General features: G+C 65.5%; 54 protein-coding genes and 2 tRNA genes (1 of these 56 cut by a window edge). 29 read left to right on the top strand and 27 right to left on the bottom strand.

The features are described 5' to 3' along the window. Positions 1-988 carry the 3' portion of an MFS transporter gene (locus ACFPQ5_RS23825; protein WP_379761518.1) on the top strand. It extends 326 nt beyond the left edge of the window, so only the last 988 of its 1,314 coding nucleotides appear in the window; its start codon lies beyond the left edge, outside the window; it ends in the stop codon at positions 986-988. Here ACFPQ5_RS23825 and ACFPQ5_RS23820 read toward each other — a convergent pair. Then, positions 975-1,877 (bottom strand): helix-turn-helix domain-containing protein, encoded by a 903-nt coding sequence (locus ACFPQ5_RS23820; RefSeq protein WP_379761516.1) that lies wholly within the window; start codon positions 1,875-1,877, stop codon positions 975-977. The two genes, ACFPQ5_RS23825 and ACFPQ5_RS23820, sit on opposite strands and share 14 nt — an antisense overlap. A 265-nt stretch (positions 1,878-2,142) precedes the next feature. Here ACFPQ5_RS23820 and ACFPQ5_RS23815 point away from each other — a divergent pair, with 265 nt between their 5' ends. Continuing rightward, entirely contained in the window at positions 2,143-4,221 is a 2,079-nt protein-coding gene (locus ACFPQ5_RS23815) for a M13 family metallopeptidase (RefSeq protein WP_379761514.1), read from the top strand. A 140-nt stretch (positions 4,222-4,361) separates the two neighbouring features. Next, positions 4,362-5,447, top strand: a complete 1,086-nt coding sequence (locus tag ACFPQ5_RS23810; protein WP_379761512.1) for an alpha/beta hydrolase family protein — start codon at positions 4,362-4,364, stop codon at positions 5,445-5,447. Here ACFPQ5_RS23810 and ACFPQ5_RS23805 read toward each other — a convergent pair. Together ACFPQ5_RS23805 and ACFPQ5_RS23800 are read right to left on the bottom strand one after the other, a co-directional pair. Then, positions 5,444-6,280: a CAP domain-containing protein gene (locus ACFPQ5_RS23805; RefSeq protein ID WP_379761510.1), complete on the bottom strand. Its 837-nt coding sequence runs from the start codon at positions 6,278-6,280 to the stop codon at positions 5,444-5,446. The genes ACFPQ5_RS23810 and ACFPQ5_RS23805 overlap by 4 nt on opposite strands. A gap of 38 nt (positions 6,281-6,318) precedes the next feature. Further along, complete coding sequence (locus ACFPQ5_RS23800) at positions 6,319-7,287, bottom strand: LysR family transcriptional regulator (RefSeq protein WP_379761508.1); 969 nt, start codon at positions 7,285-7,287, stop codon at positions 6,319-6,321. 167 nt (positions 7,288-7,454) lie between these two features. Here ACFPQ5_RS23800 and ACFPQ5_RS23795 point away from each other — a divergent pair, with 167 nt between their 5' ends. The 3 genes from ACFPQ5_RS23795 (at position 7,455) to ACFPQ5_RS23785 (ending at position 10,356) form a co-directional block, all read left to right on the top strand. Next, entirely contained in the window at positions 7,455-8,546 is a 1,092-nt protein-coding gene (locus tag ACFPQ5_RS23795; RefSeq protein WP_379761506.1) for an alkene reductase, read from the top strand. Positions 8,547-8,681: 135 nt separating this feature from the next. Next, positions 8,682-9,080 carry a VOC family protein gene (locus ACFPQ5_RS23790; protein WP_379761504.1) on the top strand — a complete coding sequence of 133 codons (399 nt, stop codon included), beginning with the start codon at positions 8,682-8,684 and terminating at the stop codon, positions 9,078-9,080. Positions 9,081-9,204: 124 nt separating this feature from the next. Then, positions 9,205-10,356 (top strand): branched-chain amino acid ABC transporter substrate-binding protein, encoded by a 1,152-nt coding sequence (locus ACFPQ5_RS23785; protein ID WP_379761502.1) that lies wholly within the window; start codon positions 9,205-9,207, stop codon positions 10,354-10,356. A gap of 2 nt (positions 10,357-10,358) precedes the next feature. Here the strand turns inward: ACFPQ5_RS23785 and ACFPQ5_RS23780 are convergent, their stop codons facing one another. Next, the gene (locus tag ACFPQ5_RS23780) at positions 10,359-10,817 is read right to left on the bottom strand and encodes a nuclear transport factor 2 family protein (RefSeq protein ID WP_379761500.1); all 459 of its coding nucleotides are present in this window, start codon (positions 10,815-10,817) and stop codon (positions 10,359-10,361) included. 53 nt (positions 10,818-10,870) lie between these two features. Continuing rightward, on the bottom strand, positions 10,871-13,174 hold the full coding sequence (locus ACFPQ5_RS23775) for a putative bifunctional diguanylate cyclase/phosphodiesterase (protein ID WP_379761498.1): 2,304 nt from the start codon (positions 13,172-13,174) through the stop codon (positions 10,871-10,873). 220 nt (positions 13,175-13,394) lie between these two features. Here ACFPQ5_RS23775 and ACFPQ5_RS23770 point away from each other — a divergent pair, with 220 nt between their 5' ends. Continuing rightward, the gene (locus ACFPQ5_RS23770; RefSeq protein WP_379761496.1) at positions 13,395-16,328 is read left to right on the top strand and encodes a bifunctional diguanylate cyclase/phosphodiesterase; all 2,934 of its coding nucleotides are present in this window, start codon (positions 13,395-13,397) and stop codon (positions 16,326-16,328) included. A gap of 7 nt (positions 16,329-16,335) precedes the next feature. Here the strand turns inward: ACFPQ5_RS23770 and ACFPQ5_RS23765 are convergent, their stop codons facing one another. Together ACFPQ5_RS23765 and ACFPQ5_RS23760 are read right to left on the bottom strand one after the other, a co-directional pair. Next, complete coding sequence (locus ACFPQ5_RS23765; protein WP_379761494.1) at positions 16,336-16,500, bottom strand: DUF2256 domain-containing protein; 165 nt, start codon at positions 16,498-16,500, stop codon at positions 16,336-16,338. 93 nt (positions 16,501-16,593) lie between these two features. Next, the gene (locus tag ACFPQ5_RS23760) at positions 16,594-17,334 is read right to left on the bottom strand and encodes a PEP-CTERM sorting domain-containing protein (RefSeq protein WP_379761492.1); all 741 of its coding nucleotides are present in this window, start codon (positions 17,332-17,334) and stop codon (positions 16,594-16,596) included. A 422-nt stretch (positions 17,335-17,756) separates the two neighbouring features. Between ACFPQ5_RS23760 and ACFPQ5_RS23755 the strand changes: the two genes are divergently transcribed. Then, positions 17,757-18,155: an FxsA family protein gene (locus ACFPQ5_RS23755; RefSeq protein WP_379761490.1), complete on the top strand. Its 399-nt coding sequence runs from the start codon at positions 17,757-17,759 to the stop codon at positions 18,153-18,155. Positions 18,156-18,158: 3 nt separating this feature from the next. On the opposite strand, the gene ACFPQ5_RS23750 is transcribed toward ACFPQ5_RS23755, so the two are convergent. Beyond that, positions 18,159-19,973, bottom strand: a complete 1,815-nt coding sequence (locus ACFPQ5_RS23750; RefSeq protein ID WP_379761488.1) for a tetratricopeptide repeat protein — start codon at positions 19,971-19,973, stop codon at positions 18,159-18,161. Between the two features lie 241 nt (positions 19,974-20,214). On the opposite strand from ACFPQ5_RS23750, the gene ACFPQ5_RS23745 reads away from it, so the two are divergent. Next, entirely contained in the window at positions 20,215-20,790 is a 576-nt protein-coding gene (locus tag ACFPQ5_RS23745) for a hypothetical protein (protein WP_379761486.1), read from the top strand. Here ACFPQ5_RS23745 and hpaR read toward each other — a convergent pair. After that, positions 20,761-21,282: a homoprotocatechuate degradation operon regulator HpaR gene (hpaR, locus tag ACFPQ5_RS23740; protein WP_379761484.1), complete on the bottom strand. Its 522-nt coding sequence runs from the start codon at positions 21,280-21,282 to the stop codon at positions 20,761-20,763. The genes ACFPQ5_RS23745 and hpaR overlap by 30 nt on opposite strands. Before the next feature lie 237 nt (positions 21,283-21,519). On the opposite strand from hpaR, the gene ACFPQ5_RS23735 reads away from it, so the two are divergent. Further along, positions 21,520-23,040: an acetyl-CoA hydrolase/transferase family protein gene (locus ACFPQ5_RS23735; protein ID WP_379761482.1), complete on the top strand. Its 1,521-nt coding sequence runs from the start codon at positions 21,520-21,522 to the stop codon at positions 23,038-23,040. Between the two features lie 55 nt (positions 23,041-23,095). On the opposite strand, the gene ACFPQ5_RS23730 is transcribed toward ACFPQ5_RS23735, so the two are convergent. Next, positions 23,096-23,171: transfer RNA gene (locus ACFPQ5_RS23730), tRNA-Phe, on the bottom strand. Between the two features lie 61 nt (positions 23,172-23,232). Continuing rightward, on the bottom strand, positions 23,233-24,228 hold the full coding sequence (locus tag ACFPQ5_RS23725; protein WP_379761480.1) for an AraC family transcriptional regulator: 996 nt from the start codon (positions 24,226-24,228) through the stop codon (positions 23,233-23,235). A 128-nt stretch (positions 24,229-24,356) separates the two neighbouring features. On the opposite strand from ACFPQ5_RS23725, the gene ACFPQ5_RS23720 reads away from it, so the two are divergent. Further along, positions 24,357-25,220, top strand: a complete 864-nt coding sequence (locus ACFPQ5_RS23720) for a class I SAM-dependent methyltransferase (protein WP_379761478.1) — start codon at positions 24,357-24,359, stop codon at positions 25,218-25,220. Between the two features lie 77 nt (positions 25,221-25,297). Here the strand turns inward: ACFPQ5_RS23720 and ACFPQ5_RS23715 are convergent, their stop codons facing one another. The 4 genes from ACFPQ5_RS23715 to uvsE all read right to left on the bottom strand — a co-directional run bounded on the left by ACFPQ5_RS23715 (position 25,298) and on the right by uvsE (position 29,103). After that, on the bottom strand, positions 25,298-26,788 hold the full coding sequence (locus ACFPQ5_RS23715) for a PA domain-containing protein (protein WP_379761476.1): 1,491 nt from the start codon (positions 26,786-26,788) through the stop codon (positions 25,298-25,300). Between the two features lie 2 nt (positions 26,789-26,790). Continuing rightward, positions 26,791-27,240 carry a post-PEP-CTERM-1 domain-containing protein gene (locus ACFPQ5_RS23710; RefSeq protein WP_379761474.1) on the bottom strand — a complete coding sequence of 150 codons (450 nt, stop codon included), beginning with the start codon at positions 27,238-27,240 and terminating at the stop codon, positions 26,791-26,793. Between the two features lie 67 nt (positions 27,241-27,307). Beyond that, positions 27,308-27,946, bottom strand: coding sequence for a choice-of-anchor J domain-containing protein (locus ACFPQ5_RS23705; RefSeq protein ID WP_379761472.1), 639 nt, complete (start codon positions 27,944-27,946; stop codon positions 27,308-27,310). Between the two features lie 272 nt (positions 27,947-28,218). Then, complete coding sequence (gene uvsE, locus ACFPQ5_RS23700; protein WP_379761470.1) at positions 28,219-29,103, bottom strand: UV DNA damage repair endonuclease UvsE; 885 nt, start codon at positions 29,101-29,103, stop codon at positions 28,219-28,221. Positions 29,104-29,300: 197 nt separating this feature from the next. On the opposite strand from uvsE, the gene ACFPQ5_RS23695 reads away from it, so the two are divergent. From ACFPQ5_RS23695 to ACFPQ5_RS23675, 5 genes are all read left to right on the top strand, one after another. Then, a complete protein-coding gene (locus ACFPQ5_RS23695) occupies positions 29,301-30,275 on the top strand; it encodes a MerR family transcriptional regulator (protein ID WP_379761468.1) in 975 nt (324 codons plus the stop codon). Between the two features lie 81 nt (positions 30,276-30,356). Next, on the top strand, positions 30,357-30,893 hold the full coding sequence (locus ACFPQ5_RS23690; protein WP_379761466.1) for a DUF2058 domain-containing protein: 537 nt from the start codon (positions 30,357-30,359) through the stop codon (positions 30,891-30,893). Positions 30,894-30,970: 77 nt separating this feature from the next. After that, positions 30,971-31,633, top strand: a complete 663-nt coding sequence (locus tag ACFPQ5_RS23685; protein ID WP_379761464.1) for a response regulator — start codon at positions 30,971-30,973, stop codon at positions 31,631-31,633. Next, a complete protein-coding gene (locus tag ACFPQ5_RS23680; RefSeq protein WP_379761462.1) occupies positions 31,626-32,972 on the top strand; it encodes an ATP-binding protein in 1,347 nt (448 codons plus the stop codon). Before ACFPQ5_RS23685 ends, ACFPQ5_RS23680 begins: the two co-directional genes overlap by 8 nt. 60 nt (positions 32,973-33,032) lie before the next feature. Beyond that, complete coding sequence (locus tag ACFPQ5_RS23675; RefSeq protein ID WP_379761460.1) at positions 33,033-33,440, top strand: YgiW/YdeI family stress tolerance OB fold protein; 408 nt, start codon at positions 33,033-33,035, stop codon at positions 33,438-33,440. 53 nt (positions 33,441-33,493) lie between these two features. Here the strand turns inward: ACFPQ5_RS23675 and ACFPQ5_RS23670 are convergent, their stop codons facing one another. Then, positions 33,494-33,937, bottom strand: coding sequence for a nuclear transport factor 2 family protein (locus tag ACFPQ5_RS23670; RefSeq protein ID WP_379761458.1), 444 nt, complete (start codon positions 33,935-33,937; stop codon positions 33,494-33,496). Between the two features lie 111 nt (positions 33,938-34,048). Between ACFPQ5_RS23670 and ACFPQ5_RS23665 the strand changes: the two genes are divergently transcribed. From ACFPQ5_RS23665 to ACFPQ5_RS23650, 4 genes are all read left to right on the top strand, one after another. Next, a complete protein-coding gene (locus tag ACFPQ5_RS23665) occupies positions 34,049-34,258 on the top strand; it encodes a hypervirulence associated TUDOR domain-containing protein (protein WP_379761456.1) in 210 nt (69 codons plus the stop codon). A 92-nt stretch (positions 34,259-34,350) separates the two neighbouring features. Next, the gene (locus ACFPQ5_RS23660) at positions 34,351-35,487 is read left to right on the top strand and encodes a toxic anion resistance protein (protein ID WP_379761454.1); all 1,137 of its coding nucleotides are present in this window, start codon (positions 34,351-34,353) and stop codon (positions 35,485-35,487) included. A gap of 33 nt (positions 35,488-35,520) precedes the next feature. Then, positions 35,521-36,108, top strand: a complete 588-nt coding sequence (locus tag ACFPQ5_RS23655; protein ID WP_379761452.1) for a TerD family protein — start codon at positions 35,521-35,523, stop codon at positions 36,106-36,108. A 37-nt stretch (positions 36,109-36,145) separates the two neighbouring features. Continuing rightward, positions 36,146-37,012 (top strand): hypothetical protein, encoded by an 867-nt coding sequence (locus ACFPQ5_RS23650; RefSeq protein ID WP_379761450.1) that lies wholly within the window; start codon positions 36,146-36,148, stop codon positions 37,010-37,012. A 49-nt stretch (positions 37,013-37,061) separates the two neighbouring features. Here ACFPQ5_RS23650 and ACFPQ5_RS23645 read toward each other — a convergent pair. Beyond that, positions 37,062-37,137 (bottom strand) — tRNA-Phe (locus ACFPQ5_RS23645). A 120-nt stretch (positions 37,138-37,257) separates the two neighbouring features. Between ACFPQ5_RS23645 and ACFPQ5_RS23640 the strand changes: the two genes are divergently transcribed. From ACFPQ5_RS23640 to ACFPQ5_RS23615, 6 genes are all read left to right on the top strand, one after another. After that, a complete protein-coding gene (locus ACFPQ5_RS23640; protein WP_379761448.1) occupies positions 37,258-38,487 on the top strand; it encodes an FAD-dependent monooxygenase in 1,230 nt (409 codons plus the stop codon). 22 nt (positions 38,488-38,509) lie between these two features. After that, on the top strand, positions 38,510-39,229 hold the full coding sequence (locus ACFPQ5_RS23635) for a DsbC family protein (RefSeq protein WP_379761446.1): 720 nt from the start codon (positions 38,510-38,512) through the stop codon (positions 39,227-39,229). Between the two features lie 2 nt (positions 39,230-39,231). Beyond that, complete coding sequence (locus tag ACFPQ5_RS23630; RefSeq protein WP_379761444.1) at positions 39,232-39,690, top strand: (2Fe-2S)-binding protein; 459 nt, start codon at positions 39,232-39,234, stop codon at positions 39,688-39,690. Between the two features lie 6 nt (positions 39,691-39,696). Continuing rightward, on the top strand, positions 39,697-40,266 hold the full coding sequence (locus ACFPQ5_RS23625) for a nucleotidyltransferase family protein (RefSeq protein WP_379761442.1): 570 nt from the start codon (positions 39,697-39,699) through the stop codon (positions 40,264-40,266). A 68-nt stretch (positions 40,267-40,334) separates the two neighbouring features. Then, the gene (locus tag ACFPQ5_RS23620) at positions 40,335-42,182 is read left to right on the top strand and encodes a M61 family metallopeptidase (protein ID WP_379761440.1); all 1,848 of its coding nucleotides are present in this window, start codon (positions 40,335-40,337) and stop codon (positions 42,180-42,182) included. Between the two features lie 110 nt (positions 42,183-42,292). Beyond that, entirely contained in the window at positions 42,293-43,561 is a 1,269-nt protein-coding gene (locus tag ACFPQ5_RS23615; protein WP_379761737.1) for an amidohydrolase, read from the top strand. 116 nt (positions 43,562-43,677) lie between these two features. Here the strand turns inward: ACFPQ5_RS23615 and ACFPQ5_RS23610 are convergent, their stop codons facing one another. From ACFPQ5_RS23610 to rpe, 8 genes are all read right to left on the bottom strand, one after another. Continuing rightward, positions 43,678-44,172 carry a hypothetical protein gene (locus tag ACFPQ5_RS23610; protein WP_379761438.1) on the bottom strand — a complete coding sequence of 165 codons (495 nt, stop codon included), beginning with the start codon at positions 44,170-44,172 and terminating at the stop codon, positions 43,678-43,680. Positions 44,173-44,174: 2 nt separating this feature from the next. Further along, a complete protein-coding gene (gene trpC / locus ACFPQ5_RS23605; protein ID WP_379761436.1) occupies positions 44,175-44,975 on the bottom strand; it encodes an indole-3-glycerol phosphate synthase TrpC in 801 nt (266 codons plus the stop codon). A 14-nt stretch (positions 44,976-44,989) separates the two neighbouring features. Beyond that, complete coding sequence (locus ACFPQ5_RS23600; protein WP_379761433.1) at positions 44,990-45,625, bottom strand: LysE family translocator; 636 nt, start codon at positions 45,623-45,625, stop codon at positions 44,990-44,992. Between the two features lie 9 nt (positions 45,626-45,634). Beyond that, the gene (gene trpD, locus ACFPQ5_RS23595) at positions 45,635-46,672 is read right to left on the bottom strand and encodes an anthranilate phosphoribosyltransferase (RefSeq protein WP_379761431.1); all 1,038 of its coding nucleotides are present in this window, start codon (positions 46,670-46,672) and stop codon (positions 45,635-45,637) included. Then, the gene (locus ACFPQ5_RS23590) at positions 46,672-47,235 is read right to left on the bottom strand and encodes an anthranilate synthase component II (protein WP_379761429.1); all 564 of its coding nucleotides are present in this window, start codon (positions 47,233-47,235) and stop codon (positions 46,672-46,674) included. The genes trpD and ACFPQ5_RS23590 overlap by 1 nt, the downstream gene beginning before the upstream one ends. Before the next feature lie 2 nt (positions 47,236-47,237). Further along, positions 47,238-48,734 (bottom strand): anthranilate synthase component I, encoded by a 1,497-nt coding sequence (trpE, locus tag ACFPQ5_RS23585; protein ID WP_379761427.1) that lies wholly within the window; start codon positions 48,732-48,734, stop codon positions 47,238-47,240. 196 nt (positions 48,735-48,930) lie between these two features. Beyond that, positions 48,931-49,629: a phosphoglycolate phosphatase gene (locus ACFPQ5_RS23580; RefSeq protein ID WP_379761425.1), complete on the bottom strand. Its 699-nt coding sequence runs from the start codon at positions 49,627-49,629 to the stop codon at positions 48,931-48,933. 2 nt (positions 49,630-49,631) lie between these two features. Beyond that, positions 49,632-50,303 (bottom strand): ribulose-phosphate 3-epimerase, encoded by a 672-nt coding sequence (gene rpe, locus ACFPQ5_RS23575; RefSeq protein WP_379761423.1) that lies wholly within the window; start codon positions 50,301-50,303, stop codon positions 49,632-49,634. Positions 50,304-50,453: 150 nt separating this feature from the next. Between rpe and apaG the strand changes: the two genes are divergently transcribed. Further along, on the top strand, positions 50,454-50,828 hold the full coding sequence (gene apaG / locus ACFPQ5_RS23570) for a Co2+/Mg2+ efflux protein ApaG (RefSeq protein WP_136220130.1): 375 nt from the start codon (positions 50,454-50,456) through the stop codon (positions 50,826-50,828). Here the strand turns inward: apaG and ACFPQ5_RS23565 are convergent, their stop codons facing one another. Next, positions 50,829-50,975 (bottom strand): hypothetical protein, encoded by a 147-nt coding sequence (locus tag ACFPQ5_RS23565; protein ID WP_379761421.1) that lies wholly within the window; start codon positions 50,973-50,975, stop codon positions 50,829-50,831. It abuts the gene before it with no gap. A gap of 11 nt (positions 50,976-50,986) precedes the next feature. Here ACFPQ5_RS23565 and mltA point away from each other — a divergent pair, with 11 nt between their 5' ends. Next, positions 50,987-52,213 carry a murein transglycosylase A gene (gene mltA, locus ACFPQ5_RS23560; RefSeq protein ID WP_379761419.1) on the top strand — a complete coding sequence of 409 codons (1,227 nt, stop codon included), beginning with the start codon at positions 50,987-50,989 and terminating at the stop codon, positions 52,211-52,213. 3 nt (positions 52,214-52,216) lie between these two features. On the opposite strand, the gene ACFPQ5_RS23555 is transcribed toward mltA, so the two are convergent. Further along, positions 52,217-53,461 (bottom strand): MFS transporter, encoded by a 1,245-nt coding sequence (locus tag ACFPQ5_RS23555; RefSeq protein ID WP_379761417.1) that lies wholly within the window; start codon positions 53,459-53,461, stop codon positions 52,217-52,219. A gap of 126 nt (positions 53,462-53,587) precedes the next feature. On the opposite strand from ACFPQ5_RS23555, the gene ACFPQ5_RS23550 reads away from it, so the two are divergent. Next, the gene (locus ACFPQ5_RS23550; RefSeq protein ID WP_379761415.1) at positions 53,588-54,364 is read left to right on the top strand and encodes an enoyl-CoA hydratase; all 777 of its coding nucleotides are present in this window, start codon (positions 53,588-53,590) and stop codon (positions 54,362-54,364) included. The last annotated feature ends 315 nt before the right edge of the window (positions 54,365-54,679 follow it).

The following is a 54,679-nucleotide window of genomic DNA, read 5'->3' as shown; positions in this document are numbered from 1 at the left end:
CATCACGATCGCGCTGCTGGCCGTGGTGTCGCTGGCTTCGGCCTCGCACGACATCGCGGCCGACGGCCTGTACATCGCCAGCCTGAGCGCGCGCCAGCAGGCGGCCTACGCCGGCTGGCAGGGCGCCTTCTTCAATGCCGCGAAATTCCTGTCCCTGGGTGGACTGGTGATCCTGGCCGGCTACCTGGAAGCGCGCATCAGCACCAGCGCGGCGTGGACGGTGGTGTTCTGCCTGCTCGGCGCGGGCCTGGCAAGCCTCGGCCTGTACCACGGCTGGGCGCTGCCGGGGACGCTCAATGCGCCCTCGAACGCCGGCTCGGCACGCGCCGTCGCGCGCACCCTGGTCGACGTCGTCAAGGCCTTCTTCGCCAAGGACGGCATCTGGATGGCGATCCTGTTCATCGTGCTGTTCCGCGCGGCCGAAGGCCAGATCCAGACCATCGGCCCGCTGTTCCTGCGCGATGCGCGCGCCGTCGGCGGTCTCGGCCTCAGCACGGCCGAAGTCGGCGCCGTCTACGGCACCGCCGGCACGGTGGCCTTCCTGGTCGGCTCGATCGCCGGCGGCTACTTCACGGCCTGGATCGGTTTGAGGCGCGCGATGCCTTTCCTGATCCTGGCGATGAACCTGCCGAACTTCGTCTTTTACTACCTGAGCACGGCGCAACCCGATGCGCTGCCGGTCATCGCGGTGGCGCTGGGCGCCGAGATGTTCGGCTACGGCTTCGGCTTCGTCGGGATCATCCTGTTCATCATGCAGGTGGTCGCCAGCGGCAAGTACCAGACCGCCCACTATGCGCTCGGCACCGGCTTCATGCAGCTCGGCTTCGTGCTGTTCAAGGTGATCAGCGGCGACATCCAGCAGGCGCTCGGCTACCGCTCCTTCTTCCTGTGGGTGCTGGCCTGCGCGCTGCCGGTGCTGGTGCTGAGCTGCGTGATCCGACTTGAAGCGCCGGCCCGAGAGTCGGAGAAGGGCGTCAGCGCTTCTTGACGGGCAGCGCCAGCCAGCCGCGCCAGGCGCCGTCCAGGCCGCGTTCGACCTTCTGGATGTGCGGACGCGTGCTGTCCAGGCGCCAGAATTCCTGGCGGTCCAGCCAGTCTTCGTACATCGAGCGAAAGCGCGGCCACTCGCCCGCAAAGTCGAGGCAGGCGTAGCTGCCGGCCGGCAGGGTGCGCGTGCCCAGGCTGGGGTCGGGGCGGCTGTCGCCGGCGAAGCCGAAGTCGTAGCAGTATTCGCGCTCGCCCGTGAAGCCGGGATCCTCGTCGAACACGCCGTACCAGGGCGTGCCGGGTGCGGTGTCGCCGCGCCGTTCGCGTTCGCAGATGAAATCGTTGCAGGCGATCGACAGGGCCGCGCCCGACTGGCCGAAGAAGCGCTGGTAGCGCAGGTGGATCGCCGGCAGCGCCTGCACGCGGATGCGCGCGGCCACGCTGCCCGGTTCGGGCGGGCAGTAGGGCGCCAGGATCACGGCCAGGTTGTTCGGCTCGGCGACAAAGAAGCTGACGTCGCTCTCGCGCCCGACCTGCTGGTCCATGTAGCTGCGCCAGCCGCCTTCGCGCCAGGCCTTGGCCGACATCGCGAACTGCTGTTTGAAGGCCTTTGCAAAGGCCGCGTTCGAGGGAAAGCCGCAATCCTGGGCGATGCGCAGGACCGACACGTCGGGCTCGTGGCGCAGCAGGTGGGCGGCGCGGCGCAGGCGGCGCTTTCTCTGGTATTCGACTGCCGAGAAGCCGGTCAGCTCGCGGAAGATGCGGTCGAAGTGGAAGGAGGAGTAGCTGGCCGAGGCGGCCAGGTTCTTCAGCGCCAGCGGATCGCCCACCGAGTCGAGCATCAGGTCCATCACTTCGTACAAACGCGAGACGCGCGAAGTCGGTTTCACCGTGCCTCCCCGGCGCGGGAACAATGGGGCGCAACGGCTGATCTTGAACGCGGCATCGACGGCATCTCGAACTAAGTTGACCTCATTATGGCTGAAGTCCCGTCCCTTGGCGAACCTCTTGTCAATACATGTGTGTTGTTTGCAATAGCGCCCGTACTGACAGGCGTTGTGCAAAGGCGGCATGCATATGCGATTGGTCTTCCCATCGCCTGGCACATCCATTAGGATCGCCCGATTACAACATTCATTCATTGACGGAGAAAACATGAAGCGTACCCTGTGCAGCAGCCTGATCGCGGGCCTGTTCGCCGCTGGTGCCCACATCGGCGTCCACGCCGGCGCCCACGACGCCACCGCCACGGCGGCACCCACGGCCGCGGCGGCCAGCGCCGGTTCCGGCGTCGACACCGGCGCCATCGATGCCGGCGTGCGGGCACAGGACGACTTCTTCCGCTACAGCCAAGGGAAGTGGCTCAAGGACGTCGAGATCCCGTCGGACCGCTCGAGCTGGGGCGCCTTCAACGTCGCCCAGGACAAGGTCGAGGGCCAGGTGCGCAGCATCATCGAACAGGCCGCACTCGACAAGGAAGCCCGCAAAGGGTCGGCTGCGCAGAAGATGGGCGACTACTACGCCAGCTTCATCGACGAAGCGCGCCGCAACGAACTCGGACTCACGCCCCTGAAGGGCGAGCTGGCGCGCGTGGCGGCCCTGAAGGACAAGCGCGGCATCGCGGCCCTGTCGGCGCGCTTCTCGCGCCTGGACGCCGGCGCGCCGCTCGACATGTACGTCCACCAGGACAACAAGGACTCGACGCGCATGATCGTCGACGTCGGCCAGTCGGGCCTGGGCATGCCGAACCGCGACTACTACCTGCAGGACGAAGCGCGCCTGAAGGATATCCGCAGCAAATACCAGGCCCACGTCGAGAAGATGCTGGCGCTGGCCGGCCACGCCGACGCGGCGCAGGAAGCGGCCCAGATCCTGGCACTGGAAACCGAGATCGCGCGCGTGCAGTGGAGCGCCGTCGAGAACCGCGATCCGGTCAAGGGCTACAACAAGATGACGTTCGCCCAGTTGAAGACACTGACGCCGCACTTCGACTGGAGCGCATGGGCCAAGGGTGTGGGCGTGAACGGCAAGGTCGATTCGCTGATCGTCAGCCAGCCGACCTACCTGGCTGGCCTGGACAAGATCATCGTCGCCACCCCGCTGGACACCTGGCGCGCGTATTTCACCTTCCGCCTGCTGAGCGCCTACGCGCCTTACCTGTCGCAGCCTTTCGTGGACGAGAGCTTCGCTTTCCGCGGCAGTGTGCTGTCGGGTGCGAAGGTGAACCGTCCGCTGGAAAAGCGCGCGATCGCCCAGGTCAACCGCGACCTGAGCGAAGTGGTGGGCAAGGCCTATGTCGAGGCGCACTTCCCGGCCGAGCGCAAGCAGCAGGTCGAAGCGATGGTCAAGAATTTCATCATCGCCTTCCGCGAAGGCATCCAGACGCTGGACTGGATGACCGACGAGACCAAGAAGCAGGCGCAGTTGAAGCTCTCGAAGATGAAGGCCAAGATCGGCTACCCGGACAAGTGGCGCGATTACTCGTCCTTGAACATCGCCCGCAATGACCTGGTCGGCAACGTGATGCGTTCGCGCGAATTCGCCCACCAGTACGGCATCGACAAGCTGGGCAAGCCGGTCGACCGCGCCGCCTGGCACATGTCGCCGCAGACGGTGAACGCCTACTACAGCCCCGAGCTGAACGAAGTCGTGTTCCCGGCCGCGCGCCTGCAGTATCCGCTGTATGACGCCGACGCGGAACCGGCGATCAACTACGGCGCGGTCGGCATCTCGATCGGCCACGAAATCAGCCATGCGTTCGACGACCAGGGTTCGCAGTTCGACGGCGACGGCAACCTGCGCAACTGGTGGACCAAGTCGGACGCCGAAAAATTCGCCGCGCGCGGCAAAGTGCTGGTGGCCCAGTACGGCGCCTACAGCCCGCTGCCGGGCTATAACCTGAACGGCGAGCTGACGCTGGGCGAGAACATCGCCGACAACGCGGGCGCCATCATGGCCAGCCGCGCTTATAAAATCTACCTGAACGGCAAACCGGCGCCGACCATCGACGGCTTCACGGCCGAGCAGCGCCTGTTCATGGGCCTGGCCCAGGCACGGCGCGGCAAGGCGCGCGATGCGGCCCTGATCTCGCAGGTGAAATCGGACCCGCACTCGCCGTCGGAATTCCGCGTCAACGGCAGCATGCGCAACCACCCGGGCTTTTATGAAGCCTTCGACGTGAAACCGGGCGACAAGATGTACCTGGCGCCGGAACAGCGCGTCATCTTCTGGTAAGACCCCGCAGTATCCGGCGCCGGCAAATGTCTGCGCCGGATACAAACCATTACACACTTTTACGCCAATTGTGACATTGCGCGTAAATTCAGGCGGCATGCGAATGCTAGAGTGGACGTTTCGATTGTCCGCCGACACGCATGAAGACGCGCTCCCTTCATTTGCTGCGCCTGGCCTGCTTCCTGGTCCTCGTTGCGGCCGCCTGGTTTGCCTACGCCCGCCTGCAGCTGCCTGCGCATCCGCAAACCCCAAGCGGGCCGCTGCCGTATGCGGTGCAGCAGGTCGAGTACGACAACGACAGCATCGGACTCGAAGGTACGCTGACCGTGCCGCGCACGCCCGGCCCCCATCCGGCGGTGGTGCTGATTCCCGGTTCGGGCGAAGTGGACCGCGACGGTTCCCTGTTCGGCCACCAGTTCTATGCGGTGTTGGCCGATGACCTGACGCGGCGCGGCTTCGCGGTGCTCAGGAGCGACAAGCGCGGCATCGGCCGCTCGCGCGGCGAGTTCGCGCGCGCCACCAGCCTGGACTTCGCTTCCGACATCCAGGCCGGCCTGGCCTTCCTGCGCGGCCGCCCGGACATCGATCCCGAGCGCATCGGGCTGATCGGCCATAGCGAAGGAGGCTTAGTTGGCAGCATCGTCGCGGCCAAGGCGCCGGGCATCGCCTTCCTGGTGCTGATGGCGGGGAACGGCGTGCCGGCCGACGAGATGCTGCTGGCGCGCACCCGGCGCCAGCTGGCGCAGGAACCCGCCGCGTACCTGGCGCGCGAACTGGCTTTGCAGAAGGCGGTGTTTGCCGCGGCGACGGCGCCGGGCAGCGAAGCCGGGCGCGCGGCCAAGGTGCGCGCGCTCTACCGCAGCGCGTCCAGCCAATACGGACGCCCTTACTCGGAAGACGAACTCGCGCCCTTTCTGACGCCCTGGATGCACACGCTGCTGAAGATCGATCCGCAAGCCCTGCTGCGCCAGGCCGCCTGCCCGGTGCTGGCTTTGGTAGGGGACAAGGACGAAGTCGTGACGGCGGCGGACAACATCCCGGCCTTGCGCCAGGCGCTGGCCGCCAATCCGCGCGCGCGGGTCGAGCGCCTGCCCGGCCTGAACCACTTCTTCCAGACCGCGCCCACCGGTGCGCTGTCGGAGGTGGCCGGCATCGAGGAAACCATGTCGCCGCGCGCACTGGCGCTGATCGGCAACTGGGCCGTACAGCAGACACAGGGGCGCTAGCGCACCCCGAACACCTGGGTCCAGTAGACGAAGCCGGGTAATTTTGCGCGACTGATCTCGTAGCCCGCGCCCATCTCGGTAAACAGGGGATTCATCAGGTTGGCGCAGTGACCCGGGCTCTCGATCCAGCCGGCCACCGCTTCGGCGGCCGAGGTTTGCCCGGCCGCGATGTTTTCTCCGACGAGGCGCCAGCGGTAGCCGGCGCGGGTGGCGCGCGCGGCGACCATGCTGCCGTCCGATCCCTGGTGTCCGAAGTGGCGGCGCGCTGCCATGTCGCGGCTGTGCGCCAGCGCGGCCGTGGCCAGCGCATCGTTCCATGCAAGCGGCGCGGCCGCGCCGAAGGCACGCTCGCCGCAATTGCGCGGCACGGCGCGCGCGGCGTTCACGGCGTCCAGGATTTCGCGACCCACCACCTCCTGCGCAGGCAGGTCGATCGGCAGCAGGGGGCGGGCCAGCACGATCGTCCATTCGCTGCCCTGGCGCGTCGCGCCGATGTCGCGGTAGGCGGGATCGAGCAGCACGCGGCAGTAGGGCGTGCGGATCAGGTCCATTACGCCCTTCGCATCCTGCGCGCCGCGCGCGAAAATCGCCTCGACCTGGGCCGCATGGTAGCCGACGCGTTCGAGTTCGTACTCGGGAAAGGAACCGGCGCCCATGCGCACGCGCGCCAGCTGCGGGTCGTTTTTCAAACCGGGTGCCGGCGCGGGGCGGGCGCCGCCGCATTCGCCGGGCGCGGCGCGGTAGGCGTTGATCAGCGAGATCAGGCGCGTATCGTTCTGGGCCTGGGCGCCGCCGGCCAGCAGCGCTGCGAATAGGATAAGCGTACGGATCATCGTTCCAGCATACCCGTGCGCCGCCGGACGTGGCGTTTTCATCGCGCCGTGAAGCCGCCCAGCCTGCCCAGTGCATCGTGCGGCGCGTCCTCGCTCGCCAGCATCGGCGAGATGTCCGGATCGCGCGCGAAGGCTTCCGCGAAAAACGAGACGAAGTGGCTGATCTTCAGCGAGGGCCGGCGCGCCGGCTGGAACACGACGTTCAGCGGCAGCGGCGGCAGCCGGTAGCGCGTCAGGATCGGTTTGACGCGCCCCGCACGGATGTCGTCGCCGTAGACCCATTGCGGCGTGTAGCAGATGCCGAGGCCCTCGACCACGGCCTGGCGGATCGCTTCCGAACTGTTCGACTGCAGGTGGCCGTTGACGCGCACCGAATGCTGCGCGCCTTCCTCGTCCTGGAAGCTCCATTCGTTCATCGTCGCCAGGCCCGTGTAGACGATGCATTGATGCTCGCGCAGCTCGCGCGGATGCTGCGGTTCGCCATGGCGCGCGAGATAGGCGGGGGAGGCCAGCGCGGCGCGGTGCGCGGTGCCGATGCGGCGCGCGATCAGGCGGCTGTCCTTCAATTCGCCGACGCGGAAGGCGACGTCGATCCCGCCCACGACCAGGTCGACGAAGCCGTCGTCGAGCTGCAGGTCGACTTTCAGCTGCGGGTAGCGTTCGAAAAAGGCGGGTAGGCGCGGCACGATGTGCAGGCGGCCGAAGGAAACCGGCGCCGCCACGCGCAGCACGCCGGCGATGTCGTTCTCGGTGCGCTGGACTTCGACCCGTGCTTCTTCCAGCGTGTCGAGCACCTGGCGGCAGCGCTCGTAATAACGTTTGCCCGCTTCGGTGAGCGCGTGGCTGCGCGTCGAGCGCACCAGCAGCTTGGCGCCGAGCAGGGTTTCCAGCGCCTGGATCTGCTTGCTGATGCTCGACTGTGTCGCGCGCTCCTCGCGCGCGACAGCCGAGAAGTTGCCGGTCTCGACCACCCGGACAAAGGTTTCCATCAAACGCAGCCGGTCCATTTTATGTCTCCATCTATTCCTGGTTGGAATAGATCTTATCATTCGTGCGGCCTACCCACGCGTGCGCGGAATACGCATACTGGCTAGTGTAGTGACCGCCGGCGCCCGCTCCCGACAGTGCAGCGACCGGCGGTCCGGTTATTTCCACTATCTGACGAGGACCACACATGAGCCAAAAGTTGTTTCAGCCTGCCCGTATCGGCGACATCGAGGTTGCCAACCGTGTCGTGATGGCGCCGCTGACCCGCAGCCGTGCCGACGAGGCCGCCGGCGACGTGCCGGGCAGCCCGATGAACATCGAGTACTACCGCCAGCGCAGCAATGCCGGCCTGATCATCAGCGAAGGCACGCAAGTCTCGCCGGTCGGCAAGGGCTACATGGCCACGCCCGGCATCTATTCGGATGCGCAAGTCGAAGGCTGGAAGCCCATCACCCAGGCCGTGCACGATGCCGGCTCGAAGATCGTGGCCCAGATCTGGCACGTCGGCCGCGTGACCCACCAGAGCCTCACCGGCGGCGTGCAGCCGATCGCGCCTTCGGCGGTGACGGCGAAGGTGGTCGCTTACACCCACGAAGGCAAGGTCGAGGCGCCGGAACCGCGCGCCCTGGCGATCGACGAGATCAAGGATATTGTTGAGGAATACCGCCGGGGCGCAGCCAACGCGATCCGCGCCGGTTTCGACGGCATCGAACTGCACGGCGCCAACGGCTACCTGATCGACCAGTTCCTGCGTGACGGCGCCAACAAGCGTACCGACGAATACGGCGGCTCGATCGAGAACCGGGCCCGCTTCGCGCTGGAAGTCGTGGACGCCGTGGTCGCCGAGATCGGCGCCGGCCGCGTCGGCATTCGCCTGTCTCCGGTGACGCCGGCCAACGACCTGGCCGACAGCAATCCGCAAGCCGTGTTCGGCTACCTGATCGAGGAACTGAACAAGCGCAACATCGCTTTCATTCACTTCATCGAAGGCGCCACCGGCGGTCCGCGCGACGTTCCCGGCTTCGATTTCGCCTGGGCCCGTAAAACCTTCAAGGGCACGTATATCGCGAACAACGGCTATACCCGCGAGATGGCGATCGACGCGGTGGAATCGGGCGCGGCGGATGCGGTGGCCTTTGGCCGTGCCTACATCGCCAACCCGGACCTGGTGCAGCGCCTGAAACTGAACGCGCCGCTGAATACCCCGAATCCGCAGACTTTCTATGTGCCGGGCGAAGCGGGCTACATCGATTATCCGACGCTGGAGCAGGCGGCCTGATTGCCTGAGCGGTAGCAAAGCAAAAGCCAACCTTCGGGTTGGCTTTTTTATTTTCAACAAGTTGTCGATTTCGGGCATCATCGTTCGTCGTCAAAATGCAGAGCAACTCCATTTCACCTTACAGACGAGGACCGCATGAACAAGCAAGTCATCTTCAATCTTCCAGTCAAAGACCTGGAAAAATCCAAAGCCTTCTTTTCCGCGCTCGGCTTCGGTTTCAATCCGGATTTCAGCAACGAGCAAGCAGCGTGCATCGTCGTCCTGGAAGACAGCATCTATGCCATGCTGACGACCGAGCCCTTCTTCAAGTCCCTGATCAACAAGCCCGTCGTCCAGGCCAAGGAAGCCAACGAGGTCGTCATCTGCCTGAGCTGCGAAAGCCGGGATGAAGTGGACAGCCTGATCGCCAAGGCCCTCGCCGCGGGCGGGCGCATTCCGCATCCGCCGGAGGATCACGGTTTCATGTACGACCAGGGCTTCGAAGACCTGGATGGGCACCTGTGGAACCTGGTCTGGATGGCGCCCAAGGGATGATGTGGCCTGTCGGGCTGGCGGGCCAGCCCGATCCTCATACGCGGGTGTTTGCTTCGGATTAACGAATCGGCCGTTGGCCGGCTCGGCAGTACAATCGAGCGCACCGTCCACGAAAACATCCGCCATGCATAGCCCTGCCATTCTTGCCGCCGCCCTCGTGCTCGCCGCGGCACCCTCCCACGCCCAAGCGCCAGCCAAGCCCCTGCAAGTGAAAATCGGCACGGCGTCCCCTTTGTCCGGTACCGGCGCCCACCAGGGCAAGGACATCGAGAATGGCGCCCGCATGGCGATCGACGAACTGAACGCCAAGGGCATCGTGCTCGGCGGCCGCAAGCTGCAGTGGGTCTTGCAGCCGGAAGACGACGCGGCCGATCCGAAGACCGGCGCCGCCGTCGCCCAGAAGCTGGTCGATGCGAAAGTCGCCGCCGTGGTCGGCCACCTGAATTCGGGTACGACGGTGCCGGCGTCAAAAATCTACGCCAACGCCGGTATCCCGCAGATTTCTCCGGCCGCCACCACGCCGCTCTACACCCACCAGGGTTTCAAGACGGCGTTCCGCGTGGTGGCCAACGACAACCTGGTCGGGCGCACGCTGGCGAGCTATTCGGTGAACACGCTGAAGGCGAAGAAGATTGCCGTGATCGACGACCGCACCGCCTTCGGCCAAGGGCTGGCCGATGAATTCGTGAAGGGGGTGAAGGCTAGTAAAGGCGGGGCGAGCGTCGTCAGCCGCCAGTTCACCAACGACAAGGCAACCGATTTCAACGCCATCCTGACCCAGATCCGCGCGCGCGATCCGGACGTGATTTTTTATGGCGGCATGGACGCGGTGGCCGGCCCGATGCTGAAACAGATGAAGGCGCTCGGCCTGCGCGCGAAGCTCGTGTCGGGCGACGGCGTCTGTTCCGAGAAAATGCCGCAGCTGGCGGGCGATGCCCTGGTCGACGACAAGGTGTTCTGCGTGGTGGCGGGCGGCGTCAGCGGGCCGCAGGAAGCGGGCATGCAGGCTTTTACCCAGCGCTACCAGCAGCGCTACAAGATCCCGCTGCAGACCTATGCGCCCTATGCGTATGACGCGGTGATGGTGTTCGCCAAAGCCATGCAGACGGCGAACTCGAGCGAGCCGGCGAAATTCCTGCCGGCGCTGGCTGGCATCGAGTACGACGGCGTCACCGGCCACATCGCCTTCGATCCGAAGGGCGATCTGAAAAATGCGGCGCTGACGCTCTACACCTATCGCAAGGGGCAGAAGACCAAGCTGCAGGTGCTGCGCTAGGTTCAGTGCGGTACCGGATCGGCCGTGGCTTTCGATCCTGCTCCCAGCGGATAGCACTGGAAGGCCTCCACGGCGACGTGCGCATCCAAGAATTCGCGGAAGGCGGCAATACGCCCGTCGCGGACCGTGAACACGTCCACCCAGTCGCTCTCGAAATCCTGGCCGGTCGCCAGGGCGGTCCAGGCGCCGTGGCCGAGCACTAGGACCTTGTCGCCCTGGGCGATAAACTCTTGCGGGACGAAGGAGCGTACCCCCATCAGTTCGGAAGCCAGCCGGAAGTACTCGGCAACCTGGCCGGTGCCGTGGCGCTTGCCGGTAAAGGGGAGGGCGGGTACGTCGGGGATTTCCCACTCGACGTCTGGCGACATGCAGGCCAGCACGGCGGCGACGTCGCCGCGCCCGTAGGCGGCGTAGGCTTGCCGGACCAGCTCGATATTCTGCTCATTCTGCTGCGCGTTCATGATCGGCTCCAGTGAGGGATAGAACGTTCAGTATGTGCCAGATGCGCCGATGTTCAAGCCTGGTGTGTTGCGGTGGCCTCTTGCAGGCTGGCCAGCACCTGCGCCAAAGGCTGCGGCCGCGCAAACAGGTAGCCCTGCATGGTCGGGCAGCCGTTGGCGCTGAGGAAGTCGGCTTGCGTGCGCGTCTCGACGCCCTCGGCCACCACGCGCAGGCGCAGGTGGGCGGCCATGGCGAGAATGGAGCGCACGATGGCGTCGCCGTCGGCGTCGTCCGGCGTGTCGCGGATAAAACTCTTGTCGATCTTCAGCTCGTAGAGCGGCATGCGCTTCAGGTAGCCGAGGTTCGAGTAGCCGGTGCCGAAGTCGTCGATCGAAAAACGGATGCCGATCGCGGCCAGCGCGTGCATGCGGGCAATGGTGGCGTCGCGGTCCTTGATCAAGAGGCCTTCGGTCAGTTCCAGGATCAGCTGATCGGCCGGTACACCGGTCTGCGCCAGCATGGTGCGCACCTGCTCCACGAAGTCCGATTGGCCGAACTGCATCGGACTGACGTTCACCGACAGCGGCAGCGGGTAGCCGGCTTCGTTCAGGCGCAGCCAGGACAGGCAGGCCTGGTGCAGGGCCCACTGGCCCAGCGGCACGATCAGGCCGCTCGCTTCGGCGATCGGAATGAACACGTCCGGCGGCACGAAGCGGCCGTCGGCGCGCTGCCAGCGCATCAGCATTTCGGCGCCGCTCGCCGTGCCGCCGGCATCGCACTGCAGCTGCAGGTGCATTTGTAATTCGCCGCGTTCGATGGCGCCGGCCAGGTCGCGCTCGAGGGTGAGCCGCTGTTCGGATTCGGTGCGCATTGCCGTTTCGAACAGGGCCACGCCGTTGCGGCCGCGCGCCTTGGCATGGTACATGGCGGTGTCGGCTTCGCGCAGCAGGTCGGCGGCGCTCTGGCCCGGATGCGGCAGCAGGCTCACGCCCAGGCTGGCCGAGGCGTTGTAGCGGTTGCCGTCCACCTCGACCGCGCTCGACAAGGCGTCGCGCAGGCGCTCGGCATGCAGCAGGGCGGCTTGCCGCGCGCTCTCGTGGTCGTGGCCGATGCGCGGCAGCAGGACGACGAATTCGTCGCCGCCGATGCGGGCGACCGTGTCTCCCTCGCGCATCATGGCCGACAGGCGCGCCGCCACGGTGCGCAACAGGGCGTCGCCGGTGGCGTGGCCGCGCGCGTCGTTGACGTATTTAAAATGGTCGAGGTCGATGAAGACGACGGCGCCCCAGCCCTGGCCGGCCTGCGCTTCCAGCAGCAGTGCATCGAGGCGCTCGAGCAGGAACCGCCGGTTCGGCAGCTCGGTCAGCACGTCGTAGTAGGCGAGGCGGTGGATGGCGCTGGCCGCCTTCTTGCGCTCGCCGATGTCGCGCGCGACGACGACCCAGTGCGTGTGCACGCCGTTCTCGTCCCGGAAAGGCACGATTTCGATTTCGGTCCAGGAAGGCGTGCCGCTGGCGGTATAGGTCACGACCTCGGCGTTGGCCGGTTCGCCGCGGTTCATGGCCTCGACCAGGCCGGCCACGACGCCCGGGTCGGAACCGGCGCCGCTGAACATCAGCATGCTGCGTCCCAGCACGGCCTCGCGCGCGTAGCCGGTGCGGCGCACGAAAGCGTCGTTGGCGAAGATGATCGGCCAGGGCACGTCAAGCGTGCCGTCCGTGCCCGCGATCAGCACCATGTCGTTGAGCTGGGCGACGGCGGCCGCGGTGAGGCGCAGTTCGGCATTCAGGCTGTGCAGCGCGTCCTTGCCTTCTTCCAGCGACTGCGCCACGCCGTGCAGGTGGCCGAGCGAAGATTCCAGCTTTTGCAGCAGCGTGCTGCACGACACCGTGATCAGGGCGCCGATGAACAGGAAATTCAGCGCGATGGTCCAGGCCGGGAGCAGGGCCGCGCGGGCGGCGGCATCGTCTCCCGTCTTGAGGTGGCCGGTGACGCTCAGGGCCAGGATCAGCAGGGTGCTGGCGCTCAGCGCAAGCAGCGCCGGCCGCCGGCCGAGCAGGACGGCGGCAAACACGGGCGGCGCGATCAGGTAGAGCTGGGCGACCGGGCCGACGTTGACGATCATGCCGGTCGACACGAGGAACACGATCACGATGAAATGCAGGACGCGGGTGTGGTACGTCCAGCCGCGCAGGCGCCAGATCGCCAGCAGCCAGCCGATGGCGACCAGGTCGACCGTGATCAGCGACCACAGGCGCTGCTCGAAGGCGAGCGCGATGCTGGGAATGGCCGTGCCGATGCCGAGGACCAGCACGATCGTCAGCAGGCGGGAGAAAATGTGGGTGCGCCAGTGCGCGATGTCGGTAAGGGGTGCCACGCAATGCTTCCGGATTGCCGCAGCAAGATATTGCCAATAAGAACGACAAATTGCTGCAATGTATCACTATAGCCTAATTGAACGGCATTGTCCTGAGCCTGCCGTTTTGGTGTTGCGTCGCTACATCGTCGAACGCGTTTTGGAACCAACACGCATGCAACTTGTCTGAATCTGGATTGGCGTCGGCATCCGCACGTCCACGACGGAGGAGTAGAACAGCATGAGCCCTGGTGGGCGTGACGACACCATTCCGGCAGAACTGGAAAAAACCTGTGCCCAGGAACCGATCCACCTGCTGGGCACCGTGCAAGCCTATGGCTTCCTGATGGTGGTGGAGATAAGCAGCGGCTGCATCGTGCAGATCTCGGCCGGCATCGTGCGCCATTGGCCCGGCCTCGATGATGCCGCGGCGCCGCTGTCCAGGCCGCTGTCGGAGTGGGCCGCCGCCGCGGACGACTCCGAAGCACTCGATCTCGCATCCCTGCCGGCACGCCCCGTGCCGCTGCCCTGGCGTCCGCGCTTCGAGCAGACCCGTCCGCCGCAGCCCGAGCCCGAGGGCCCGCCCTCCTCGCAATGGGAATGCCTGGGCCACCGCAGCGGCGACCTGGCGATCCTCGAATGGCTGCCGATGATCGCCACCCCGGACGAGCAGCAGCGCCAGAACCAGGTCTTTGCCGATTTCGCCGGCGTCATCGGCCGCCTGCGCCGCTCGGAAGACCTCGACGCCTTCTTTCGCGACAGCGTCAGGGTGATCCAGGACGTCAGCGCCTTCGACCGCGTGATGATCTACCGCTTCCTGCCCGACGGCAGCGGGGAAGTGGTGGCCGAGCACGCGGCAGCCGGCTACCAGCAGAAATACCTGGGCCTGCGTTTTCCCGCCTCCGACATTCCCAGCCAGGCGCGCCGGCTGTATCTGACCAATACCTTGCGCGTGCTGGCCGACGTCGAAGCCGCGATGGACGCCCTGGTGCCGCCGCTGCTGCCGAACGGAGAAGCGCTCGACCAGAGCCATTGCATGCTGCGCGGCCTGTCCGAGGTGCACCTGGCCTACCTGCGCAACATGGGCGTGCGCGCCACCCTGACCCTCTCGATCGTCTGCGAGGGCAAGCTGTGGGGCCTGATCGCCTGCCACCACCACGCGCCGCGCACGCCGCCGCACCAGATCCGCGACGGCATGCGCCAGATCGCCGAACTGCTGGCCGAAATCGCCAACATGCGCATCGAGTCGCTGTCGCACCTGGACGCGGTCGGCCACCGCCTGCGCCTGGACCGCCTGCTGAACGGCTTCCACCAGGCCCTGATCCAGGATGGCGACATCACGACCGTGCTCGAGCTCTGGATGCCGCGGCTGCTGCCTGCATTCAATGCCAACACCCTGGGCGTGAGCATCGGCACGCTCGCCTGTGTCGGCGGACCGGGGAAGCGCCAGGGGGCCACCCACCAGATCCTCGACGAGGTCGGCACCCGGCTCGGCGTGCAGGACCAGGGCCCGGCCGTGCGCATGTGGGACGACCTGCTGACTTCACCCAGGCGTTCGCTGCTCTGCCTGCCCGAGGCGGCCGGCCTGATGCTGGCGCAGCGCCACGACGAGGACATCATCTTCTGTTTTCTCACGCGCGAGGAAGTGGTGCAGCAGGTGCACTGGGGCGGCGAGCCGCGCAAGCACACGGTGTCGCTGCCGGACGGCCGGGTGCGCCTGGAACCGCGCCGCTCGTTTACCAAGTGGCAGCAATCGGTGCGCGGCCACTCGGCGCCCTGGCAGCAGACCGATGCCGACGCGCTGCAGAACCTGCTGCGCATCCTGAGCGAGGTAAACAAGCTGCAGGTGAACCGCAAGATGCAGGAAACCCTGCACTGGCGCGCCCACCACGACCACCTGACCGGCTTGTACAACCGGCGCGCCATGGAAGACGAGGTCGCGCGCCGCCTGGAAGACGGCCACTACAACACGGCGCTGATGCTGCTCGACCTCGACCATTTTAAAAAGATCAACGACACCTACGGCCACGAAACGGGCGACCTGGTGCTGCAGCAATTGAGCTCGCGCCTGAAAGCGGTGATGCGCGAGTTCGACTTGCTGGCGCGCCTGGGCGGCGACGAGTTCATGCTGTTGCTGCAGATCCCGCACCCGAACGCGGCCACCGCGCTGACCTTCGCCGAGCGCCTGCACCAGGCGGTGTCCGCGCCCTTCGACGTCAAGGGCCAGCAATTCCGGCTCGGGATCTCGATCGGCATTGCCATCCCGCCGGCCCACGGCCGCAGCGTGAGCGAACTGCTGCGCCACGCCGACCTGGCCCTGTACCAGGCCAAGTCCCTGGGACGCAGCCGCAGCGTCGTGTTCGAACTGGCGATGGCCGCCGACCAGCGCGATTATTATCTGCTCGAGCGCGACCTCGACGAAGCGATCGAACGCGACCAGCTCTCGCTCGTGTTCCAGCCCAAGGTCGACCTCATCAGCCGCAAGGCCGTCGGCCTGGAAGCGCTGGTGCGCTGGAATCATCCGACCCGCGGCCAGAACAGCCCGAGCGCCTTCATCCCGATCGCCGAGCACAGCGACCAGATCATCCGCATCGACCGCTGGGTCATGCGCAATGCCGTCGCCAAGCAGGCCGAGCGCCACAGCGAGGGCTTGCCCAGCCTGCCGATCGCGGTCAACCTGTCGATCGCCGACATCCTCTCGCCCAACCTGGTGCCTTATCTGACCGGGCTGCTGGCGGAGTACGGGGTGCCGCCGCAAGCGCTGGAAATCGAAGTCACGGAATCGTGCTTCATGCGCCAGCTGGCCGAAACCCGCAACGTGCTGCGCGCCCTGAACGACAGCGGCATTTCGACTTCGCTCGACGACTTCGGCACCGGCTTTTCCTCGCTCAGCTACCTGCGCCAGCTGCCGCTGCAATGCCTCAAAATCGACCAGTCTTTTACCCACAGCATGCTGCAGGACCACAACGCGGAAAAGCTGACCCAGGCCATCGTGGCGATGGGGAACGCGTTAAAAATGAAGATCGTGGCGGAGGGCGTGGAAACGCGCGAGCAGATGAACTGGCTGCTGGCGCACGGTTGCCACATCGGGCAGGGGTATTACTTCAGTCCGCCTGTGCCGCCGGAAGATTTGCAGCAGGTGATCGAGCGGCTGGAGGTGAGGTTGTCGGCCTGAGCCGGGGTCAGGCCTTGTCCTTGTCGCTCGCCGGCCTGGCGGCGCGTCGGCAGCGTTCCGAACAGTATTTGACGTGCTCCCAGTCGCGCTCCCACTTCTTGCGCCAGGTGAAGGGCAGGGCGCAGTGGGCGCAGGCCTTCGTGGGGAGCTGGGATTTTTTGCGCATCTTCATGCGCAGATTGTAGCCCGGACTTCTCGAAGGCCGGCTTGCCGGCAGAAACGCCAACCGGGTGGGCTTGGCGTTTCTGCGTCGCTGTTCTCGGCTTTACACGGATATCCTGCGCGCGCGCCGCACTGCCATCATGCCAGCGCTGCCGGCGGCGAACAGCAGCCAAGTCGCCGGTAGCGGCACCTCATTCGGTGGCGGCGGTTCCTCATCGGCCGTTCCCTGCACCCCGACCGTGAACCCATTCCAGAACTCGTTGGTCAGGCTGCGCCAGGTCAGCGTATCGAATGTGCCGGTGAAGCGAATAGAGCCGTGCGGTTCGCCGGTGCCGATCAGTCGGTATTCGATGTTGCCGCCGCCCAGATCGACCACCTCCTTGGTCACGCCGCCGCAGCCCCAGTAGCCGCAGCTGTTGTTGCCGGGCGCGGGTTCTCCGAGGCCTGCGCCGAAACTGAGGATGTCGAAGTCCTGGTTAAGGAAGGCATAGCCGTTGCCGTTCAGGCTGACGAAAGCGAAGACCGGATTGACGATCGCCTGCGAGAACGTCAGGGTCTGGTTGCCTGCGAACTGAAGGGCGATGATGTCGCTGTCAGGCGGCGGATTGTCGACCTGGGCGCTGGTGTAGGGCGAGTTCCCCACGGGCGTACGTGGAATCCAGTAGTCGGTGCCACCACTTGTCTGATAGAAGCCGACGCCCGCCGCATTGGTGTAGGTGACGCCGACGGTCGAGGTCGAGGTGGTGATGGTGCCCTGGCCGATGAAGCCGGGACCCGGATCGGAGTCGGTGCCGGTCCAGTCGGTCCAGTAGACCGGAGCGGCATGAACCGCACCGGCGCTCATCAACAAGCCAAGAACGGGAAGTGCGCGATGCAGGAGTGCGGTAAAGCGTTGCGTAGCCATGGTTCCCCCTAGTTGTGATCGACCGTCGGTATGACAGCCGCAAGGAGGCGCTGAGCAAATCCTGTACCAATTATGCTAGCTGCTTGAATTTTAACGAAAAGTAAACATGAAAAATGGATGAGTCGTTAAATTTTTCGACAGTGGCTCTTGCGCGCCGACATGAACATATCGCTCGCGCCAAGGCTTGCCGTGCATGACGGGGCAGCCCTGTCACGAGAGCTGCTGTTAAAATTTGCGACCGCTATTCAATGTCGATTAACAGGAGTACACAAATCCTACGGTTTCTTATCAGCGCGGCGCTGGGCCGGCCAAAGTTGGCGATTGCTGCAGTGTTATTGGTGCTGGCAGCCTTGGCCAGCACCATGACTTATACCGGTTACCTTGTCATCGGCGTCCTGGCCGAGTATCTCGGCACGGGACGGTTCATGGCAGGGCTGCTGCTGGGCGTTCTCTTCGCACGATTTCCCAAGGTAAGCCAGGGCAAGCTGCGCGTTGTCGGCCTCTTGCCCAAGCCTGTACGGCGGCCGCTCATCGTCGGCTTGCTCGGGCTCTGCCTGCTGCACTTCCTGTCGCGCGGCGACTACGTGCCCGCGGCGTTTACAGGTTTCGCGACGGCGTTCCTGCTCACCTATCCCTGGTTGAGGCGTAAGGTGTTCGATCGGGTCGTATCGTCCGTCTTCCCATTCGCTGGCCGACAAGCTCCCAAAAGCACCGGCGACGACATGGTGATCGACGGTGAATTCAGGGAACGCAAAGACTAAGGCCTACAGCGACGACAAGGCCGGTCCATCCGGCTTGCCCAGCCAGGTCGTCGCAAAGCGCTGCCGGGCCGCCGCCAGCGCGGCGCTATCGCCGCGGACGCGGTACACCTCCATCAGCCCGCGCAGCGCCCAGCCGTTGCTCGGGGTGCGTGCCAGCGAGCCGCGGAAGACCTGCTCGGCCTTGTCGAGCTGGCCGGCGCGCAGCAGCGCCATGCCGAGCGACTGGCGTACCGGGTAATACCAGTAGGGCGGTTCCATGTAGGGCAGGGCATCCTGGATCGCCACGGCTTCGCCGTAGGCGGTGATGGCGTCGGGCAGCCGGCCCTGCCGGTCGGCGATGCGGCCGCGCGCCACCGCCTTGGCGGTCCGGACGATTTCGCGCCCCGGGATGGCCCAGTCGGTAAGCGGCTTGAAGTCGGCGCTGCGCTCGATGTGCTCGATGGCGGCCACTTCGCGGTTGGCGGCGTCCAGGTCGCCTTTGCGCACGTAGCCGACGGCGCGCGCGTAGTGCCACATCGCCTTCACGAGCACGAAGTCGGGCCCCGGGTCGGGCAGGGACACCAGCGTGTCCGGGCTGCTGAACTGAACATGGGCGAAATAGGGCGCCGACTTGACCGGTTGCAGCGCACCGATGGCCTTGACCGCATCGGCAGGGACCGCCTTGTCGAGCTTGCCGGCGGCATCGAGGGCCGTCTTGCCGTCACCTCCCATCAGCGCCGACACCATTACGAAGTGGATGTTGTGCGGGTAGTAGGCGCCGCGGTAGACGGGATCGCTGGGCGAGGCCGAGAAATACCGTTCGTCGATGGCGACGGCTTCCACGTTCGACTGCAGCGCTTCGCGGTACATGCCGAGCCGGTAATAGATGTGCGACGGCATGTGGACGATGTGCCCGGCGCCGGGGATCTGGCGCGCCAGCACGCGCGCGGCAGGCAAGGCCTTGTCGGGCTGGGACGAGGCTTCCATCGCGTGGATGTAATAGTGCGCGGCGCCGGGATGGCTGGGGTTGCGTTCGAGGACGCGTTCGAGCGCATCGATCATCTCGGCCGTGCGGTTCTTGGGCTGGGTGCCGGCGGCGGCCCAGTAATCCCAGGGCGCCAGGTCCATCAGCGCTTCGGCGAACAGCACCTGGATGGTGTCGTTGTTGGGATGCGCCTGCGCCGCCTCGGTCATGGCGTCGGCATAGGCCTTGTCGAGCGCGGCCCGTGCTGTGCCCGAAGCGGCGCGTGGATCGGCGCTGTAGCGGCGCGCGACGGCCTTGATCAGGGCCTGCTCGGCAGGCGTGGCGTTCTTCGCCAGGCGCATCGCGCTGGACGCGGCCTGGACCGCCGGCGTCACTGCTTCGGGAAACATCGGCGCGTTGATGTTGGGACCCAGCACCAGGGCCTCGCCCCAATAGCACATGGCGCAATTGGCATCGAGTGCCTGCGCGGCGCGGAAGGCGCGCGCCGCTTCGGCGTGGTTGAAGGCGAAGGTCAGGCGCATGCCCTGGTCGAAGAAGGCCTGCGCCTTCGGGCTTTTGGTCGTGACCGGCACGTGCAGGGTACCGAGGTCCTCATACAGTGGCGGCGGCCCGGCCTTGGCCTCCGGGGCCTTGGCGGGCGGCTGCTGGCTCGGCTGGAACGGCCTGGTTTCCGCTTGCGCCAGTACCAGCTTGTCGAGCAGCGGCGGCCGGCCGGCCTGCGCCGGTGTGCAGGCGGCGCCGGTGGCGAACAGCGGATCGAAAGCAGGCTTGGGTGCGCGTTCCGCCTGCGTGGACGACACGGTGGCCAGGACGGACGCTGCAGCCGTTGCAGCGCCGAGGAATACGAATTTCATGATGCTTCCCTCCCGGCATCGTCGCCGTGATGGGGTGATGCGGATATCGCAATTGGAGTATAGGCCGGGACACCAAGTTTCATAGGTAGGGATCCTTGCAGACAGCTTGATTGAGAAAGCTCAAACCTCGGCCCAAAGCACCGGCGATGCCGGTCGCGGTGACTAGACTGAGTAACCAGGGTAAGTGCGTGCCCGTGCGGTCGCGCTTGCCGGCCGTTGTCCAGTGTGTGGGGGAGCGAATATGAACAAGCCTTGGAGAAGAAGCCGTCGCATCTGGCTCGTTGCGGCGATGATCGGATCGGCAGCCGTGTCCGTATCGGCAGCCAATTTTTTACGGGATTTCCTCGACAGCGAGAATCCCGTCAAACGCGGCTATGCCATCGTCCCGGCCGGCGTCGTACTGAATCTGGCGGACAAGGATCGGCAACTGGTCGGTCTGGGCAGCTACGTCGTCAATACGAGCGGCTGCGTCGACTGCCACAGTCATCCGACCTATTCGCCCGGCGGCGACCCGTTCAGGGGCGAGCCGGAACGGCTCAATGCCGAAGAATACCTGTCCGGCGGCCGTCAGTTCGGGCCGACGATTACCTCGGCCAATATCACCCCCGACAATGCGGGCCGGCCTGCAGGGCTGACGCGCAGGGAGTTCATCCAGATGATGCGTACCGGGCACAACCCCAAGGATCCGCCCGGCACCATCGTGCAGGTCATGCCCTGGCCGGTCTATGGCAAGAAAACGGAACTGGAGCTGACCGCCATGTATGAATACCTGCGTGCGATTCCTTCCTTACCCGACAATACCCATCCGGGACCCTGAGGGCGCCTGCACGCCATCGGAGGCAGGCGATGCCACCGGCGGCAGCGCCACCCGCTGCACCGGCTTGGCCTGGGCGGCGATGAAGCCTTCGAGCGCGGCCGACAGCGACTCCAGCGCCTGCTTGCCGAAGGCCTGCTCGAGGTAGCGGTACTGCAGTTCGATCAGCGGCGCCATGTCGTCGATCAGCGCATCCCCCTTCGGCGCCAGGCTGACCAGCACGCGGCGCTGGTCGGCTTCGACGCGCACCCGCTGGACCAGTCCAATTTCTTCCATGCGCGCCAGGATGCCGGCCATGCTGCTGCTGAGGATCTGGCAGAGCGCGCAGATTTCTCGCGGCTCGAGTTGCGCGTGCTCATCGAGTGCGCGCAGGATGCGCCACTGCTGCTCCGTCAGGCCGTAGTGGTTGAGGATGGGACGGAAATGCCCCATCAGCGCGTCGCGCGCATGCAATAGCTGCTGTGGCAAGTTGCGATGGGTGAAGCGCTTGGCCACGGTGACTCCTGATCGTGATCGGGTGAATCGGAACAGATAGGCGGCGTATAGCCGTGCCTTGACTTACTCACATGCGAGTGATTTAATCACTCATATGCTAGTGAATTACGCATGAACGCCGTTCCACTTTGACACGAAGGATACAGCATGATGCTGGGCGACCAGCCACCTGGGCTCCATCGGTTCTTCGCGCTGCGGGGATCGGACTCCCACTCTTGCCTTTGAAAAGGTTTTGCCATGTATCACGAGTACCAGGACCGCATTCGCCACCCGCTCTTGCGCGAGCGCATCCAGAGCGCCGCCGCTGCAGCGGCGCTGATTGAAGACGGAATGACGGTCGGCATGAGCGGCTTCACGCGGGCCGGGGACGCCAAGGCGGTGCCGCTGGCGCTGGCCGAACGGGCGCGCCAAGATCCGCTGCAGATTACCCTGATGACCGGCGCCTCGCTCGGCAGCGACGTCGACAAGGTCCTGACGGAAGCCGGCGTCCTGGCGCGCCGCATGCCTTTCCAGTCCGATGCCACGCTGCGCGCGGCGATCAACCGCGGCGACGTGATGTTCATGGACCAGCACCTGTCCGAAACCGTCGAACTGCTGCGCACCGGCCAGATCGCGCCGATCGATGTCGCCATCGTCGAGGCCGTCGCCATCCTCGACAGCGGCGCCATCGTCCCGACCACTTCGGTGGGCAACAGCGCCAGCTTCGCGATCCTGGCGGATAAAGTGATCGTCGAGATCAACCTGGCGCAGCCGTTGGCGCTGGAAGGGCTGCACGACATCTTCATCCCGAAACACCGTCCGCAGCGCGAGCCGATTCCCCTGATGACGCCGCGCGACCGCATCGGCACGAGCGCCATCATGATCCCTCCGGAAAAAATCGCCGCCATCGTCATCACCGAACGCAGCGACAGTGCGTCGACCATCCTGCCGGCCGACGAGGACACGGCCGCGATCGCCGCCCACCTGGTGGCCTTCTTCGAGCGCGAAGTCGCGCTGGGGCGCCTGACCGAGCGCCTGCTGCCGATCCAGGCGGGGATCGGCACCATCGCCAACGCGGTGATGATGGGCTTCATCGACAGTCCGTTCCGGCACCTGAGCATGTATTCCGAGGTGCTGCAGGATTCCACCTTCGACCTGTTCGATGCCGGCAAGCTCGATTTCGCTTCCGGCTCCTCGATCACACTGTCGGCAGCCAAGGGCGAACAAGTGTTCGGCGACATCGGCCGCTACAAGGACCGCCTGGTGCTGCGGCCCCAGGAAGTGAGCAACCATCCCGAGGTGGTGCGCCGGCTCGGCATCATCGCGATCAACACCGCGCTCGAGGCCGACATTTACGGCAACGTCAATTCGACCCACGTGGGCGGCACGCACATGATGAACGGCATCGGCGGCTCGGGGGACTTCGCGCGCAATGCCTACCTGGCCGTGTTCGCCACCAAGTCGGTCGCCAAGGGCGGCAAGATTTCCAGCATCGTGCCGATGGTGTCGCACGTCGACCACAATGACCACGACGTCGATATCATCGTCACCGAAATCGGCCTGGCCGACCTGCGCGGCCTGGCGCCGCGCGAACGCGCGCAGGCCATCATCGAAAACTGCGTGGCCGAACCCTACCGCCAGATGCTGCGCGAGTATGTGGCGGAAGCGAACCGGAGGGGTGGCCACACGCCGCACGTGCTGGAGCAGGCTTTGTCGTGGCATGTGCGCTATGGTGCTACCGGTTCGATGCTGCCTGAACAGGGTAGCCAGGTGTCCTGAAAACAATAACGCCGACCTTCGCAGGTCGGCGTTATTGTTTGTACTACTGAATTCTTGGTGGCCCGGGGCGGAATCGAACCACCGACACAAGGATTTTCAATCCTCTGCTCTACCAACTGAGCTACCAGGCCAAGGCGGAGAATTCTAACACGAAGTGCCGGCTCGTCCATAATTTTTCGGGACGCATGCCGCTCAACCAGCATGCTGCATGCGCCGCCAGCGCGCCGGCGAGGTGCCGGTTTCGCGTTTGAAGGCGCGCGCAAACGCCGCCTCCGATTCGTAGCCGACTTCCAGCGCCACCGCGGCGACCGGGGCGCGTCCGCCGCGCAACAGGCCGGCGGCAGCTTCCATGCGCCAGCGCGCCAGGTATTGCATCGGCGGCAGTCCCAGCAGGCGCAGGAAGCGCGCGCAGAAGCTTGATCTCGACAGGCCGGCGGCGCGCGCCAGGTCGTCGATGGTCCAGGGCCGGGCCGGGGCGCGGTGGATCAGCGCCAGCGCGCGTCCGACCTGGTGGTCGCGCAGGCCGGCCAGCCAGCCGGTGCTGCCGGCCGGCAGGCATTCCAGGTAGCGGCGCAGGGCGTCGATGAACATGGTTTCGCTGGCGCGTTCGAGCAGGGCGGCGGCGCCCGGCTGGCCGCGGTCGGCGCGCAGGGCCAGCTGGCCCAGTTCGGCGTGCGCGGCGGCGCTGCTGGAGGCCGGCAGATGCAGCAGGCGCGGCAGGGCGTCGAGCAGGGGATTGAAGGGATGGCGGTCGCAGGACAGGAAGCCGCAGACCAGTTCGGTGGGGCCCGGACTCGCCGCTTCGCCCCAGGAAAATTCGTACTGCGAGTGAAACACGATCGGGATCGGTTTCGGCGCGTCGCGCGTGGCCGCGACCCAGCCGGGATCGATGCGGGTCGGCTGCAGGTCGGGATCGTTCGAGAGCACGTGGCCGTCGCCATGCGGCAGGATGACGACGTCGCCCGGACGCAGGCGCACCGGAGACAAGCCGGCCACGCAGGCCCAGCCGTCGCCCTTGGCCAGCACGTGGTATTCCATCACGTGTTCGGCGTCGGGAAACAGCAAGCGGCCCAGTTCGCGCATCGGCGGCGCCTCCACCGCCCAGGCCGCGGGAAAGCTGATCTGGTAGAAGACGGCGCCGCGCAGGCGTACCGAACGCAGTACATCGGAAAGGGTGTCGGTTTCCATGATCGCCAGGACGGGCGGGCAAACCGCGCCGACGCCTGGTCAAGCAGGCCGCGCGTCCCCGCACCATACTGAAAATTCGATCTCTCGATTTCTTCGATTTCTCGATTATGTATGGGAAGGATGCCAGCATGGACAAAACAACGCAATCGGCCCCGGGTGCAGCGCCCGGACGCGGAGCGGCGCAGCCGGACTACGCCGCCATCAAGGCGCGCCAGCAGGCGGCCTGGGCCAGCGGCGACTTCGCCGTCGTCGGCGTGACCTTGCAGATCGTCGGCGAGACCTTGGCCGAGATGGCCGATATCCGCGCCGGCGAGAGCGTGCTCGACGTCGCGGCAGGCAACGGCAACGCGACGCTGGCGGCGGCGCACCGCTTCGCCCGCGTCACCTCGACCGACTATGTGCCGGCCCTGCTCGAGAAGGGCAGGGCGCGCGCCGCTGCCGAGGGCCTGAGCATCGATTTTCGCGAAGCCGACGCCGAGAACCTGCCTTTCGCGAACGGCAGCTTCGACGTGGCGATCTCGACCTATGGCGTGATGTTCGCGCCCGACCATGGCCGCAGCGCGAGCGAATTGCTGCGCGTGGTGCGCGACGGCGGCCGCATCGCGCTGTCGAGCTGGACGCCGGACAGTTTCGTCGGTCAGCTGTTCAAGGCGATCGGCAAGGCGGTGCCGCCGCCGGCCGGGGTGATGTCGCCGCTGCTGTGGGGGACGGAAGCCTATCTCGGCGAACTGTTCGGGGACGCCGCCGCCGACATCCGCACGGCCAGGCGCCACTTCAATTTCCGCTACACCTCGGCGGCGCACTGGCTGCAGGTGTTCCGCGATTTCTACGGACCCGTGAACAAGGCCTTCGGGGCGCTCGACGGCCATGGCCAGGCCTTGCTGGAACACGACATCCTCGAGCTGCTCGAGCGCTTCAATACGGCCGATGGGGCCTCGCTGGTGGTGCCGTCCGAGTACCTGGATGCGGTGATCGTCAAGCGCAGCGCTTGAGGGGAATATCAAGAAAAACCGGGCGGTGACTTGCGTCATCCGCCCGGTTGAGATTACTGCTCAGCTTTCAGCACTGATTACCAGCCGATGTCCTTCAGCAGTGGCAGCGTCAGGTCCTTCGGCGGCACCACTTGCAGGGTCAGGTCGTCGTTGATGTTCGGTTCCATCAGCAGGTTCGGGAACGCCGAAACATCCCAGTGCGACACCGACGAACCGCCAACCAGCGGGTTCGGCGTGTACAGCAGCGGACGGCCTGCCAGGTCGGCGCCGGCCTTGCGGTTCGGGTCGATGGCGAGCACCGCGGTGACGACGCCTGGCGAGCTGCGCGTGCCGTACGGCTTGGCGGCGGCGACGGCTGCGCGCAGTGCGACGCCATCGCTTTGCATGATGCCGACCGATGGAATCCTGACCGCCGGGTCCGCGCCGCCCGGGGTGAAGGTGCCGGCGACGTTGTTCACCAGGATGGCGGCGATGGCGCCGGCGTTCTGCGCGTTGATGACCTTGACGGTGAAGTTGCAACCGCCGCGGTCGATGATCGCGACCTTGCCCTTGACGGCGGCAGCGTTCGTTGCGTTGAACGGCGAGCAGCCATTGCCCAGCTCACCGGCCTGGGTGGCCACGCTTGCCAGCGCGCCCAGGGTGGCGGTGCTCGACAGGGCCGGGCCGAACGGCGACGCGCTGTACGGCGCGGTCGGCACGACGCCGGCCGGGCTCGACGACTTCACGACTGGCAGCGGGCTCAGCATGGTCTTGGCGCCGGCGACCGAGTTGGGGCCGGTCCAGGCCAGTTGCAGGGGGTTGACCGCCGACTTGGCGCGCTCGGCCGAGGTCATGTCCAGCCAGGTCTTGCCGGCCGTGTTGTCGTACATGAAGCCTTCCCAGATGCTCGGCAGGCCGCCGTTGGCGACATACAGGGTGCCTTCGGCGTTGATGCGGTAGCCCAGCGGGGTGTAGACGCTCATCACCGAGAAGCCCAGGCCGTGGCCGAGTTCGTGCAGCAGGGTGGCGGCGAAGTTGACGGCGTCGCCGGCCTTGCCGTCCAGGCCCAGGTAGAACGGGCTGCCGGCCAGGCAGTCCGATGCGCCGAGGCGGGCGTTGAACTGGGTCTTGATGTCGACGCCGGCGTAGCCGGTGCCGTCGTCCGGCATGCCTTCGCTCAGGTTCATGCCGCTGAGCTTGTTGGCCAGGGCTTGCGGATACCAGGTGCCAGGCTTACCGCCCGGGAAGTCGTGCCACAGGTTCCAGGCCGATGCGCTGCCCAGGGTTGCCGAGGTGGCGGAGCAGGTCAGGTTTTCCCAGCCGGCCGAGACGGTGATCTCGACGTCGCTCTTGAGGTTCTTTTCCCAGATGTCGGCGACATAACGATAGACGTTCATGCGCTGCTGGCCGAGGGTCGTGCCCATGTTGCCGCCGACCGGCGAGACTGGCGTCGGATCGTTGAAGCCGTAGCCGGCAGGGTCGCGGCTCTGGATCTTGATGGTGGCGGCTTCGGCAGCCAGGCAGGTCAGGGCACAGGCGGCGGCGATCAGCGAGCGCGCTGCGGTACGCGAGAATTGAGGGGTGCGCATGTTTACTCCGTTTCAACCTTGTTGGTGTGGACGTGACCTGGAACAGCCGCGGATGGGTCTGCATTGTGCGATTCGTAGATCGAAAGGCTGCCGTCTGCCTTGCGTTCTGCGCGCACCGAGCTGACGAACTCGTCGGTCAGGCGCACACCACGGGCGCCGTTCGGGTGGAACTTCTGCAGGGTTGGCTTTGGTGCCGCGCGCATCAGGCTCATCCGCTTTGCGGACTGCGCCTGCAGCGTTGCCTGTTCTTCGGCGGTAGCGTGACGCACCTTGCCGGTGACAGGGTCGCGCACGACGGTCATCGAATCGACCGATTGCAGCGGGATGCTCTGGACTTCCTGGTCTTGCGCGGCTTCCTGGGCAAACGCGGACTGGCTGCCGAGGCCCAGCAGGGCCAGGGTGATGCCGGCGGCGCACAGCAGGCGCTGGCCGGACTGGTGTTTCTGGGACATGACTATCTCCTGGTATTGGGGTGTGCGAAGCGCCGTGCGCTCCGTCTTGCGAAAACGCGTGTCTCGATCAGCTGCGCTTGCGGCGGCGCGACATGACCATGCCCATCGCGCCGGCCAGCAGGATCGCCGCGCTTGCTGGTTCAGGAATGTCGGCGATGACCAGGCTGTCCAGGCCGACGTAGTTCGACGCATCGGCAGCGCCCAGGTACTGGAACGCCAGGCGGGCCTTGCCTTCGCGGGCCTTGATCTCGAAGGTGTACTGCGTCCAGCCGTCCTGGCTGACGGTGAAGGCAGGGTTCATTGCGAAGTCGATCAGCTCGCTGCCGCCTTGGCTCAGGCCGAAGGCGATCTGGTCGCTGTAATCTTCAGAAGCGGCGCCGCGCAGCCAGAACGACACGGTGTTGCCCCAGGTGGTCATGAACTCTGGCGAGATGAGCCAGGCGTTGAGCTCGCCGCCTTCGGGAGCGCTGGCGAAGTTAGCGCCGGCAAAGCTGGCTGGCGAGCCTTCGTGGGCTTCGAACTCGGCGGTTGTGCCCTGGGTCCAGCCGTTGGTGGCGCCGCCTGGGGTGCTGGCGTTGTTGAACACCCAGCCCTTGCCGGGCAGGCTGAACACGTTCTCGAAGCCTTCTTTGATCATAATGTCGCCGGCCTGTGCGGACATGGCCATGCCCGAGATTGCCAATGCAACGAGTGCTTTCTTCATCATCTGATGCGCCTCCAAAGTTTTAGACGTTTGGGGCAGCTCCCGAAGTGCCGATGGGTGCTACCCCACAATTTCGCGGCTAGGTCCCCCTGCCGACCTCGACAGGGTATGCATTAAGCGTGCCAAGAAACTATGTCTTTGTTTTCTGAGGAGAAAACTTTTTCAGCGAAAAATTTGATGAAGAAATGTAAGAATTTTCGACAAAATTGGGACATTTTGTTGCAAATTGCACTAATATGGTGCATTTATTGCAACTTATTGTCAATACACTCAATTTATGCGAGCGATGCCAGCCAGGGCCGCAAGCCGTCGATCGCCTCTTCCTTGGACTTCGCTTCGATCTCGATCCAGGGCGCGCCGGCGTAACAGGCCGGCATCGTTTCGATCAGGTCGGCGTGCTGGCGGTCGTTGAAACCGCTGCGTCCGTTCGAGATGTGCACCAGCTGGTGCGCCGGCTCGGCCCAGGTCTGGCGCGCCTTGCGCAGCATATCGTCCACGCTCGGGTGGTCGTAGCTGGGCAGGTCTTCATGGACGATGTGGTGATGCGCATCGAACACCATCGGCACGCCGCTGCGCATGCAAATGTCGTAGATCTCCCTGGCACTGTAGGCGTACTCGTCGTTCTCCAGGCCCAGCCGGCAACGGATCGCGTCGGGCAGCGTGGCAATGCACCTGACCAGTGCATCGGCGCGGTTGGCCTTGCCGCCGTGGATCTCCAGCAGCGCCCAGGGCGAGCGCGGCTGGGCCAGCAGATCCATGATGTAGGCGTGCATCTGCAGGATCTTGATGCTGTTGGCGACCACGTCGGGCGAATCGGAACTGAGCACGACGAACTGATCCGGATGCATCACCAGGCGGATGCCGGCCTCGAAAGCGCGCTTGCCCGAGCGCGCCAGGCTCCCCGACAAGGTCTGCAGGATGGCGAGGCCTTCCGGCGTATCGGCGAAGGGGAAGATCGAAGAGGGCAGGCGGTACAGCGAGATGCCGTTCTGCTGGCAGTAGCGCATGGCCGCGTCGAAGGTCTGCAGATTGTCCCGATAAATGTCTTCCAAAATCTTCGCCTGGGCATCGGGCGACTGCGCATGCAGGCGCGTGCGCGTGACCGTGCGGTAGCGAATCTCTTTTGAATTGGTGATGCAGACCAGGCCCAGATGGGGCATGCGAACCTCGCGTAGTGAGTGAGATGTGAAGAAAAAGTATATGCCGAAGCGTTTCATGTCCGGATTCAGTTGGCTTCCGGAACTAAAGCTGTCCACGCCTTACGCAAGCCCTGTCAATCTAGCCGTTTCCCCAAGCGTGTCCAAGGCTGGGCGCCGTATAATGGGTCGTCGAACGGGACAACTTCGGGACAATAACGATGAACTCACCACAAAAGACTGAACAAGACCGCATCATGTACCGCAGCGGCGCCGCAGCCCGCCTGGCTGGCTTGCCGGTGGAAACGCTGCGTATCTGGGAGCGCCGCTACAGCCTGTCGGACGCCGAACGCTCCGAGCATGGCCAGCGCCTGTATTCGGCCGAGCAGGTAGCGCGCCTGAGCCTGCTGAAGCAGCTGGTCGACCAGGGCCATGCGATCGGCGTGCTGGCCGGGCTGGCGCGCGAACAGCTGCAGGCGATGCTGGCCGCCAACGCCGCCGATGCGCGCGTGGGCACAGGACCCGTGCCGATCATGCTGGCCGGCCCGAGTCTGGCGCGGCGCGTAGCGGCCGAGCGCCAGCCGCTCGGACTCGACGTGCGCGCCAGCTGCACCCGTCTCGACCAGGTAGGCGAGTTGGGCAATGGCAGCGGCGCCCAGGTGCTGGTGGTCGAATTGTCCGAGCTCGACGACAGCGCCATGCCGCTGCTGGCCGCCGCGCGCGAAGCGGCCGGCGTCGCCGCCACCGTCGTGCTCTACCGCTTTTGCCCCAGCGCCACGATTCGCGCCTTGCGTGCCCAGGGCTACCTGGTCGCACGCGTGCCGGCCGACCTCGGCGAACTGGCGCTGCTGTGCCGCTCGGCGCTGGCCGGACAGCGCCTGCCCGCCATCGAGGCGAGCGCCGCCGCCGTGACGCCGCCGCGCTTCAGCGAGGAGGCGCTGTCCGCCATCGCCGCCGCCGGCAACCGCCTCAGCTGCGAATGTCCGCGCCACCTGACCGACTTGCTGCTGCTGGTCGGCAGCTTCGAGCGCTACAGCGCCCAGTGCGCCAACCGCAATCCGCAGGATGCCCGGCTACATAAGCAGCTCGAACTGGCCTCGGGGCAGGCGCGGGTGGTGCTGGAAGACGCCCTGATGGCGCTGGCGGTGCAGGATGGCTTGCCGCTGCCGTCGAACCTGTCCCAGTCGGCTGGTTGACAGGGCAAAGGCCGCGCCCGGTGCTGGTGGCCGGCGGCGCTCCTTGCTATGCTAGCGGCTATCAATACTAGGAGCGCCGACATGGCATCGTTGCAGGACCAATTTCTCAAAGCCGGCCTGGTGAACAAGGGCAAGGCAAAACAAGTTCAGCAGGATAAAAGCAAGCAGCAGAAGATCGAGCGCCGCACCGGCACGCAGAGCGTCGACGAGTCGAAACTGGCCGCCGCCGAGCTGCAGCGCAAGAACGCCGAGCGCGCACGCGAGCTGAATGCCCAGCGCGACGCCGCCGCCCAGCAAAAGGCGATCATGGCGCAGATCATGGACCTGGTGCAGAAGAATCGCCAGAGCAAAGGCAATGGCGACGTCGCCTACAATTTTACTCACGGCACGAAGATCGAACGCATCCACGTCTCGAACGCGGTGCAGCAGCACCTGATGGCCGGCCGCCTCGTGATCGTGCGCCTGGGCGACAGCACCGAGCTGGTGCCGCGCGTGATCGCCGACAAGATCGCCGAGCGCGACGCCTCGCTGGTGGTGCGGGTCAGGAAGAACGAGGCCGTGGCCGAGGAAGACGATCCGTACGCGGACTTCAAGATTCCAGATGACCTGATGTGGTGAACCAGGGGCGCTCTTAAGATGCGCTTCATGTTGCCGGTTTACGCTGGCGGTTCCTGACCGCCTCCTCCGGAAACTCCATGCGCATCCTCCTCGTCGAAGACGATACCTCTCTTGGTGAAACCATCCTCGCCTGGCTGCGCCTGGACGGGCATGCGGTGGACTGGGTGCGGCGCGGCGATTCGGCCCAGACTGCTTTACTGACGCACCATTACGATTGCGTCCTGCTCGACCGCGGCCTGCCGGGCCTCTCCGGCGACGCCTTGTTGGCCGCCCTGCGCACGGCCGGGAATACCGTGCCGGTGATCCTGATCACCGCCTTCAATGCGCTGGCCGACCGGGTCGAAGGGCTGGACCTGGGCGCCGACGATTACCTGGTCAAACCCTTCGAACTCGAGGAACTGTCGGCGCGCATCCGGGCCGCGGCACGGCGCGGCGCCAGCCAGGCCAGCAACGCCCTGACCCACGCCGGCATCGCCCTCGATGCCGAGACCCGGCAAGCCAGCCTGCACGGCCGGCCGGTCGCGCTCACCAGCCGCGAATACCACGTGCTGTATGCGCTGCTGCTGCGCAAGAACGGCATCGTCACCCGCGCCCAGATCGAAGAGAGTTTATATGGCTGGGGCGAGGAGGTCGAAAGCAATGCGATCGAGGTCTACATCCACAACCTGCGCAAGAAATTCGGCAGCGACAGCATCGTCACCGTGCGCGGCCTCGGCTATCGCCTGAGGGACGATGCCTAGCGCGCCGCCCTGGTCCTTGCGCCGGCGCCTGCTGGCCGCGATCCTGGCCGCCAGCACGGTACTGTGGCTGGCCAGCCTGGGCACCGTCACCGCCATCGCCTGGCAGGAAACGACAGACGTGTTCGACGATGCGCTCGAGGAATCGGCATACATGCTGATGGGCGCCACCACCGATCTCGACGCGCGCGGCTTGCTGGCGCCCTTGCCGGCGCCGGGACGCGACGCGCGCAAGGTCGACATGCAATACCAGGTGGTGGCCAACGGCCGGGTACTGCAGCGCAGCGCCGGCGCGCCGGCGGCGCCCTTCGTTGCCGCTTTCGACGACGACCATGGTTTCATCGACCTCGCCATGGACGGAGATCGCTGGCGCGTCTTCGTGGTGCGCGACGAGGCGCGCCGCTTCGAGGTGCAGGTCGGCCAGCAGGCCGACAAACGCCTCGACATCCTGGAAGAGCTGGGCGAGGCCCTGTGGCTGCCGGTGCTGGGTTTTCTTGTGCTGCTGGCCCTGGTGTGCTGGTGGCTGACCGGGCGCGTGCTGCAGCCATTGCGCCGCACCGCCGCCGCGATCGGCGCCAAGACCCCGGACGACCTGGCGCAGGTAGAGACGAACGGGCAGCCGCGCGAACTGCTGCCGATGACCAGGGCCTTGAACGAGGTGCTCGCGCGCCTGGACGCGGCGCTGCAGGCCGAGCGCCGCTTCACCGCCGACGCCGCCCACGAATTGCGCACCCCGCTGGCTGGCCTGCACATGCACGTGCAGCTGCTGCAGCGCCAGCATCCCGAGCTGGCTGCGCCCTTCCGGAAGCTGCGTCAGGACATCGCCCGCCTGACGGCACTGGTCGACAGCCTCCTGACGCTGGCCCGCCTCGATCCGCTGGCGCGCGCCCAGCTGGAACGGCAAACGGTGGCGCTGGCGCCGCTCTTCGCACAGCTGCAGGCCGAGCATGCCGGGGACGCGGCCCGGCGCGGCATCGCCCTGTCGCTGCGCTGCGGGATCGCATCGGTGCAGGCGGATCCGCAGATGCTCGCCATCGTGCTGCGCAACCTTGTGAACAATGCGCTGCGCTATTGCCCGGCCGGCAGCCGGGTCGAGATCGAGGCCCGCCGTCACGCGGGGCGCGACCGGATCGCGGTGCGCGACGACGGTCCGGGCGTCGACGACGCCAGCCGGCAGCGCCTGACCGAACGTTTTTTCCGCGTGCTGGGGCAGGAAGAGGGCGGCAGCGGACTCGGCCTGTCGATCGTGAAGCGTATCGCGGATCTGCACGGCATCGCGCTTGCCTTCGGCCCCGGCCTGGAGGGGCGCGGACTCGGCGTCACGCTCGATTGGCCTTCTTAAGATCGGGTTAATGTCGCGCCGGTTTAATGAGGTATCCACTCACCAGACAAAGGAACGACCATGAACCGTATTGCCAAACTGTCCGCCATCACGACCCTGCTGGCCGCCTCGGCCTTCGCCATCGCCCAGCCGACCGGCTACACGGGCCCCTCGAACAAGCCCGCCGCCGCGGCCGGCTACACCGGGCCGACCAGCGTGCCCCTGATGAAGGCGAAGGACTTGCTCGACAAGGGCAAGGACGACCAGTACGCGCGCCTGCAGGGCAAGCTGCTCAGCCACAAAGGTGGGGAAGAGTATGAATTCGCCGACGCCAGCGGCAAGATCACGGTCGAAATCGACGCCAAGCATTTCCCGGCCGGCGTGAGCATCGACCAGAACACGGTGGTCGAGCTGACCGGCGAATTCGACAAGGAAACCTTTGGCGAATCGAGCTTCGACGTCAAGCAGCTGAAGGTCGTCGGCAAATAAACAAACAAAACGCCACCGCGGGGTGGCGTCGTGTCGCGTTCCTTGCAACGCACTCAGTGATGGAGCGATGCCCCGGTCGTTGCCTGGCCGGGCTGGCCGGGCCGGTAGGCGCGTTCGCCCGCCGCGGTATCGTGATAATCCTGGAAGCGCGCCACTTTACCGTCGCGTATCGTGAACACGTGCACCCAGGGACTGTCGTAGGTGCGTCCGGTTTGCCGGACCATCCAGGTTGCCTCGCCGGTGACGACGACCTTGTCGCCTTCGGCAATGATGTCCTTCGGTTCGAAACGCAGCGCCTGCGCGGCATTGTCCAGGTCCTTGAAGAACTGGGCAATCGCGGCCTTGCCCTTGTGCAGGCCGGAGAAGGGAACGTTCTCTACCTCGGGTTCGATCCAGAGCGCATCGTCCTGGTAGCGCTCCAGAAGCTGCGGAATGTCGCCGCTCTGGAACATCTGGTAGCCTTCCATGACCAGCCGCTTGTTTTCTTGTGCGTCCATGTCAGCCTCCTGGCAAAGCAGTTGATAAAAAATGGTCCATCCTTCCAGCGTAATGCGCGGCGCAGGGATTTCAAGCTCGACAGGCGGCCCAATCACTCAAAGGGACCCATCATGGCGAACGCGTTCAAGGCAGGCGACAAGGTGCAGTGGCATTCTTCCCAGGGTATGGTCACCGGCACGGTCAAGAAGAAGCTGACGGAGCCGACCGACATCAAGGGCCACCACGTGGCGGCGTCGAAGGAGAATCCGGAATATCTCGTCGTCAGCGACAAGACCGGCGCCGAAGCGGCGCATAAGCCGGACGCGCTCAGCAAGGCTTAGCAAAAACGTTACGCCGAGGAGGCATTTCCGGGTCTGGCTGAGTATCCGGTGGTAAGCTATTCATGTTGTCACTTCTCACCTGAAGGAATGCCATGAAACCGCTGTTCTCCTCCGACGACGAAGCGAAGGCCGCGGCGCCTGCCGCGCCTGTCGCCACGCCCGCGCCTGCTTTCCCACCCCTGGTGGACCCGGCCCGTTCGCCGGACATGCTGCCGGCATCGCTGTCGGATGCGAGCCCGGCGCCGGTCGTGCGCGTCGATATCTCCGGCATCGACGACAAGGCCATCGAGTCCCTGGGCGGCTCCACCGGCGCCGGCGTCGCCAAGGTGTCGGCCAAGCTGCTGGGCACGGTGCGCGCGTCGGATGCGGACGTGTTCGGCGCCCAGCTGAACGAGTTGATTGCCGCCTCCAAGGGCCTGGACCCGGCCAAGCTGCGCTCGGGCGGCCTGCTGTCGCGCGTGACGAACATGTTCGGCTCGGTCAAGGAAAAGATGCTGTCGCAATACCAGGTGGTCGAGTCGCGCATGGACACGCTGGTGTCGGAGATGACGCGCCATGCCAACGTGCACCGCAACCGCATCCAGGATTTCGACGAGATGTACAAGGGCCTGGAGATGTACTACCAGGGCCTGGACGCCGACGTCAAAAAGGGCGAAGCCTGGGCCGAGCGGCTGCGCCAGGCGGTCGCGCAGCAGGCCGCGCCGGCCAATGCCTTCGAAGCGCAGCAGGCGACCGAACTCAAGCGCCGTCTGGAGCGGCTCGAAAAGCGCATCGACGATTTGAAGCGCGCCATGCTGATGGCCACGCAGATGGTGCCGCAGATCCGCCTGTCGCAGGACAATGCGCGCGCGCTGACGGACACGTTTACGGACATCGTCAACGTCTCGATCCCGGCCTGGCGCAACGTGTTCTCGCTCTACCTGCTGCAGCTGGAAGCCAAGCAGAGCGCGGCCGTGGCGAATGCCGCCTACGACGCCACCGACGCCGCCTTCCGCGCCCAGGCCGACATGCTGCTGGAAAATACCGAGACGGTGGCGCGCGCCAAGCAGCGTTCCCTGGTCAGCCTGGAAACCGCCCAGCACGTGCAGACGCAGCTGGTGACGGCCTTCGACAAGCTCGAGCAGATCTCGCGCGAAGGCCAGCAGCGCCGCAAGGACGAGCTGCCGAAACTGCAGCAGCTGGAGCACGAGCTGATCGCGCGTTTCTCCTCGGCCGCGCCAGCAGCCTAAAATATCATTTTCACTATCAAGGAAAGCCAAGCCATGTCGACGACGCTGCAAACCGGCCACCGCATCAACCTCGAAAAGTCTGCCCCGGGCTTGAAGCGTGTCCGGATCGGCCTCGGCTGGAAGGTCAACGCGGCCGAGGGCCAGGCCTTCGACCTCGACTCGTCGGTCTTCCTGTGCAGGAAGGACGCGAACGACGATCCGGTCATGATCAGCAACGCCCACTTCGTCTATTACAACCACACGACTTCGCCGGATGGCGCCGTCATTCACTCCGGCGACAACCGCACGGGTGACAAGGATGGCGACGACGAAGTCATCACCGTCGACCTGGCCAGGGTCGAGGCGGAAGTCATGGAGATGCCAATCGTGGTGACCATCCACGAAGCCGAGGCGCGCAAGCAGACCTTCGGGCGCGTCACCGACGCCTACGTCAAGGTGTACAACGACGACACCGGCGAAGTGATCGCCGAATACGACCTGGACGCGGACTACTCGGACAAGACCGCACTGCAGTTCGGCTCGCTGTACCGCCGTGACGGCGAATGGCGCTTCCAGGCCGTCGGCGCCGGCTTCAAGCTGAACCTGGCGACCTTCATCCGCAAGCTCGGCGGCACTGTCTGAGGAATGCCGCGCTTCAGTTCCTGATGCCGCCTGACCGATGACACCCAAGGCATTCGATTTCGGCGCGGAGCCGGAGCCTGCTCCTGATTTGGCTCCTCCTTCGGCTGCGCCGCGCGCCTTCGACTTCGGCGACACCGACGCGCCGGCCACCCCCGCCGGTCCGCCCAAGGCGCTGTCCTTCGACGACCTGCCGCCGGCGCCGGCATCTTCGCCGCTCACCGCGAAAGCCCCGGCCCGGGCGCTGTTCGAGAGCGAAGACCATCCGGCGGTGCGCGACGCCCTGGCGCTCGTACACGCCGAGCATCCGCAGGTGTTCGCGCAAGAGCAGGGGCGCTTGGCCGCCCTGTTCAGGCGCATCCTGCCGGTCAGGCTGGCGCTGGTGACGCAGTGGGCGGAAGCGCCTTTGATGGAGCAGGCCGCGCTGCTGCAGCCGATCACCGAGCTGGTCCTGCAATTTTCGGAGATGGGCGTGCCCGCGCTGCTGAAGACCGCGCTGGAAAGCACCCGGGCGCCGGCCGGCATCTTCGACAAGCTGTTCCGCCGCCCGATGCCGCCTGCCGAATACAAACCGGCACTGCTGGCCAGCCGGGCGCAGCTGCTGCAGCTGATGGCGGACAGCGAGACAGCTGTGCGCCACCTGGAAGCGTCGGCCAGGGACCTGAATCTGCACGGGCTGGTGCTGGCCGTCGTGTCGACGCTGGCCGCCGGCGCGTCGGACGTCACCCGCGATGCGCTGCTGCAGCGCCGCACCCTGATCGGGCAGGCGGTGCGCCAGGCCGAGCTGTCGATGCTGCAAATGGAGCAGGTGCGCCAGCAGGCGGCCGACCTGATCGGCCAGGTGTCGTCTTTCCTGACGGTGACCTTGCCGGCGCTCGAGATGGCGCAGGCGCAAGAAGGGAAGTAGAAAGGGTAGAAACAAAAACGCCACCCGAAGGTGGCGTTCTTTAAATTCTTGGTGGCCCGGGGCGGAATCGAACCACCGACACAAGGATTTTCAATCCTCTGCTCTACCAACTGAGCTACCAGGCCAAGAGAGGCATGATTATAGCTACCCGATTCCAGCTCCGCAAGTCCTCGTTGCAACTTTCTTCGGTCAAGGCGGCCGGCGCACCTGAAGTGCGCAGGGAACATCCCGCTATAATGCCTGGCATGACGACCCCAACTTCTTCCTCCGCATCCACCCGCAGCGACGTCTGCATCGTCGGCAATGGCGCCATCGCCAAGACGGCGGCCCTCGGTCTTGCCCAGGCCGGGCACAGCGTCACGCTGCTGGTGCCGAACAGCACCGCACCGGGCGAGAACAGTGCCGTGACAAGCGGCGAGCGCCCCTGGGACGTGCGCGTCTACGCGCTGAACCACACGGCGCGCGACCTGCTGTCGTCCCTGAAAGTCTGGGATGCGCTCGAGCCGGGCCGGGTGGCGCCAGTCGATGCGATGGCGGTCAACGGCGACGGCAAGAACAGCGGCAGCCTCGGCTTCGATGCCTTCGGCGCCCATACCGGCGCGCTGGCCTGGATCGTCGAGGACAGCAACCTGAACGGGGCGCTGGATGCGGCGCTGAAGTTCGCGCACAAGGTCGAAATCCTCAAAGGCTGCGGCACGCGCCTGACTTGCGGTCCGGATGGCGCGGCCGTGCAGCTGGAAGACGGGCGCCGCATCGATGCCCAGCTCGTGCTGGGCGCGGACGGACGCGATTCCTGGGTGCGCGGGCAGTGCGACATCGGCATCGACTACCGCTCCTACCACCAGAAGGCGATCGTCACCAATTTTTCCTGCGAAAAGCCGCACCACGGCGTAGCCCACCAGTGGTTCACCTGCGCCGACGGCATCATCGCGTTGCTGCCGCTGCCGGGAAACCGCGTTTCCCTCGTGTGGTCGGCGCCGGAAACCCTGGCCGCCACCCTGGCGGAAGAATCGATGAGCGAGCTGGCCGTGCGCCTGTGCGAATATGCGGATGCGCCGCTGGGCGCCCTGAAGCCGCTGCAGCCGGAGTCGTTCAAGTCGGTGCCGCTGGCGCTGGTGCGGCCGCATGCCTTGACGGCACCGCACGTGGCCCTGATCGGCGACGCCGCGCACGCCGTCCACCCGCTGGCCGGGCACGGCATGAACCTGGGCTTCGGCGACATCGTCGACCTGCTGCGCGTGGTGCGCGAGCGCGAGGAACACCGCGGCATCGGCGACGAGCGCGTGCTGGCGCGTTATGCACGCGCACGCAAGGAAGATGTTCTTTTAATGCAACTGGCGACCGACGGCCTCGAGCGTTTGTTCGGCGCCAACCTCGAACCCTTGCGCGTTGCACGCAATTTGGGATTAAACTTGCTCGATAAGTTGCCCTTCATCAAGCGTCGCCTGATGGCGCACGCCATCGGACAGTCGTAAAACCTTGAGGAACAAGATAGTGATGTTGAAAACCAAGCTGGCCGTGCTGGCGATGACGGGCCTGGTGGCCTCGTGCGTGGGTGCCGAGAATACGACGGAAGCGAGCATCCGCAAGAACATCGAGCCGCGCCTGGGCGGAGCGAAAATCGATTCGATCACGGCGACGCCCTACAGCGGCCTGTACGAACTGCGCATCGGGACCGACATCCTGTACGCCGACAAGAAGGGCGAGTTCCTGTTCATCGGCCAGGTCTACGACGCCAAGACCTCGAAAAACCTGACCAAGACGCGCATCGACGATCTCACCAAGATCAAGTTCTCCGACCTGCCGTTTAACATGGCGCTGAAGCAGGTGAAGGGCGACGGCAAGCGCACCATCGCCGTGTTCGAAGATCCGAACTGCGGCTATTGCAAGCGCCTGCGCCAGACCACGCTGAAGGACCTGGACAACGTCACCATCTACACCTTCATGTACAACATCCTGTCCGAGGATTCGTTCGTGAAGTCGAAGAACATCTGGTGCGCGCCGGACCGCGTGAAGGCCTGGGATGACTGGATGATCAACGGCAAGCTGCCACCGGCGGCGCCCGAGAAATGCGAGACCCCGAACGACAAGATCGTCGAACTGGGCCACAAGCTGAAAATCCAGGGCACGCCGGCGATCTTCTTCACCGACGGCACCCGCATTCCGGGCGCGGTCGACCTGGCGGGGCTGGAAGAGAAACTCAAGTCGATCAAATAAGCATGTTGCAGCTGAACGTCAACGGCCGCGACACCGAGATCGATGCCGATCCCGCCACGCCCATCCTGTGGGCACTGCGCGACAACCTGAACCTGACCGGCACCAAGTTCGGCTGCGGCGCCGCCCTGTGCGGCGCCTGCACCGTGCACCTGGACGGCGCGCCGGTGCGTTCCTGCGTGACGCCGGTGTCGAGCGCCGTCGGCCACAAGCTCACGACTATCGAGGCGGTCGGCCAGGATCCGGTCGGCAAGGCGATCCAGGCCGCCTGGATCCGCCACGACGTGCCGCAGTGCGGCTACTGCCAGAGCGGCCAGGTGATGAGCGCCGCCGCGCTGCTGCGCACCAACAAGACGCCGAGCGACGCCGACATCGACAGCGCGATGAGCGGCAACATCTGCCGCTGCGGCACCTACCAGCGCATCCGCGCCGCGATCAAGGATGCGGCCGGCACGCTCGCGTAAGCGCTTGTGAATCCGGTCGGCATCCTGCTTGCGGCCGGGCGCGGGCGCCGTTTCGATCCCGAAGGGGTGCGCAACAAGCTGCTGCAGCCGCTTCCCGGCGGCGACGCCGTCGTCGTCGCCAGCGCCCGTCATCTCCTTTCCGTTTTATCTCGTGTGATCGCCGTCGTGCCGCCGCAGGATGGCGGCGTGGCCGACGCCTTGCGCGCGCTCGGCTGCGAGCTCACGACCTGCGACGACGCCGACAGCGGCATGGCGGCCTCGCTCGTGCACGCGATTGCGCACTCGCTGCCCCAGGCCGACGCCTGGCTGGTGGCGCTGGGCGACATGCCGTATGTGACGCCAGGCACCCTGCATGCACTGCTGGCTGCGCTGGAGGAGGGGGCGGGCATTGCCGCGCCCGTGTTCGAAGGGCGGCGCGGCAATCCGGTCGCTTTCGGCGCGCAGCACTTGCCGGCGCTGCTGGCCTTAAAGGGCGAGCACGGCGCCCGCGCGCTGCTGAAAATGGAGAGCGTGACCGAGGTCGCGGTGCTTGACCCCGGCGTCCTGCGCGACATCGATACACCAGGCGATCTGTAACGCGGCTGCGTCGCGGGTTTTGCCGAATCCGTTACACTAAGGGAAATCGGCCCGTTCCCTACGTGATCATGAAAAAAACAGCCCAAAGTAAGAATCAGAGCAAGCAGAGCGCCATCCACTACACCATCGTCCCGAAAGACCTGGCGGGCCACCTCTTTAACGTCAGCGTCACCGTGCCGGTGCCGAATCCCGAGGGCCAGGTGTTCGCGCTGCCGGCCTGGATCCCGGGCAGCTACATGATCCGCGAATTCGCGCGCAACATCGTGCGCATCCGCGCCGAAGCGAACGGCGCCGCCGTCGCGCTCACCAAGCTCGACAAGCACTCCTGGCAGGCGGCCCCCTGCGCAGGTCCCCTGACCCTGCACTACGAAGTCTATGCCTGGGACCTGTCGGTGCGCGCTGCCCACCTCGACCAGACCCACGGCTTCTTCAACGGCACCAGCGTGTTCCTGCGCGTGGTCGGGCAGGAAGCCGGCGCGCACGAAGTCGACATCCAGCGCCCGGGCGACCCGCGTGCGAAAACCTGGCGCGTCGCCACCGCGATGAAGGAGCTGGGCGCCAAGCGCTACGGCTTCGGCAGCTATGTCGCCGCCGACTACGACGAACTGATCGACCATCCGGTCGAGATGGGCGACTTTGCCCTCGCCAGCTTCAAGGCGCACGGCATCCCGCACGACATCGTCATCACCGGTCGCGTGCCGAACCTGGACATGGCGCGCCTGCAGGCCGACCTGAAGGCGATCTGCGAAGCGCAGATTGCGCTGTTCGAACCGGGCGTCAACAAGGCGCCGGTCGATCGCTACGTCTTCATGACGATGGCCGTCGGCGATGGTTACGGCGGCCTGGAACACCGCGCCTCCACCGCCCTGATCTGCGCCCGCGCCGACCTGCCGAGCACGGCCTCGCCGCAGACCGGGGAGCCGAAGTTGGACGGCACGTCCGACGGCTACCTGAAATACCTGGGCCTGTGCAGCCACGAGTACTTCCACACCTGGAACGTCAAGCGCATCAAGCCGGCCGTGTTCGCGCCCTACGATTTACAGGTCGAGAACTACACGCCGCTCTTGTGGCTGTTCGAAGGGTTTACCAGCTACTACGACGACCTGATGCTGGTGCGCGCCGGGATCATCAAGGAAGCGACTTATTTCAAGCTGCTCGGTAAAACCATTGGCAGCGTGCTGCGCGGCAGCGGACGCCTGAAGCAGAGCGTGGCCGATTCCAGCTTCGACGCCTGGAGCAAGTACTATCGCCAGGACGAGAATTCGCCGAACGCGATCATCAGCTACTACAGCAAGGGTTCGCTGATCGCGCTGGCCTTCGATCTCACCATCCGCGCCAGGACAGGCGGCGCCAAGACGCTCGACGACGTCATGCGCGCGCTGTGGCAGCGCTATGGCCGCGATTTCTATCCGAGCGTCGGGCGCGGCGTCACCGAGGGCGAAGTCGAGGCCCTGTTCGACGAAGTCAGCGGCCTGAAACTGCGCTCCCTGTTCGACAAGTTCGTGCGCGGCACGGACGACTTGCCGCTCGCTAAACTGTTCACGCCTTTCGGCATGAAGCTGACCGACGAACGCAAGAGCGGCAAGCCCTCGCTGGACGCCGGCATCGGCCGCGATCCACTCGGCGCCAAGCTGACCCAGGTGCACGAGGGCGGCGCGGCGCACGTGGCCGGCCTGTCGGCGCTGGACGTCGTGATCGCCATCGACGGCCTGCGCGTGAACGGCAACCCGTCCAACGTGGACGCGCTGCTGTCGCGCTACCGCGTGGGCGATACGGTCACCGTGCATGCCTTCCGCCGCGACGAATTGATGGCCTTCGACGTGACGCTGCAGGGCGACCGCGTGCCGGGCATCACCCTGGCGCCTGCCGTCGCCGGCAAGAAGTCGGTGGCGCTGCCGCGGCCGAGCGCGGCGTAATTTTCCGGCCCGGCCGCCGCGCCGGGCCTTTTCTTATCCGCTTCCTGTTCTCCCATTTGATGAGGTGTCCGTTGAAAAAGCCGATCGCAGCCGCCGTTCTCGCTCTTGCCATGCCGTTCGCGCTGGCCCAGTCTCCCGCACCGCTGAAGGACCAAGTCAAAACGCGCCTCGACGGCATGTACCCATGGCTGGACACGGTCTATAAAGACTTGCATGCGCATCCGGAGATCGCCTTCCAGGAAGTGCGCACCGCGGGCAAGCTGGCCGGCGAAATGCGCAAGCTCGGCTTCGAGGTCACGGAAAAGGTCGGCAAGACGGGCATCGTCGCGGTGTACAAGAACGGCGCCGGTCCGACGGTGCTGGTGCGTACCGAGCTCGATGGCTTGCCGATGGAAGAAAAGACCGGCTTGCCCTACGCCAGCCGCGCCAAGGCGACCAGCGACGGGCGCGAGAGTTTCGTGACACACAGCTGCGGCCACGACATCCACATGGCCAGCTGGCTAGGCGCCGCGCGCACGCTGGTGGATATGAAAGCGCAGTGGAAGGGCACCCTGGTATTCATCGGCCAGCCGGCCGAGGAGACCGTGTCGGGCGCGAAGGCGATGCTGGACGACGGCCTCTTCAAACGCTTCCCGAAACCGGACTATGCCTTCGCCCTGCATTCCTGGCCGCTGGCCTATGGCACGGTCGGTTATAACGCCGGCGCTGTGTCGTCGAATTCGGACGCGTTGGAGATCGTTTTCAAGGGCCGGGGCGGCCACGGCTCCGCGCCCGACAAATCGGTGGCCCCGATCACGATCGCGGCGCGTTTCGTGGTCGACGTGCAGACCATCGTCAGCCGCGAGAAGGACCCGAAGGAATTCGGCGTGGTGACGATCGGCGCGATCCAGGGCGGCACAGTCGGCAACATCATTCCGGACAGCGTGCAGGTGCGCGGCACGATCCGCTCCTACAGCCCGGCCGTGCGCGCCAAGCTGCTGGACGGCGTGCGCCGCGTCGCCGTCGCCTCGGCGGCAATGGCCGGCGCGCCGGCGCCGGACGTGCAGCTGATCAGCGGCGGCGCGGCCATCGTCAACAGCGAGGCGCTGGTGACGAAACTGGAACCCGTGTTCAAGGACGCCTTCGGCGACGCCAAGGCCCAGCGCATGCCGGCCATGACGGCGAGCGAAGATTTTTCGCAGTACGTGAACCAGGGCGTGCCGGGGATGTTCTTCTTCACCGGCGTGTATGACCCGAAGATGGTCGAGGAAGCGGCGCGCGAGGGCGGCAAGCCGATCGCGTTCAATCATTCGCCGTTTTATGCACCGGTGCCGGAGCCGTCGATCAAGACGGGCGCGCAGGCCATGAGTCTGGCGGTGTTGAGTGTGATGAAGCGGTAATTCGCCGTGGCCGCGTGCGCGCGGCTGTGCGTTTGATCTTCCGTACGAACGCGTGGAGTCCCGACTCCACGGGTTTTCGTGTCTCGACATACCCGACCTTGTGCATTCGCCCCCCATCACTGCGGCCCGGCCAACGACCGCAACTGAAACCGATACTGGTGATCGAACAAGAACGTCTCCGAAAACGTCAGCTTCCGCATATTCGCCGCCAACAAATGTGACGGCCTCGGCAAGCGCCCGGTCCGCCGCATCGACGCCAGCGCCACCTCCGACGCATCCGGATCGCGCGAACGCTGCACGACTACATCCTGCAACTCGCCATCTTCTCCCACGGTGATGTTCACCACCACGATCGCCGGCAGCATCGGCGGCAGGCGGCCGCTGAAGGTCTGGCCGCTGTTGGCGCGCATGACGTGCTGGGCAACTTCGGCCTTGTAGGCGTCGAGCGTGGGCGAGGGCGGCGGGACGGGGGCGTCGGTCCTGGGAGCAGGAAGAATGGCGGCGACGATGCGCTTGGCGGTGGAGGCGACGGGCTGGACCGTGCTGCATCCGCCCAGGGCTGCCAGAAGAAGAAGGAGGAGAGCGGCCCGGGTGCGGATGAATGTGAACATGATCAGTCGAATAATCGTCGTAGTTCGGCGCCAGGGTTGGAAGCGCGCATGAACGCTTCGCCCACCAGGAACGCGTGCACGTTTGCCTCGCGCATGCGCTGCACATCGCCCGGCACCATGATTCCCGACTCGGTCACGACCAGCCGCTCGCTGCCGATGCGCGGCAGCAGGCCGATGGTCGTGTCCAGCGAGACCTCGAAGGTGCGCAGGTTGCGGTTGTTGATGCCGACGAGCGGCGTTTTCAGCTTCAAAGCCGCGGTCAGCTCATCACCGTCATGTACTTCGACCAGCACATCCATGCCAAGTTCCTGGGCACAGGCCTCCAATTCCGCCATCAGGCCGTGATCGAGGGCGGAGACGATCAACAGGATCGCATCGGCCCCCATCGCGCGCGCTTCGTAGACCTGGTACATGTCGACGATAAAATCCTTGCGGATCACGGGCAACTCGACGGCCGCACGCGCCTGGCGCAAATAATCTACCGAGCCCTGAAAGAACTGTACGTCCGTCAGCACCGAGAGGCAAGCAGCCCCAGCATTGGCATAGCTCTCGGCGATCTGCGCCGGCCGGAAGTCCGGACGCAGCACGCCCTTCGAGGGCGAAGCCTTCTTCACTTCGGCGATCACGCCCGCGCGGCCCGCGGCGATGTGCTTGCGCAGGCTCGCTTCGAAGCCGCGGATGCCGGCGCGCAGTTCGGTGTCGGTTTCGACGTCGCGGCGCAGGCTGGCCAGGTCGCGGTGCCGTTTGGCGGCCGCCACTTCATCGGCCTTGACGGCCAGGATCTTGTTCAGGATGTCGGACATACGTGTATGAAACCTTAGTGGGACTTGGACAGCGCCAGCTTCACGCCGAGCCAGACGAACAGGCCGCCGGTAACGCGGTTGAGCCAGAGCGAGACCGTCGGGCTGAGCTTGATGCGTGCGCTGGCCTTCGCGGTCGTGACCGCCAGTCCCAGGCACCAGAGCATGCCGTTGACGTTGAAGATGCAGCCCAGGACGATGAAGGCCAGCGCCTTGTTCGGCGCATCGGCGCTGATGAATTGCGGGACGAAGGCGAGGAAGAAGATCGCGACCTTCGGGTTCAGTACATTGGTCAGAAAACCCTGGCCGAAGATGGTGCGGTAGGGCAGGGGCGGCAGCATCGGCGCCGCCGTCTCGCCATCGCGCCTGCGGCTGCGCAGCAGGCCGACCGCCATATACAGGATGTAGGCCGCGCCGACCAGCTTCACCACGGTGAAGGCGGTGGCGGAGGTGGCCAGCACCGCCGACAGTCCCAGCGCCGCGGCGAAGATGTGGACCAGGGTGCCGCTCCCGATGCCGAGCGCCGCCGCACAGCCGGCGCGCCAGCCCTGGGTCGCGCTGCGCGTCATGATCAGCAGCGAATCGGGGCCGGGCATGATGTTGAGGAGCAGTCCGGAAAGCACAAACAGGGGCAGGTCGTGGATTCCGAACATATTGGCTCCTTAGGACTGGGCGCCCAGCTGGCGCGTGACGGCGACGAATTGTTCGAGCTTGGCCATGGCCGCGCCGGATGCGATGGTCGCACGTGCCTTGGCCAGCCCTTCCTCGATCGAGGATGCGACGCCGGCCGCATATAGGGCGGTGCCGGCGTTCAGCGCCACGATGTCGGTGGCCGGTCCCGGCTCGCCGCGCAGCGCTTCCATCACGCGCAGCTTCGATTCGGCGGTGTCGGCCACGCGCAGGTTGCGGCTGGCAATCATCGACATGCCGAAGTCTTCCGGATGGATTTCGTATTCGCGGATTTCGCCGTCGACCAGTTCGCCGACCAGGGTGCCGGCGCCGAGCGAGACTTCGTCCATGTTGTCGCGGCCCCAGACCACCAGCGCATGCTGGGCGCCGAGGCGCTGCAGCACGCGCACCTGGATGCCGACCAGGTCCGGGTGGAACACGCCCATCAGGATGTTCGGCGCGCCGGCCGGATTGGTCAGCGGTCCGAGAATATTAAAAATGCTGCGCACGCCCAGCTCGCGGCGCACCGGCGCCACGTGCTTCATCGCCGCGTGGTGGTTGGGCGCGAACATGAAGCCGATGCCGGTCTGCGCGATCGATTGCGCGATCTGCTCGGGTTTCAAATCGATGTGGGCGCCCAGCGCTTCGATCAGGTCGGCGCTGCCCGAGGAGGACGAGACGCTGCGTCCGCCATGCTTGGCCACGCGCGCGCCGGCGGCAGCCGCCACGAACATCGAGGCGCTGGAGATATTGAAGGTATTCGCGCCGTCGCCGCCCGTGCCGACAATGTCGAGCAGGTGGGTGGTGTCGGCCATCGGCACCTTGGTCGAGAACTCGCGCATGACTTGCGCCGCGGCGGTGATCTCGCCGATGGTTTCCTTCTTCACGCGCAGGCCGACGGTCAGCGCCGCGACCATGGTCGGCGACATCTCGCCCGACATGATCTGGCGGAACAGGTGCAGCATCTCGTCGTGGAAGATCTCGCGGTGTTCGATACAGCGCAGCAGCGCTTCTTGCGGGGTGATTTTCATTATCCCTCCAGGAAATTCTTGAACAACGCGTGGCCGTGCTCGGACAAAATCGACTCGGGGTGGAACTGCACGCCCTGGATGTCGAACTCCTTGTGGCGCACACCCATGATCTCGCCATCGTCGGTCCAGGCGGTCACTTCGAGGCAGGAAGGCAGCGAGGCGCGCTCGATCGCCAGCGAGTGGTAGCGGATCACGGTGAACGGGCTCGGGATCCCCTTGAAGACACCTTCTCCGGTGTGCGCGATCATCGAGGTCTTGCCGTGCATGACCTGCTTGGCGCGGATGATCGTGCCCCCAAAAGCTTCGCCGATGGCCTGGTGGCCGAGACAGACGCCGAGGATCGGCAGCTTGCCGCCGAATTCCTTGATCACGTCGACCGAGACGCCGGCATCGCTTGGTGCTTTCGGGCCCGGCGAGATGCAGATGCGGTCGGGCTTCATGGCCGCGATCTGCGCAATCGTGACTTCGTCGTTGCGCACCGTGCGCACGTCTTCACCCAGCTCGCCGAAGTACTGGACGATGTTGTAGGTGAAGGAATCGTAGTTGTCGATCATCAGCAGCATGTTCAGAACTCCCCATCCAGTCCGTCTTGTACTTGTTCAGCCGCGCGCAAAACGGCGCGGGCCTTGGCTTCGGTTTCCTGCCATTCCATCTCCGGGATCGAGTCGGCGACGATGCCGGCCGCAGCCTGCACGTACAGGTTGCCGTCCTTGATCACGCCGGTGCGGATCGCGATCGCCACGTCCATCTCGCCGCCAAAGGAGAGATAACCGCAGGCGCCGCCGTAGATGCCGCGTTTCACGGGCTCGAGTTCGTCGATGATTTCCATCGCCCGCACTTTCGGTGCGCCGGTCAGCGTCCCGGCGGGGAAGGTGGCGCGCAGCACGTCCAGGTTCGACATGCCTTCCTTCAAAGCGCCTTCGACGTTCGAGACGATGTGCTGCACGTGCGAGTATTTTTCGATGACCATGCGGTCCGTGACCTTGACGGTGCCGATGTCGGCGATGCGGCCGATGTCGTTGCGCGCCAGGTCGATCAGCATCACGTGCTCGGCGATCTCTTTCGGGTCGGCCAGCAGTTCGGCGGCCAGTTCGGCGTCGCGTTCGGGCGTCGAGCCGCGCGGGCGGGTGCCGGCGATCGGGCGCAGCGTGACCTTGCGTTCGCCGGCAGGCGAGGTCTCGTTGCGGACCAGGATCTCCGGCGACGCGCCCACGATCTGCATGTCGCCGAAGTTGTAGTAGTACATGTAGGGCGACGGATTCAGCGAACGCAGCGAGCGGTACAGCGACAAAGGCGAGTCCACATACGGCTTGCGGATGCGCTGGCCGATCTGCACCTGCATCAGGTCGCCGGCCATCACGTATTCGTGGGCCTTCGCCACCGCCTTCAGGTAGTCTTCCTTGCTGAAGTCGCGCACGGCTTCGGTACGCACCGAGGCGGTCGTGACGGGCGCATCGACGCTCCGGCGCAGCATCACGCGCAGATCCTTGAGGCGCTGGCGCGCTTTCGCAAAGGCTTCCGGCTGCGACGGGTCGGCATACACGATCAGGTAGAGTTTGCCGGACAGGTTGTCGATCACGGCCAGCTCTTCGGTCACCAGCAGCTGGATGTCGGGCAGGCCGAGCGTGTCCTGCGGCGCCTTGCCGGCCAGCTTGCGCTCGATGTGGCGCACCGTGTCATAGCCGAAGTAGCCGGCCAGGCCGCCGCAGAAGCGCGGCATGCCCGGACGCAGCGCGACCTTGAAGCGCGACTGATAGGCTTCGATGAAGTCGAGCGGATTGCCCTCGTGGGTTTCGACGACAACGCCGTTGGTGACGATCTCGGTGAGATTGCCGCTGCTGCGCAGCAGCGTCTTGGCCGGCAGGCCGATGAAGGAATAGCGGCCGAAGCGTTCGCCGCCGACGACCGATTCGAGCAGGAAGGTGTTCTTGCCGGTGTTCTGCGACTGCGCCAGCTTCAGGTAGAGCGACAGCGGCGTCTCGAGATCGGCGAAAGCCTCGGCGATCAGCGGAATGCGGTTGTAGCCCTGGTTGGCCAGCGATTTGAATTCGAGTTCGGTCATGTTCTTCTCCGGGCCGCCAGCGTTCAAGGTGGAGGAGGGGCGGCGGTAGTGTAAAAAACCTGCCGGGTGCGCGTGCAGCCGGCAGCAATCAAGACGGGTTAGTTAGCCCAGGATTGCCAGCGTCGCCAGACCCAGGCCTCAGGGGCGCCGGTCTGGTTGACGGTGTGTTTTTTAGTGAAGAACATGTATAGATGAGTTAGTTTTGAGTGCTGTTGTGCGCACGAATCAGCTCGGCGGCATCCAGTAGCGAATTAACTATACCATCGGAATCGATGCTTTGCACAGGCCTTCCGTGGTTATAACCATATGGCACTGTGAGCACATAGCAACGCGCCGCGCGCGCCGCTTCGGCATCGTTCGAGGAGTCGCCGATCGCCACCACCGACGGCGGCGCCAGGTCGAAGTCGCTGCAGACCTGCAGCAGCGGCATTGGATCGGGCTTCTTTTTCGGCAGGGAATCGCCGCCGTAGACCAGCTCGAAATAGGGAGACAAACCCTTTTGCGCCAGCAGTGGCGTGGCGAAGGCGATCGGCTTGTTGGTCACGCAGGCCAGGCGCAGGCCGATGTCGCGCATGGCCTGCAGGCCTTCGATCACGCCTTCGTACAGCCTGCTCCGTTCGCCGTTGATGGCGAGGTAATGGCGCTGGTAGGCGGCCATCGCCTCGTCGAATACGGCATCGATGCGCGCCGCGTCGTAGTCGAGCGCGAGCACGTCGCGGATCAGCTTTTCGGAACCCTTGCCGACCATCGGTTCAATGACAGCCTGGGTGATCGGAGCCAGTCCAAAATCGGCGCGCATGCCGTTCAGGGCCAGTTCAAAGTCGGGCACGGTGTCGAGCATCGTGCCGTCGAGATCGATGATGGCGGCCCTGATGGCCGCGGCGCCGGGACGCACCCTTACTTCCCGACGTTAGCCAGTTCGGCGCGCATGGCGTCGATCACGGCCTTGTAGTCGGGCTTGCCGAAGATGGCCGAGCCGGCGACGAAGGTGTCGGCGCCTGCGGCCGCTGCGGCGGCGATGTTCTCGGCCTTGATGCCGCCATCGACCTCGAGCATGATGTCGCGGCCCGATTCGTCGATCATGCGGCGCGCGATCGCGATCTTCTTCAGGGCTTCCGGGATGAAGGACTGGCCGCCGAAGCCCGGATTGACCGACATAATCAGGATCATGTCGATCTTGTCCATCACGTGCTCGAGGTAGTGCATCGGCGTGGCTGGGTTGAACACCAGGCCGGCCTTGCAGCCGTGGTCGCGGATCAGCTGCAGGGTGCGGTCGATGTGTTCGGATGCTTCCGGGTGGAAGGTGATGATGTTGGCGCCGGCTTTGGCGAAGTCGGGGATGATGCGGTCGACCGGTTTGACCATCAGGTGGACGTCGATCGGCACCTGCACGTGCGGGCGGATCGCCTGGCAGACCAGCGGGCCGATGGTCAGGTTCGGCACGTAATGGTTGTCCATTACGTCGAAGTGGATGATGTCGGCGCCTGCCTCGACGACGTTGCGGACTTCCTCGCCCAGGCGGGCGAAATCGGCGGACAGGATGCTGGGAGCGATGCGGTAGGTGGCCATAGATAAGTTGGAACTGCGGACGTTGCGGTTGGGTTGAAGCCGCTATTTTACGCCGAGCTGGCGCATAGGCGCGCAGCCTCGATTTGCGGGGCGGAGTATCATGGGCCTTTGCGCACCTTGCGTCTCCACCAATAAGAAAGAGGGAAGCCGATGGCTGCCTACGAGTTCACCGTCAACGTCCGCACCAAATACCTGGCCGAGCAAAGCAAGCCGGAGCAGGACGAATATCTGTTTTCCTATACGATCACGATCCGCAATACCGGCGACGTGCCGGCCCAGCTGATTTCACGGCACTGGGTAATCACCGACGCCAACAACCGGGTGCAGGAAGTCTCGGGCCTGGGCGTGGTCGGGCACCAGCCGCTGCTGAAACCCGGCGAAGAGTTCGAATACTCGAGCGGCACGCCGCTGGCCACACCCCAGGGCACGATGCGCGGCGAATACTTCTGCGTGGCCGAGGACGGCCACCGTTTCGAAGCCCTGATTCCGGAATTCGTGCTCTCGCTGCCGCGCATGCTGCACTGATCAGTCCTGGCGCGGTTCGCTTTTTGATTCGCGCTCCTCGCGCAGCGGGCGCTTGCGGGTTTCGGGCCGGCCATGGAACATCGTCCACCAGACGATAAACACGAGCAGGAAGAACGCCACGCCCGCTTCCAACATCAAGATCCACATAGACTGTCCTTATGCAAACGATACGCCGCAGTGTACCTACTTCGCTTGCCCTCGTCGCCCTTCTTTTGGCCGCCTGCGGCACGCCGCCGCCCGCGCCCGTCAAGCCGACGCCGACGCCGCCGGCGAAGCAGCCCGACATCGTGATGCCGCCGCCGGTCGGGCCGGTTGCGATTCCCGCGCCAACCCCGGTTCCGCCGCCGCCCGTGCCGCCGATGACGCCGGTGTCCTTCGAGTCGCTGCCCGGCTGGCAGCAGGACGACCTGCGCCAGGCCTGGCCGGCTTATCTGGCATCGTGCCGGGTGCTGGCGAAGAAGCCGCAATGGAGCGCGCCTTGCGCGGCTTCGGCCACGGTCGACGCCGGCGACAGCGCCGCCATCCGCCGCTATTTCGAGACCTACTTCGTGCCGAACCAGATGCGCACGCCCGACGGCGCCGACACCGGCCTGATCACCGGTTATTACGAGCCGATGCTGCGCGGATCGCGCAAGCGCGGCGGCGCCTTCCAGACGCCGCTGTACCGGGTGCCGGACGACCTGATCACGGTCGACTTGGCCTCCGCGTACCCGAGCTTGAAGAACATGCGCCTGCGCGGCCGCCTGGTCGGCAAGACCGTGGTCCCGTACAGCACCCGCGCCGAGATCGAGCGCGCGCCCTTGCGCGGCAAGGAGCTGCTCTGGGTCGACGATCCGGTCGAGGCCTTCTTCCTCGAAGTGCAGGGTTCGGGGCGGGTACAGATCGACGAGACCGGCGAGACGGTGCGCATCGCCTTCGCCGACCAGAACGGCCATCCGTATAAAGTGATCGGGCGCTGGCTGGTGGAGCAGGGCGAATTGCCGGCCGATGGCGTCTCGGCGCAGAGCATCAAGGCCTGGATCACGGCCAATCCGGCGCGGCGCCAGGAACTCCTGAACGTCAATCCGAGCTATATCTTCTTCCGCGAAGAGCGCCTGCCGGATCCTGGCGTCGGACCGAAGGGGGCGCTGGGCGTGCCTCTGACGCCGGAGCGTTCGGTGGCGGTCGACCCGTCGATCGTGCCGCTCGGTGCGCCGCTGTTCCTGTCGACCACGCACCCGGCCGACGGCGCGGCCATCCAGCGCCTGATGATGGCGCAGGATACGGGCGGGGCGATCCGCGGCGCGGTGCGGGCCGATTTCTTCTTCGGTTTCGGCGGGAATGCGGCCGAGTATGCGGGGCGCATGAAACAGCGCGGGAACGTCTGGGTGCTGCTGCCGAAATAAGGATCAGTCGTTCACATGGCGCAGCCGGGTGCCCGCCACTGCGGCAATGGCGAGCATCAGCGCGCCACCGGCGACACAGGCCAGTCCGGTGCGCACGCTGAAGCGCTCGGCCAAGGCGCCGGCCGCCAGGGCGCCGAGCGGGGCGCTGGCCACCGTCAGCGAGCGCATCGTCGCCACCATCCGGCCGAGGACCGCGTCCGGCGTCACGCGCTGGCGCAGGGCGATGTAGGGCACGAAGAACAGGGTAGCGCCGCAGTCGAGCAGGAAGACGACGCTGCCGTAGGCGATGGCAGTCAATGCCGTGCTGCCCAGCAGGGCAACGGGAATCGCCGGCATCAGCGCGAAGCCGCAGACGCAGGTGCACAAGCCGACCAGGATCGCGCGCCCGCTGCCGAAGCGGTTCGACAGCGGTTTTACGAGGATCGAGCCGGCCAGGATGCCGGCGCCGCCCAGCATCTGCGCCGTTCCCATCACGCCGGGCGCCATGCCGAGCACGCGGGTGGCGAACAGGACGTGGAGGGCCAGGTAGCCATAAAACAGGAAATGCCAGGCGCCGGAGGTCCAGGCCAGGGTGCGCAGCACCGGATGCTTCCACACGAAGGCCAGGCCGTCGCGGATGTCGTGCAGGGGATGGGTGGTCGACGGCGCCGGCTGCGGTTCGCGCGCGCGGATGCGGCGCAAATTCGCCAGCGAGACGATGAAGGCGCCGACGTTGCAGAGAATGGCGAAGGGCGCGCCCAGCAGCTGCACCATGGCGCCGGCCATGCCGGGGCCGATCAGGCGCGCAGCCGATTCGGTGCCGGCCAGCTTGGCATGTGCGTCGACCAGGCGTTCGCGCCCGACGACGAAGGTCAAAAAGACCTGCTCGGCGCTGCCGCCGACGGTGAGGCCGGTGCCGAGCACGAAGCCGACCGCATACAACCAGTGAATGCTCAGGATGCCCAGCCACCAGGCCAGCGGCACGCTCGCCAGCGCGGTAGCAACCATCACGTCGCTGCACATCATGATCGGCAGGCGCCGGCTGCGGTCGAGCAGGACGCCGGAAGGTAGGCCGAACAACAGGAAGGGCAGGGATTCGAGCGCGGCCAGGGTTCCCATCTGGCTCGGCGTCGCATGCATCAGCAGCACCGCGCAGATGGGCAGGGCCAGCAAGGTGATCTGGGAGCCGAACTGGGTCAGCGCGCTGCTCAGCCAGAGGCGGCGAAAGTCGCTGCTCTGCAGCAGGCCGTCCGCGGCCAGACGATTCAAGGTCGTGCGTAAGGTAGCGATGGTCTGCTCGTATAGGCTTGCTTAAATCGCAATGATAACCGCCTTTCCCGGCCGTGGAGGCGCTACAATCGCGGCACTGATCAATCCCTTATATAGAGGTGTCCAATGGAATACGCTGACCTGCTGATCGAAAACCACGGCAAGGTGGTCGTGATTCGCCTGAACCGTCCCAAGGCGATGAACGCGCTGAACGACAACATGATGAACGAGCTGGGCGACGCCCTGTACAAGTTCGATGCGGATCCGAGCGTCAACGTCATCGTCCTGACCGGCAGCGAAAAAGTGTTTGCGGCAGGCGCCGACATCGCGGCCATGGCGAATTACACCTATGCGGACACCTATCCGGGCAATTACATCGGCCGCAACTGGGAGCACATCCTGAACGTGCGTAAGCCGGTGATCGGCGTCGTCGCCGGTTATGCGCTGGGTGGCGGCTGCGAACTGGCGATGATGTGCGATTTCCTGGTTGCCGCCGACAGTGCCAAATTCGGCCAGCCGGAAATCAAGGTCGGCGTGACCCCGGGCGCGGGCGGCACCCAGCGTCTGCCGCGCGCGATCGGCAAGTCGAAAGCCATGGACATGCTGCTGACCTCGCGCATGATCGATGCGGCCGAGGCCGAGCGTACCGGTCTGGTGTCGCGCGTCTTCCCGGCGGACTCACTGATGGAAGAAGCGCTGAAAGTGGCGAACACCATTGCCGAGATGCCGGTATCGGTGGCGATGGCGATCAAGGATTCGGTCAACCGCGCCTTCGAGACGACGCTGACCGAAGGCGTGCGCTACGAGCGCCGCTTCTTCCACGCGGGCTTCGGCACCCCGGCGCAGAAGGAGGGGATGTCCGCCTTCCTGGAGAAGCGCAAGCCCAACTTCGAAGGCATGTAAGCGGCTGAGTGTTGTTCAAAAAGACGGTCGCGCAAAAACACTTGCGCGACTCTCGTCTGGTTTGCTATAGTTCGCCTCCTCGCAAAAACGACAACGAAATCAAGTAGTTGAAGTAGCAACGAGAAGCCGCAGACTCTGCGGTGTAGCAAAAAAGAGGTTGACGAGAATCACGAAATGCTTCATACTCTTTTTCCTCTGCTGCTGACGAACAAAACGATTCGCAGAACGCAGCAAGGCAGTACCGAATAAGTTCTTTAACAATTAACAGTCGATAAGTGTGGGCGTTTGATGAAGGTGCCAGCTGACTTGTTCAGC

Origin of the sequence: Massilia suwonensis (assembly GCF_042655665.1) — a bacterium.
GTDB lineage: Bacteria > Pseudomonadota > Gammaproteobacteria > Burkholderiales > Burkholderiaceae_D > Telluria > Telluria suwonensis.
The sequence above is the reverse complement of the archived record's forward strand: the minus strand, read 5'-3'. Positions and strand labels throughout refer to the sequence as shown.

What these genes read in the sequence shown, in the direction of transcription:
- ACFPQ5_RS23800 (WP_379761508.1), bottom strand. Translation starts at nt 7,287, where the DNA reads ATGGACCGGCTGCGTTTGATGGAAACCTTTGTCCGGGTGGTCGAGACC.
- ACFPQ5_RS23600 (WP_379761433.1), bottom strand. Translation starts at nt 45,625, where the DNA reads ATGTTCGGAATCCACGACCTGCCCCTGTTTGTGCTTTCCGGACTGCTC.
- mltA (WP_379761419.1), top strand. Translation starts at nt 50,987, where the DNA reads ATGCAAACGATACGCCGCAGTGTACCTACTTCGCTTGCCCTCGTCGCC.
- ACFPQ5_RS23815 (WP_379761514.1), top strand. Translation starts at nt 2,143, where the DNA reads ATGAAGCGTACCCTGTGCAGCAGCCTGATCGCGGGCCTGTTCGCCGCT.
- rpe (WP_379761423.1), bottom strand. Translation starts at nt 50,303, where the DNA reads ATGGCCACCTACCGCATCGCTCCCAGCATCCTGTCCGCCGATTTCGCC.
- ACFPQ5_RS23760 (WP_379761492.1), bottom strand. Translation starts at nt 17,334, where the DNA reads ATGAGCGCCGGTGCGGTTCATGCCGCTCCGGTCTACTGGACCGACTGG.
- ACFPQ5_RS23750 (WP_379761488.1), bottom strand. Translation starts at nt 19,973, where the DNA reads ATGAAATTCGTATTCCTCGGCGCTGCAACGGCTGCAGCGTCCGTCCTG.
- ACFPQ5_RS23675 (WP_379761460.1), top strand. Translation starts at nt 33,033, where the DNA reads ATGAACCGTATTGCCAAACTGTCCGCCATCACGACCCTGCTGGCCGCC.
- ACFPQ5_RS23685 (WP_379761464.1), top strand. Translation starts at nt 30,971, where the DNA reads ATGCGCATCCTCCTCGTCGAAGACGATACCTCTCTTGGTGAAACCATC.
- ACFPQ5_RS23790 (WP_379761504.1), top strand. Translation starts at nt 8,682, where the DNA reads ATGAACAAGCAAGTCATCTTCAATCTTCCAGTCAAAGACCTGGAAAAA.
- ACFPQ5_RS23770 (WP_379761496.1), top strand. Translation starts at nt 13,395, where the DNA reads ATGAGCCCTGGTGGGCGTGACGACACCATTCCGGCAGAACTGGAAAAA.
- ACFPQ5_RS23735 (WP_379761482.1), top strand. Translation starts at nt 21,520, where the DNA reads ATGTATCACGAGTACCAGGACCGCATTCGCCACCCGCTCTTGCGCGAG.
- ACFPQ5_RS23695 (WP_379761468.1), top strand. Translation starts at nt 29,301, where the DNA reads ATGAACTCACCACAAAAGACTGAACAAGACCGCATCATGTACCGCAGC.
- ACFPQ5_RS23630 (WP_379761444.1), top strand. Translation starts at nt 39,232, where the DNA reads ATGTTGCAGCTGAACGTCAACGGCCGCGACACCGAGATCGATGCCGAT.
- ACFPQ5_RS23655 (WP_379761452.1), top strand. Translation starts at nt 35,521, where the DNA reads ATGTCGACGACGCTGCAAACCGGCCACCGCATCAACCTCGAAAAGTCT.
- ACFPQ5_RS23680 (WP_379761462.1), top strand. Translation starts at nt 31,626, where the DNA reads ATGCCTAGCGCGCCGCCCTGGTCCTTGCGCCGGCGCCTGCTGGCCGCG.
- trpC (WP_379761436.1), bottom strand. Translation starts at nt 44,975, where the DNA reads ATGTCCGACATCCTGAACAAGATCCTGGCCGTCAAGGCCGATGAAGTG.
- ACFPQ5_RS23720 (WP_379761478.1), top strand. Translation starts at nt 24,357, where the DNA reads ATGGACAAAACAACGCAATCGGCCCCGGGTGCAGCGCCCGGACGCGGA.
- ACFPQ5_RS23590 (WP_379761429.1), bottom strand. Translation starts at nt 47,235, where the DNA reads ATGCTGCTGATGATCGACAACTACGATTCCTTCACCTACAACATCGTC.
- ACFPQ5_RS23710 (WP_379761474.1), bottom strand. Translation starts at nt 27,240, where the DNA reads ATGTCCCAGAAACACCAGTCCGGCCAGCGCCTGCTGTGCGCCGCCGGC.
- ACFPQ5_RS23785 (WP_379761502.1), top strand. Translation starts at nt 9,205, where the DNA reads ATGCATAGCCCTGCCATTCTTGCCGCCGCCCTCGTGCTCGCCGCGGCA.
- uvsE (WP_379761470.1), bottom strand. Translation starts at nt 29,103, where the DNA reads ATGCCCCATCTGGGCCTGGTCTGCATCACCAATTCAAAAGAGATTCGC.
- ACFPQ5_RS23565 (WP_379761421.1), bottom strand. Translation starts at nt 50,975, where the DNA reads ATGTGGATCTTGATGTTGGAAGCGGGCGTGGCGTTCTTCCTGCTCGTG.
- ACFPQ5_RS23610 (WP_379761438.1), bottom strand. Translation starts at nt 44,172, where the DNA reads ATGTTCACATTCATCCGCACCCGGGCCGCTCTCCTCCTTCTTCTTCTG.
- trpD (WP_379761431.1), bottom strand. Translation starts at nt 46,672, where the DNA reads ATGAAAATCACCCCGCAAGAAGCGCTGCTGCGCTGTATCGAACACCGC.
- ACFPQ5_RS23650 (WP_379761450.1), top strand. Translation starts at nt 36,146, where the DNA reads ATGACACCCAAGGCATTCGATTTCGGCGCGGAGCCGGAGCCTGCTCCT.
- ACFPQ5_RS23635 (WP_379761446.1), top strand. Translation starts at nt 38,510, where the DNA reads ATGTTGAAAACCAAGCTGGCCGTGCTGGCGATGACGGGCCTGGTGGCC.
- ACFPQ5_RS23745 (WP_379761486.1), top strand. Translation starts at nt 20,215, where the DNA reads ATGAACAAGCCTTGGAGAAGAAGCCGTCGCATCTGGCTCGTTGCGGCG.
- ACFPQ5_RS23715 (WP_379761476.1), bottom strand. Translation starts at nt 26,788, where the DNA reads ATGCGCACCCCTCAATTCTCGCGTACCGCAGCGCGCTCGCTGATCGCC.
- trpE (WP_379761427.1), bottom strand. Translation starts at nt 48,734, where the DNA reads ATGACCGAACTCGAATTCAAATCGCTGGCCAACCAGGGCTACAACCGC.
- ACFPQ5_RS23780 (WP_379761500.1), bottom strand. Translation starts at nt 10,817, where the DNA reads ATGAACGCGCAGCAGAATGAGCAGAATATCGAGCTGGTCCGGCAAGCC.
- ACFPQ5_RS23640 (WP_379761448.1), top strand. Translation starts at nt 37,258, where the DNA reads ATGACGACCCCAACTTCTTCCTCCGCATCCACCCGCAGCGACGTCTGC.
- ACFPQ5_RS23755 (WP_379761490.1), top strand. Translation starts at nt 17,757, where the DNA reads ATGACTTATACCGGTTACCTTGTCATCGGCGTCCTGGCCGAGTATCTC.
- ACFPQ5_RS23725 (WP_379761480.1), bottom strand. Translation starts at nt 24,228, where the DNA reads ATGGAAACCGACACCCTTTCCGATGTACTGCGTTCGGTACGCCTGCGC.
- ACFPQ5_RS23765 (WP_379761494.1), bottom strand. Translation starts at nt 16,500, where the DNA reads ATGAAGATGCGCAAAAAATCCCAGCTCCCCACGAAGGCCTGCGCCCAC.
- ACFPQ5_RS23705 (WP_379761472.1), bottom strand. Translation starts at nt 27,946, where the DNA reads ATGATGAAGAAAGCACTCGTTGCATTGGCAATCTCGGGCATGGCCATG.
- ACFPQ5_RS23670 (WP_379761458.1), bottom strand. Translation starts at nt 33,937, where the DNA reads ATGGACGCACAAGAAAACAAGCGGCTGGTCATGGAAGGCTACCAGATG.
- apaG (WP_136220130.1), top strand. Translation starts at nt 50,454, where the DNA reads ATGGCTGCCTACGAGTTCACCGTCAACGTCCGCACCAAATACCTGGCC.
- ACFPQ5_RS23810 (WP_379761512.1), top strand. Translation starts at nt 4,362, where the DNA reads ATGAAGACGCGCTCCCTTCATTTGCTGCGCCTGGCCTGCTTCCTGGTC.
- ACFPQ5_RS23550 (WP_379761415.1), top strand. Translation starts at nt 53,588, where the DNA reads ATGGAATACGCTGACCTGCTGATCGAAAACCACGGCAAGGTGGTCGTG.
- ACFPQ5_RS23795 (WP_379761506.1), top strand. Translation starts at nt 7,455, where the DNA reads ATGAGCCAAAAGTTGTTTCAGCCTGCCCGTATCGGCGACATCGAGGTT.
- ACFPQ5_RS23665 (WP_379761456.1), top strand. Translation starts at nt 34,049, where the DNA reads ATGGCGAACGCGTTCAAGGCAGGCGACAAGGTGCAGTGGCATTCTTCC.
- ACFPQ5_RS23660 (WP_379761454.1), top strand. Translation starts at nt 34,351, where the DNA reads ATGAAACCGCTGTTCTCCTCCGACGACGAAGCGAAGGCCGCGGCGCCT.
- ACFPQ5_RS23805 (WP_379761510.1), bottom strand. Translation starts at nt 6,280, where the DNA reads ATGATCCGTACGCTTATCCTATTCGCAGCGCTGCTGGCCGGCGGCGCC.
- ACFPQ5_RS23620 (WP_379761440.1), top strand. Translation starts at nt 40,335, where the DNA reads ATGAAAAAAACAGCCCAAAGTAAGAATCAGAGCAAGCAGAGCGCCATC.
- ACFPQ5_RS23690 (WP_379761466.1), top strand. Translation starts at nt 30,357, where the DNA reads ATGGCATCGTTGCAGGACCAATTTCTCAAAGCCGGCCTGGTGAACAAG.
- ACFPQ5_RS23615 (WP_379761737.1), top strand. Translation starts at nt 42,293, where the DNA reads ATGCCGTTCGCGCTGGCCCAGTCTCCCGCACCGCTGAAGGACCAAGTC.